Raw genomic sequence first — 57,671 nt, forward strand, 5'->3', positions numbered from 1 at the left:
CGTTCCCATACCGAACACGGAAGTTAAGCTCTCTAGCGCCGATGGTAGTTGGGGCCTTGCCCCTGTGAGAGTAGGACGTTGCCAGGCAAAATGGAGGATTAGCTCAGCTGGGAGAGCACCTGCCTTACAAGCAGGGGGTCGGCGGTTCGATCCCGTCATCCTCCACCATATAATGTCGGAGGGGTAGCGAAGTGGCTAAACGCGGCGGACTGTAAATCCGCTCCTTCGGGTTCGGCAGTTCGAATCTGCCCCCCTCCACCATTTACATAGGGGCATAGTTTAAAGGTAGAACTGAGGTCTCCAAAACCTCCAGTGTGGGTTCGATTCCTACTGCCCCTGCCAAAAACACAATATGGCGATTGTGGCGAAGTGGTTAACGCACCGGATTGTGGCTCCGGCATTCGTGGGTTCGATTCCCATCAGTCGCCCCATTTATTTTAAATATTTACAAATTAATTTAACTATGATAAGATATGTAATGTCTTATTTAAATATTAATGGTAATAAAATAAGTATTGCAAACATATAATGTATTAGTAATTCGATGGGCTATAGCCAAGCGGTAAGGCAACGGACTTTGACTCCGTCATGCGCTGGTTCGAATCCAGCTAGCCCAGCCATTTTTGCGGAAGTAGTTCAGTGGTAGAATACAACCTTGCCAAGGTTGGGGTCGCGGGTTCGAATCCCGTCTTCCGCTCCAAATTTAATATGGCGGCATAGCCAAGTGGTAAGGCAGAGGTCTGCAAAACCTTTACCACCGGTTCGAATCCGGTTGCCGCCTTTCTTATTATGCCGATGTGGCGGAATTGGCAGACGCGCACGACTCAAAATCGTGTTCCTTCGGGAGTGTCGGTTCGACCCCGACCATCGGTATCAAATAGCGCTTTAAAAAGACTCTAACAGAAATGTTAGAGTCTTTTTTGTTGTATAATAGGATAAAAGAATATTTTATATAAGTGTTTAATTTTGATGTGATGGGGGAAGGAAATGAAACGAAAAGGATGGTTAGGTGTTATTATTTGTGGAGTATTTCTTTCAGGTGGACTATTATATGGATTGTTGAAATTGGCTGAGATACCAGTAGGAGGAGAGAGAGAAGTTTTTACAGAATCAAGTGATGATTTGGAAACAAATATTGCAGAAATTGAAGGCTCAAATGCTCAGCTACATATCACAAAACATTCAACTGAGGAAGAAGTGGTTTCCGCAATGCATAGTATGGCACATCAAAAAGTTATACCTAATAAAAATTGGGGAGCGACCCCGATGTCTACACAGAATGCAGAAAGAGTAAAAGATATTTTAAGTCAAAGCGATTTCGCTCATAAGCAACAATTATTGGAAATTACTGAGAAATGGATAAAGAAAGATTTCAGTGAAATTGTAGAAGAGCATAACTCTTTTCAAGGATTGATGAATCGTAATATTGATACTGCTACAGGAACGATGGACCCTTTAGAAGAAACCACTTTTGTGTTAAATACTTTTGGAGATAAAGTTGCTGCTGCATTAGCAGAGTCTGGAGATCTCCCAGAGCCAAAATAGATTATCAAATAATTGTTTGTTTACTTCAATTAAATAATAACTTGATGAAGTGTTAAATTCGTAATGAAGAATAAAATTGAGGTATAATATACGATGTGAAGTAAAAAATGCATGAGTTTTCATTATGTTCATAATGAAATTGATTATGAACTTTTTGTATTTATTTTGAAAAAGTGTTGAATAAACATTATATTTCATATTAATATTTTTTATGTAGATTTAAACGTGAAAGAGAGTGGAACTTAATGGGTCGTAAATGGAATAATATTAAAGACAAAAAAGCATCAAAAGATGCAAATACAAGCCGCGTATACGCTAAATTTGGACGTGAGATTTATGTAGCTGCAAAACAAGGTGAGCCAGATCCAGAATCAAACCAAGCTTTAAAAGTTGTACTTGAGCGTGCGAAAACGTACAGTGTACCAAAAACAATTATTGACCGTGCAATTGAAAAAGCAAAAGGTGGTTCAGAAGAAAATTATGACGAGCTTCGTTATGAAGGGTTTGGACCAAACGGATCTATGGTAATTGTAGATACACTTACAAATAACGTAAACCGTACTGCAGCAGATGTACGTGCAGCATTTAGTAAAAACAGTGGTAACATGGGTGTAAATGGATCTGTAGCATATATGTTTGATGCGACAGCTGTTATTGGGCTTGAAGGAAAAACAGCAGATGAAGTACTTGAAATTTTGATGGAAGCAGATGTAGATGCACGTGATATCTTGGAAGAAGAAGAGGCTGTTATCGTTTATGCTGAGCCTGATCAGTTCCATGCGGTACAAGCAGCACTTAAGGATGCTGGTATTACTGAATTCACAGTTGCTGAACTAACAATGCTTGCGCAAAGTGATGTAACACTTTCAGAAGATGCACAAGTACAATTTGAAAAAATGATTGATGCATTAGAAGATTTAGAAGATGTTCAGCAAGTTTACCACAATGTGGACTTAGGCGAATAATTATTATAAATCTAATGATATCAATGGTTTTAGTCTAATCATTTGGGTGGGCTAGCATAAAAACTGTAATAATTACGATGATAAATGTCTTCTCATAGATGAATTGAAAAATTCATAATGAGGAGGCATTTTTTATTCCATATTCAAATCAAAAAACAACATACACCTGTATTATTTCTTCCTAAACTTTAATAAAGGACTTGTATCGCTTAATTCAACAAAGAACGGAAAAAGAAATAAAAAAGGTAAAGCATGAGCACCAAATTCAAACGTATCATCTGAAAGATACTGTCTTCCGTAACAGTATGGACAATCCTTCCCATCGTTTTGCATGAGAAGCGACCATACATCTTTTGCTTTCCATTTTGTTTTACAATTCGTACAACGAGTCATAAAACGCCTCCTATCTTTTTGTTCACTCTTGAAATTATATTTTATTTATTTTCCAGAATATTCTATTTAATTATACATACAATAAATATTTGAGTAAATGAAATCGTGTAGGAGTGTACATGTACTATATGTGAACTTAGGTTATAAAAAAGGATTCTTGTAATGAGTAATGAATATTAATATATATTGTATTTAAAATTAAATGAATGTTCTTCGGAGGTTATAAAATGGAGTATACAACACCTAAGCACATTGTTGCTGTTTCTGCTTACATAACAAATGCAAATAACGAAATTCTTTTAGTAAAGGTACAGTGGAGAGTTGATACATGGGAAATGCCTGGAGGACAAGTAGAGGAGGGAGAGGCTCTTGATCAAGCCGTTTGTAGAGAAGTACTTGAAGAAACGGGTCTCTTAGTAGAACCAGTTGGAATTACAGGTCTTTACTATAATGCGTCAAAGCATATTTTATCGGTGGTCTTTAAGGTAGAGCATGTTAGCGGAGACATAAGAATCCAGCCAGAAGAAATAAAAGAAGCAAAATTTATTGCTTTGAATGAAAATAATATTGATGAATATATAACACGCCCACATATGAAGTCGAGAACACTTGATGCCATAAATGCAAATAATTTTATTCCATATGAAACTTGGAAAGTAGATCCGTATGATTTGATAGGAAGACTATAGGCTATTTCATTTATTTTAAATTTAAAAGGACAAGTTATTTGAGATATCACCAAATAACTTGTCCTTTTTTTCTTATATTGTGTAAGTAAAAATGTCTAGTATGATCTTTAATCGGTGAAACTAAATAAGATAGTAGGATAAAAAGTATACACGGTAAATATATATTGATTGCAAGAACGCTTGTTTGGTAATATATCTATATTGTTCTAATTAAAATTGGATTGTTACATTAATTTTTTAGAAAATGCTGTAGAAGAAATGTTAGGTAATAACTTACTAAAACTGGAAATGCATCAAGTGATATAATAGAAGAAGGCTGAATAGAATCTTATCATTTTTTCTGCTAGAATATGTATTTTATAGCTTACAACATTGTAAGGTAAGTGTAAGAGAAATCAATTGGAGATTGCATTAAGAAACAGTATTCTTAATGTAAGGATTATATATGCTGTAAGGAAAAGAGGTGTGCACGATGAAAGAACGAGTACTGTCTAGGGTTAACTATCATCAAAAGGTTTCATTCAATCCAATTACGAAGTTTCTTTATAAAGCCATTATTTTATTATTACTACTTAGTTGTACATTATTATTGATTGGAAATGTAATGATTGAGCGAAGTGATATTAGCAAGCTGCATGTACCCGCTAAATTAGAGGTACCAGAACCTTTGGCTCACGCGTTTATTGCGACAGAAGATAAAAGGTTTTATCATCATAACGGTCTAGACTATATAGCAATTGTTCGAGCTTCTATTGAAAATATAAAAGCTGGTGGTGTTGTACAGGGTGGAAGTACAATTACACAGCAGCTTTCCAAAAATGCTTTTTTATCTAATGAACGTACATTTTCTCGTAAATGGAAAGAGATTTTTTATACAAAAAAAATTGAGCGTACATTTACTAAAGATGAGATTTTAAAATTATATGTGAGCAATATTTATTATGGAGAAGGTGCATGGGGGATTGAAAAAGCATCCCAGCTATACTTTGGTAAAAAGGTAAATCAATTAACATTAAGTGAAAGTGCAATGATGGCTGCTATTGTGAAAGCCCCTGCTTATTATTCTCCTGCCCAGAACTATGATAAAGCAGTAGAGAGACGAAATGTTGTTTTGAAATTAATGGAAAAAGAAGGGTATATTAGCCATGATGAATATGTGCAAGCGATTAGTGAAAAATTAGTAATTCGTCATGATATTCCAACTCAGCATTCGTTGCAAAAAATAGCGCGTGAAAAAGCGGTAAGCTAAAAGCGAAGTTCTATAGAGGGAACTTCGCTTTTTTGAATAGAATAGCCAAAGAAGAGACACAATATTGACACATTTGTCGTTTTTTTTGGAAATTATGTGAGCGTGTTCATTGCATGATGTATAAAAGTATTGATATCATGTGTAATGTGTACAACAATGTATACAGAATATGAATTTAAAGAGGAATGTATATGAAATCATCAAATAAAATCATGGCTCTTGGTATTGTTTTTTCTATCGCAGTATTAATTGTAATCGGGACAATTGCATACAGTATCATAAATGACAAAAAAGATAAAGGGAATGAGATGTTTGCTTATTCCACGCAGCAATCTTTAGGTAAAGAAGATGCTCCTGTTAAGGTTGTAGAATTTGGAGATTTTAAATGCCCAGCTTGTCGAACTTGGGATGCGACAGTATTACCTCGTCTAAAAGAAGAGTATATTAATAAAGGGAAAGTACAGCTTTATTTCATTAACTTCCCATTTATCGGAAAAGATTCTGATTTAGGGGCTGCTGCCGGTGAGGCGATTTATAAACAGAACCCAGAATCTTTCTGGACATTCTATGATGAAATTTATCAAGGTCAGAAGAAAGATACTGAAGAATGGATTACAGAAGAGCTGCTTCTTAATATAGTGAAGGAAAAGCTTCCGAAAGTTAATGTAGAGCAGTTTAAAAAGGATCTACATAGTAAGGAAATCCAAGATAAAGTACGTAAAGATTCAGATCGTGCACAGAAGCTGAAAGTACAAGGTGCTCCTTCAGTATATGTAAACGGAAATCTTGCGAATCCAGATTATGATAGTATAAAAAAGGCGATTGATAAAGAATTGAAAAAGTGATGAGTATACTCATCACTTTTTCGACTTTTTTCGATAAATTTCTTGCTTGGACTTTTGTGACGTGCTATACTATTTTACATAAGTTATTTCAATAAATTATATTTTTTCATATTTGCGGGTGTAGTTTAGTGGTAAAACAAGAGCCTTCCAAGCTCTGGTCGAGAGTTCGATTCTCTTCACCCGCTCCAGATATTATTTCATATTCTCATAATAAATTGTGATCAACGCAGTGTCTCGTTTCTAAGATAAACGAGGCATTGCGTTTTTTAATGTTTGGAAATGAAAAATTTATGCGAAAATAGAATTAAGAACTATGATGACGAAGTGAAAGGCTAACCATCAGTAGGTGATTACTTGTTTGATGAGGATATGTATTCATCGTAGAAGGAGGGATAGCATGGATTTTGAGAAATTAAAACAAGATGTTATAGCGTATAGTAAAACAATTGGAATAGATAAAATAGGCTTTGCGAGTGCATCACCATTTGAAGAATTAAAACAGCGTTTAATTCAGCAGCAACAATTAAATTACCAGTCTGGCTTTGAAGAGCCTGATATTGAAAAAAGAACAAATCCACAGTTACTATTGCCGGGAGCAAAATCAATTATTGCAATTGCCTTAGCGTACCCATCAAAGTTGAAAAATGCACCGTTAAGTAAACGAGGAGAAAGACGTGGCATTTTCTGTCGTGCTTCTTGGGGGCAAGATTATCATCTTGTTTTACGGGATCGCCTGCAAAAATTAGAGGCGTATTTAATTGAGAAGCTTCCTGATATAGAAGTGAAATCGATGGTGGATACGGGAGAGCTGAGTGATCGTGCTGTTTCAGAGCGTGCTGGTATTGGATGGAGCGGTAAAAACTGTTCCATTATTACGCCAGAATTTGGCTCTTATGTGTATTTAGGTGAAATGATTACGAATGTACCATTTCCGCCGGATCAACCAATAGAAGATCAGTGCGGAAGCTGTACAAAGTGTATTGATATTTGCCCAACTGGTGCACTAGTACAAGGTGGACAATTAGATTCAAAAAAATGTATTGCTTTTTTAACGCAAACAAAAGGTTTTCTCCCAGAAGAATATCGAGATAAAATTGGAAATCGTATTTACGGCTGTGATACGTGCCAAACAGTTTGTCCAAAGAACAGAGGGAAGGATTTTCATAATCATCCAGAAATGGAGCCGGATCCAGAGCTTGTTAAACCATTATTAACTCCATTATTAACGATAAGTAATCGAGATTTCAAAGAAAAATATGGAATTATGTCTGGATCATGGCGCGGGAAAAAACCATTGCAACGAAATGCAATTTTGGCCCTTGCTCATTTTAAAGAAGCCACAGCAATTCCTGATTTAATTGGTGTTATGAAAGATGATCCAAGACCTGTAATTCGTGGTACAGCAGCATGGGCTCTAGGAAAAATCGGTGGTGAAGGTGTAGGGGAAGCAATTGAAAAGGCGATGGAACGTGAGAAGGATGAGGAAGTTCTCCATGAAATGAATCGAGGTCTTGAAATGTTAGCTGAGAAAAAACAGTAGATAATGTCTCCTTTTTTCATATCGTAATATGGGAGGGAGAGGAAATGTTGGTAAAACAAAAGATTGAAAAGCAGATACAACAATTGTTAGCTTATATTACAAATAAACGTGTAAGTGTCGATGAGATTCCTACGGATTTATTACAAGTACTACAGCGAAAAAGAAACTTGTTTCAAAATCGTAATGCTGAAATTGTGAAGGCAACAGCAGACGTATCTTTTATAAGACAATGGAATAGTAGGCAATATCAAGAAGTAGATTATCAAGTTCATTTGAAACATTTAGTTCATCACCATGAATTATTTTACATGGAAGAAGAACAATTAGAACGACGTGTTTATTTAAAAGATGGGCGTATTGTAGAAGATAAAGATATTGAAACACAAGTAGAAAGAGCCCAAGGTGAAACGTTAGAGCGTGAGATAACGAAAGGAAAGTATGGTTCGTATCAATATAATCGCTTAGAAGCTGTCAAATACGCGGAGCTTTGGTGGGATGATCGGAATCCAGCGTATCGTAATTTTCCTGATAATTGTACGAATTTTATTTCGCAGTGTCTGCATGCTGGTGAAACGCCAATGACTGGGTATCCTAACATTCGTAAAGGATGGTGGCAAAGGGAGAATCAGTGGAGCTGGAGCTGGGCAGTTGCTCATTCATTTTATTGGTATTTATCAGGGGCTACAACAGGACTACGTGCTAAAGCGGTAGAAAGTCCGGAAGACCTTCTACTCGGTGATGTAATTGTTTATGATTTTGAAGATGATGGTAGATGGAATCATACAACAATAGTTGTAGCTAAAGATGCAGACGGTATGCCGCTTGTAAATGCACATTCTGCTAATAGCCGCAGGCGGTATTGGAATTATGAAGATTCCAGTAAATATACGCCACAAATGAAATATAAATTTTTTCATATTATTAATGGGTAGAGATTTTTCACTCAAGTGGTATAATACGTAGTAGACAAAAGATTGAGGTGAATATCGCGTGGGAGTACATGTTGTTTTATATCAACCAGAAATTCCAGCAAATACAGGAAATATTGCACGTACTTGTGCAGCTACTGGGACAGAATTACATTTAATTCGACCGCTTGGATTTTCAACGGATGATAAAATGTTAAAACGTGCCGGCCTAGATTATTGGCAGCACGTAAAAATTACGTATTATGATTCGATTGAAGAGTTTTATGAAAAAAATAGTGACGGTGAATTTTTCTATTTAACAAAGTATGGTGAAAAAGCACATACAGCGTTTGATTATAGTAAGCCAGAGAAAAATTATTACTTTGTATTTGGTAGAGAAACAAACGGATTGCCAGCAAACGTAATCGAAGAAAACTTCGATCATTGTTTACGTATTCCAATGACTGACAAAGTGCGTTCGTTAAATTTATCTAATACAGCAGCGATTTTAATTTATGAAGCATTCCGTCAACAAAATTATCCAGGTTTAGATTTAGAAATTGTATATTAAAAGTTGTATGTAATAGAGAACAAAAAGTGATGGGCCTAGGCCCATCACTTTTTGTTTGTACCTGGTTTATCGTTATAACCTGAAGTGAAAATTGCAGTAAGAAACGTAAGTGAGACACCTAAAATTAATAATAATTTCATGTGAATCCTCCTTTTTCATATTTTATTTAAGAGAATTTGGATCTTAAGTTTATGTAGATTCTGTGGAAGTAAAGAAGATATATCTGTAAGAATGAGAAGGAATTTCCCGATAAATTCATTATACCGAATTTTCTTTTAACTTTGGGATGAAATTTATAATGTTTGTAGGAGATTTCATTTTGATTTAAAGAATGTTTAAGGACATCCTCGCATACCTTTTATAATAATCCGATTGAACAAGGAGATGGGGGAGGAGCTATAATGGATATTCTAAAGAAAATTGAACAGCATCGAGAAGCAGAAGAACGTTTACAATGGGAAGGTACGTTTGCGGAATATTTGGAGCTTGTTAAAGAAAGACCATGGGTGGCTCAAACTGCACACTCTCGCATTTACAATATGATTAAAGACGCTGGTATTGAAGAAGTGGAAGGCAGAAAAAAATATAACTTTTTTAGCAATCAGCTATTTGGATTAGAAGATGCGTTAGAGCGTCTTGTGGAAGAATATTTTCATCCGTCTGCGAAACGTTTAGATGTTAGAAAACGGATTTTACTATTAATGGGACCAGTTAGTGGTGGGAAATCAACATTAGTCACTATGTTAAAACGAGGATTAGAAACATACTCGCGTACAGATCGCGGAGCTATTTTTGCGATAAAAGGTTGCCCGATGCATGAAGACCCTCTTCATCTCATACCACATCATTTACGTGATGACTTTTACGATGAATATGGTGTAAGAATTGAAGGGAACTTGTCACCATTAAATGTGATGCGTTTAGAAAAAGAATATGGTGGAAGAATTGAAGATGTAATTGTAGAACGGATTTTCTTCTCGGAAGATCGCCGGACAGGAATTGGTACATTTAGTCCTTCTGATCCAAAATCACAGGATATTGCGGATTTAACAGGAAGTATTGATTTTTCTACAATTGCAGAATATGGTTCAGAGTCCGATCCACGTGCATACCGTTTTGATGGAGAGTTAAATAAAGCAAACCGTGGTATGATGGAATTTCAAGAGATGTTAAAATGTGATGAGAAATTTTTATGGCATCTATTATCTCTTACACAAGAGGGAAATTTCAAAGCTGGGAGATTTGCACTTATCTCAGCAGATGAATTAATTGTAGCCCATACGAATGAAACAGAGTATCGCTCCTTTATCTCTAACAAGAAAAATGAAGCGTTACATTCAAGGATTATTGTGATGCCGGTTCCATATAATTTACGAGTTAGTGAAGAAGAACATATTTATGAAAAGATGATTCGTGAAAGCGATGTTTCAAATGTACACATTGCGCCGCACACACTTCGCGTCGCAGCAATGTTTACGATTTTAACACGCTTGAAAGATCCAAAGCGCCCAGATATTGATTTAATTAAAAAGATGCGTTTATATGATGGAGAAATGGTCGAAGGTTATAATTCAATTGATGTAGAAGAATTACAGCGTGAATATCAAGATGAAGGTATGAGTGGAATTGATCCACGTTATGTTATTAACCGCATTTCTTCTACTATTATTAGAAAAGAAGTACCATCGATTAATGCGCTTGATGTGTTACGTTCGTTAAAAGATGGGTTAGATCAGCATCCATCCATTAGTAATGAGGACCGGGAGCGCTATATGAATTTCATTTCATTAGCAAGGAAAGAGTACGATGAAATTGCTAAGAAAGAAGTACAAAAAGCGTTTGTGTATTCGTATGAAGAATCGGCTAAGACTCTTATGGATAATTACTTAGACAACGTTGAGGCATATTGCAATAAATCAAAATTACGTGATCCATTAACAGGTGAAGAAATGAGTCCAGATGAAAAGCTAATGCGTTCCATTGAAGAACAAATTGGCATTTCAGAAAATGCGAAGAAAGCATTCCGAGAAGAAATTTTAATACGTATTTCTGCTTATGCTCGTAAAGGAAAACGTTTTGATTACAATTCACATGAGCGCCTTCGCGAAGCAATCCAGAAAAAATTATTTGCTGATTTGAAAGATGTTGTAAAAATTACAACATCTACGAAAACACCAGATGAAAATCAGTTGAAGAAAATTAATGATGTTGTTGCACGCTTAATCGATGAACATGGCTACAATTCTTCATCGGCAAATGAATTGTTGCGCTATGTAGGTAGCTTGCTGAATCGATAGTTTGATAATAAAACGCTGTCTCTTATGAAACCAGAGGCAGCGTTTTTATATCTATCCAATTGAAGTAATGAAACTTTACTATATATATCTATTTTGATTTTTCAGCATATAAGTCGCGGCTATGAAAACGAAAGGAGATATCCACTTGTTTTCTCTCTTTGTTTCCACATGACAGGGGCAAAAAAGGCACTGATCGCTACTACACTCGGTCGGGTGCTCTCTCTCAGCTGAAAGTTAGGGTTTATGTCGTTTTTCAATCTGTATTTATATAGTGAATGTTTCATTTCATATATGGACTTGTCCAAACATAATAAATTAAGATGCAATTTCATGAATTTATTGTCAATTATTTTTACAATACGCATATGATAGAGTAACCAACCATTCATACAGAAAAAAGCCAACACAATACAATATGTTGCAGAGTGAAAAAGTGTGCAACAATGAATTGTGTTTCTTTCTTATCAGCTAAAGAAATTTCAATTTAAAATGGATATCAAAGTTTTTGTTAAGGATGTTCGGAGCAATACGTAAAAAGCTATGGATGCCTTATGGTTATGGAAAAAGTAAGTTCTAATGAACAGATACTTTTTAACTACTTTTATGGCTACATCATAACCTTAAATTCTTATATTACTGTTTATTAGAGAAAATAAGGGAAATTACAGTAAGGAGGGAAAAGGATGGGCGAAGAAAATCAACCTAATTATACAATTTCACAGGAAAACTGGTCCCTCCATCGCAAAGGACATGACGATCAACAACGCCATCAGGAAAAGGTGCAAGAGGCAATTAAGAATAATTTACCAGACCTTGTGACAGAGGAAAGTATCGTTATGTCTAATGGTAGGGACGTTGTAAAAATACCAATTCGTTCTTTAGATGAATATAAAATTAGATATAACTATGATAAGAATAAACATGTTGGGCAAGGAACTGGTGGTAGTAAAGTTGGCGATGTGGTTGCAAGAGATGGATCAAGTGGTCAAAAACAAAAAGGACCAGGAAAAGGGAAAGGTGCAGGAGATGTAGCTGGGGAAGATTATTATGAAGCAGAAGTATCTATTTTAGAATTAGAGCAAGCGTTTTTTAAAGAGCTAGAGCTACCTAACTTAAAGCGGAAAGAAATGGACGAAAATCGTATTGAACATATTGAATTTAACGACATTAGAAAAACAGGATTATGGGGAAATATTGATAAAAAACGGACGATGATATCAGCTTATAAACGAAATGCCATGAGTGGAAAACCAGCTTTTCATCCGATTCGTCAAGAAGATTTGAAATTCCGAACATGGAATGAAGTGTTGAAGCCAGATTCAAAAGCGGTTGTATTAGCAATGATGGATACGAGCGGATCTATGGGGCTTTGGGAGAAGTATATGGCGCGTAGCTTCTTCTTTTGGATGACAAGATTTTTACGTACAAAGTATGAAACGGTAGATATAGAATTTATTGCTCATCATACAGAAGCGAAGGTCGTGACAGAAGAAGAATTTTTCTCAAAAGGAGAAAGTGGCGGAACAATATGTTCTTCTGTTTATAGAAAAGCACTTGAGCTTATAGATGGAAAGTATTCACCGGAACGCTATAATATTTATCCATTTCATTTTTCAGATGGGGATAACTTAACATCAGATAACGCTCGGTGTGTGAAGCTTGTTCAAGAATTGATGAAGCTATGTAATATGTTTGGGTATGGGGAAGTAAATCAGTATAATCGCCATAGTACGCTTATGTCAGCCTATAAAAATATTAAAGATGAGAATTTCAGGTACTATATTTTAAAACAGAAAGTTGATGTATTCCACGCAATGAAGAGCTTTTTTAGAGAAGAATCAAGTGAGAAAATGGCGTAATCCCTTTTTTATATTGATAGTAATAAAAGCAAGCTCATGAAATTCATATTTCATGAGCTTGCTTTTGTTAGTTTACTTTTCCACCTTATGTAATAACGAATTCAGGTTTTACTTGTGAACCAAATTCTTCTTTTTAATGTGTATCGTATAGCTTATGAAGATAGTTTTCTTTTCCTAAATTTTTAAGCTCCTTATTGATCCAATCATGCATTTCTTTATTTCCTTTTTTCACTGCGATTGCAATTTGTTCTTCGCCACCTAGCTTATCTGCGCCTACTAGTTCACCACGATTTTTTATCCCGCTAACGGGCAGTAAGACCCCCACCTCAAAATTCAGCAAGAGTAAAGAAGTTAGGTGGGGGATCAACTGACCGTAAAAGCCCGATTGGTGCGGGCTGATAATCAGTGTGGGATGAAGCCCCCCACACTGACTAAAGTTTCACTTTATTTGTTCGATTTTTTCGCTCGCCTTTGATGATGCTTTTTCATTTTTTTATCGCTAGAACCACATGCCGCTAATAGAACTGAAAGTAATCCTATAATAACGACTTTTTTATATAATATTTCTTCCTTTTACAGTTTCAATATAAAAGAATTGATTTAAAAAGCACCTCTAAATAGATAAGAGGTGCTACAAATTACATAACCTTTTTTATTTTTTGTGTTACGTTTTGCGTTTGCGTAACAATTTCTTCTTGTCTTAGCTCTTTGAATAATGAGGTTATCATTAAAACGACAACAATAGAGAATGGCAAGGCTGCAATAATCGCTGCAATCTGTAAGGCATTTAATCCGCCAGCCTGCAAGAGAATGGCTGCGATCGCTGCAATAGTTAATCCCCAAATAAGTTTCAAATGGTTTTTTGGCGATAAATTACCATTACTTGTTTGCATAGAAACAACGAATGTTGCAGAGTCAGCAGAGGTAACAAAGAACGTTGCTACTAAAATGAGACTAACAATGGTTAAAAATGTTGAGAATGGTAAATGGGAAATGACGGCGAATAATCCAATCTCTGTTCCATTTTTGGCGATTTCATCAGCAATTCCAAGTGATTGGAACATTTCCATATGAATCGCAGTTCCGCCAAAAACAGCAAACCAAAATGTACAGATGAGTGTTGGAATTAAGACTACGCCAAAAATGAATTCACGGATTGTACGTCCGCGGGATACGCGGGCGATAAATGTACCGACGAATGGCGACCACGAAATCCACCAACCCCAGTAGAAAATCGTCCAATTTTCAATCCAAGAAGAGGACTCTTTACTAAAGGCTCCTAAGTTTAATCCCATACTTGGTAGTGCCCCAATGTAAGAACCTAGTGTAGAAGTAAAGTATTTCATAATAAAAACAGTTGGCCCAAGAATTAAAAAGGAAACAAGTAATATCCCAGCAAGGGAGAAGTTTAAGTTACTCAAATATTTAATCCCACGATCTAAACCAGTTTGCGCACTAGTTAAATAGAGTATAGTGAAAATAGCAATGAGTACCAGCTGTGTACTCATTGTATTGTTGATAGAAGGAAATAAGTAACTTAACCCTCCGGCAATTTGTTGTGCACCGATTCCTACGGATGGCACAATTCCGAAGACGGTTGCCAACACAGCTAAAATATCTACTGTTTTTCCAATAGGAGAATTTTTCGATCGATTAAATAACGGAGTAACTGTAGCACCGATTGTACTACCTTGTTGTTTTCTGAACGTAAAGTATGCAATTGTTAAAGCAACCATCGCATAAAGTGACCAAGGGAAGAGACCCCAGTGAAAAAATGAATATTGCATAGCAAGTTTTGCGCTTTGTTCAGTTCCAGGTTCACCGGTAAGCGGTGCCCCGAAATGTGAAATTGGTTCAGCAATCCCATAAAAGAGAAGACCAATTCCCATCCCTGCTCCAAACAACATGGCGAGCCAAGAAAGGTAGCTATATTTTGGTTTCTCATCATCTTTACCAAGACGAATTGATCCATACTTTGAAAATGCTAAATAAACAGCTAAAACAATCATTGTGGTCATAAGTAGAGAGTAAAACCACCCAAACTTATTGAGAATAAAAGAATTTAAAGAAGAGGTAACACTTTGTAAATCATAGCCTTGTATCCAACTTGCTGGAAGCACACCCCGTATAATAAATAAGGTTGTAAGCAAGATGGAGATATAAAATACACTGTTTTCTTTTTTTATCATAGAATCCCACCTTTAATTAATTAGGTTAACAGTTATATTAACCATAACAATTATCGGTTTAAATGTCAAAAAATTCACTTTTTATAGAAGAGATACGTTAGTATGATTATTCATAAAACGTTCGAAATGTATACAGAAATAATATGAAATATTGCATTTTATATTATTTTATCAAGATGATATGTTATTTTCATGTTGCGGATATACAACTAGGGAGGACTTATTATGAAAAAGAACATAAAGTTTAATCAAATAATGCTAGGGATTAGTACAATGGCATTATCATTAAGTGGATGGCAAGCTGAAGTATCAGCAGAAGAAAAAGCACCTTACAATGTATTACAAATGAAACCTGTCGGTATAGAAACTTTAAAAGATGAAATTGTACATTCTACAAAGGTGGATGAAACATTATCATTTGAAAAGCGTTTAAAAGTAGGAGATTTTTCACAGCGACCAGCGCCGATTGCGGAGCGGGCTGAAGTTAGACAATTCCAGCAAAGTTATTCTATGGCAGAGCTTAATAGAATGAGCGATAGTGAACTAATTGATACGCTAGCAAATATTCGTTGGAATCAAATTACAGATTTATTCCAATTCAATCAAGATACGAAAGCTTTTTATCAAAATAAAGAGCGCATGAAAGTTATCATTGATGAGTTAGGACGACGAGGAAGTACTTTTACGAAAGAAGATGCAAAGGGAATTGACACATTTGTTGAGGTATTACGTTCTGCTTTTTATTTGGGATTTTATAATAATGAATTAAGTTACTTAGATGAGAGAAGTTTCCATGATAAATGCTTACCAGCATTAAAAGCAATTGCGAAAAACCCAAACTTTAAATTAGGTACAGCTGAGCAAGATAAAGTGGTAGCTGCGTATGGGAAATTAATTAGCAATGCTTCTAGTGATGCTGAAACAGTGCAGTATGCGACAAATATTTTAAAACAGTATAATGATCACCTATCTACGTATGTAGGTGATCGTACGAAAGGACAAGCTATATATGATATCATACAAGGAATTGATTATGACATACAGTCTTACTTGTATGATACGCGTAAAGAGCCTAATGCAACAATGTGGTATGGAAAGATTGATAACTTTATAAATGAGGTTAGTAGAATCGCTCTCATACGGAATGTGACAACTGAAAATAGTTGGCTAATTAATAATGGTATTTATTATGTAGGACGTTTAGGGAAATTTCATAGCAATCCAAATAAAGGATTAGAAGTTATTACACAAGCAATGGGGATGTATCCTCGCCTAAGAGAAGCTTATTTTACAGCGGTAGAGCAAATTACAACAAATTATGGTGGAAAAGACTCTAGTGGGAATACAGTAGATTTAGAGAAAATACGTGAAGAAGGCAAACAGCAGTATTTACCGAAAACATACAAATTTGATGATGGGTCTATCGTATTTAAAACAGGAGACAAAGTAACAGAGGAGAAGATTAAGAGATTATATTGGGCTGCCAAGGAAGTAAAAGCGCAATATCATCGTGTAATTGGAAATGATAAAGCGTTAGAATCAGGGAACGCTGATGATGTATTGACAGTAGTAATTTATAATAATCCGGATGAATATCAGTTAAATAGACAGTTATATGGATATGAAACAAACAATGGTGGAATCTATATCGAAGAGAAGGGAACTTTCTTTACATATGAGCGCACCCCGGAACAAAGCATTTATAGTTTAGAAGAGTTGTTCCGTCATGAATTTACACATTATTTACAAGGAAGATACGAGGTTCCTGGTTTATTTGGAAGAGGGGATATGTATCAAAATGAAAGATTAACTTGGTTCCAAGAAGGTAATGCGGAATTTTTTGCGGGATCTACACGTACAAATAATGTTGTTCCACGTAAGAGTATAATTAGTGGTTTATCATCTGATCCAGCGAATCGTTATACTGCAGAGCAAACATTGTTTGCAAAGTATGGATCATGGGATTTTTATAACTATTCCTTTGCACTGCAGTCTTATTTGTATAATCATCGATTTGAAACATTTGATAAGGTTCAAGATTTAATACGTGCGAATGATGTGAAAAATTACGATACATATCGTGAAGCTTTGAGTAAGGACACACAATTAAATAAAGAATATCAAACATATATGCAGCAATTGATTGATAATCAAGACAAATATGATGTACCACAAGTATCGGATGATTATTTAGTAAAACATGCACCAAAGCCATTAGCTGAAGTGAAGACAGAAATTGCAGATGTTGCGAATTTGAAAAATGCAAATATTACAAAACATAAGTCTCAATTCTTTAACACATTTACAGTAGAAGGCACGTACATAGGTGGTGCATCAAAAGGTGAATCCGAAGATTGGAAAACGATGAGCAAGCAAATGAATCAAGTATTGGAACAGCTATCGCAAAAAGGATGGAGTGGTTATAAAACAGTTACAGCGTATTTTGTTAACTATCGTGTGAATGCAGCCAATCAGTTTGAATATGATATTGTTTTCCACGGTGTTGCAACGGATGAAGAGGAAAACAAAACTACTAAAGTAAATATGAATGGACCTTACAATGGGAAAGTAAATGAAAAAATTCAGTTTCATAGCGATGGTACAGAAAGCGCAGGGGGAAAAATTATTTCTTATCTTTGGAATTTTGGGGATGGTACAACAAGTACAAAAGCAAATCCTATTCATGTATATGGGAAAGAGGGAACGTATACAGCGGAGCTAACAGTGAAAGATAATAGAGGAAAAGAAAGTAAAGGACAAACAATGGTCACCGTAAAACAGGATACGCAAACAGGTGCAGGCTCTGAAGAAGCAAAGATAATTCCTTTTAATACGCTTGTAAATGGAAATCTGAATACTTCTAATCAAACGGATGTTTACATGTTCGAGGTTAAATCTCCAAAAGAGGTAGATATTTCTGTTATAAACGAACAGCAAATTGGGATGACATGGGTGCTGCATCATGAATCAGACATGCAAAATTATGTTGCTTACGGTCAAGCTGACGGAAGCGTCATTAAAGGAAAATACCAAGCAAAAACAGGAAAGTATTATTTATATGTATATAAATTTAATAATGAAAATGGGGCATATTCATTATTAGTAAAATAAACTTGTTTCCAATGTATATGAAACTTTACTTTTTATGTAAAATAATCTATTATATAGATATACAATATATCGGTTATTTTCTAGGAGGAGCCTGTCACTATAGGCTCCTCCTGTTCTTTTTTAAGTAGCCTGTCGTACAGGTCTTTCTTTAAAGATTAAATAACTGAAAATTATGAAATATAATTCTTGAAAGAGGTGATGCATACATATAACAAAGAGAGAGGCAATGATGAAAGGGGGATAAGGCATGACATTGTTGGGTTATCCACTTGAGACAATTTATTTATATGGATTTATTATTGCTACCGTACTTACTGTTATTTATATCTTTTTTGGAGATATATTTGAATCCATATTTAGCTTCGGAGGTGGATCTACATCCATTGTAACGTTACTGCTTAGTTTCTTTGCAATGCTTTGTGGTTTTGGTTATATAGGAGAGTATTTATTTTCTTTAAATAGTATTGTTATTTTTAGTCTTTCTTTCGGCATATCTTTTATTGGAGTTTTTCTAATGAAGATATTAATTTTAAAACCAATTGCAGAGTCTGAACAAAATACAGTGCAACGTATGGATGAATTTGTTGGCTGTAGGGGAGAAGTGATTATTACCATCCCGAAAGAGGGCTTTGGAGAAGTATTAGTTTCTTCGAAATTTGGAAGCAATGCGATACCAGCTAAGGCAATTGGAAAAAAAGATATTTTACAGGGAACACAAGTCATTATTGAGGGAGTTCAAGATGGTGTTTTGCTTGTACAAAACATCGCTTATTCTTTAAAAAAACCAAAATTATAAGGAGGAATTTAAATGATTCCGTTAATTATCGGTGGTGTATTACTCGCAATTTTACTTTTACTTATTTTGGTGTTTATTACAAAATACCGTACAGTTGGCCCGGATGAAGCATTGATTGTTACCGGGAACTGGCTTGGCGGCGGAAAGAATGTTGTTACAACAGATGATGGAAAGAAAATTAAAATTATTCGTGGCGGCGGTACTTTTGTAGTACCGATTATGCAACGAGCAGAACCTCTTAGTTTATTAAACTATAAATTAGAAGTTGGAACACGTGATACGTATACGAAACAAGGGGTGCCAGTTACGGTAAATGGTGTTTCTATTATTAAAGTAGGTTCAACAATTGAAGAAGTATCTACAGCAGCCGAACAATATTTAGGAAAAGAAACCGAAGAGTTAAAAGTAGAAGCGAAGGAAGTATTAGAAGGTCATTTACGCGCTATTTTATCTTCAATGACTGTAGAAGATGCTTACAGTAATAGAGAACAATTTGCACAAAAGGTACATGAAGTTGCTTCGACAGATTTAAAGAAAATGGGCCTTCGTATTGTATCCTTTACGATTAAAGAAATTATGGACAAAAATGGTTATTTAGATGCTTTAGGTCAACCACAAATCGCAACGGTTAAACGTGATGCAACAATTGCGAATGCAGAACGTGAAAAAGAAGCACGTATTGAAAAAGCACGTGCGGAAAAAGAGGCAAAAGAAGCTGAATATCAACGTGATGCACAAATTGCAGAGGCTGAAAAGCATAAAGAATTAAAAGTGCAAGCATATAAGAGAGAGCAAGAGCAAGCTCGTGCAGACGCTGACCTTTCTTATGAATTACAACAAGCAAAAGCGCAGCAAGGTGTTACAGAAGAACAAATGCGAGTTAAAATTATTGAGCGTGAAAAGCAAATTGAATTAGAAGAAAAAGAAATTGCACGCCGTGAAAAACAATACGATGCAGAAGTAAAGAAAAAAGCAGATGCAGATCGTTATGCAGTTGAACAATCAGCGGAAGCGGAAAAAGTAAAACAAATTAAAAAAGCAGATGCAGAACAATATAAAATTGAAGCGGAGGCAAGAGCACGTGCGGAAGAAGTACGTGTTGAAGGTTTAGCGAAAGCTGAAATTGAAAAAGCACAAGGTCAGGCAAAAGCAGAAGTTGAAAAGGCTCAAGGTACAGCGGAAGCGGATGTTATTCGATTAAAAGGTTTGGCGGAAGCAGAAGCGAAGCAAAAAATTGCTGAAGCATTCGAATTATATGGTCAGGCGGCAATTATGGATATGGTTCTTAAAATGCTTCCAAGTTACGCAAAAGAACTTGCAAGCCCACTTAGCAACATCGATAAAATTACTGTTGTGGATACAGGCGGCGGTGGAAAAAACAGTGGCGCTGGAAAAGTTGCAGGTTATGCGACTGATCTAATGGCAACGATGCAAGAAACATTGAAAGCCTCTTCTGGCATTGATTTAAAAGAGTTATTGGAAGGATTTGCTGGGAAAGGTGCTGTGCAGCAAGCGGTGAGTGAGAAGCCTGTTGTGCAGGTGGTGGAAGAGAAAGGGAAAAGTGAAAATTAATGAAAGAAGGCCCCTCACAGTAGGGGCCTTTTACATACTATTTAGAAGTGGATTCCATTTCCTCTAATCTATCTAACACTCTTCTTTTCTTATAAAGCATCTTACCTACTTCAGCAATTTCTTCAATTGTTTTTCGATTTAAATAAGCTCCAAAAATCATTCCAGCAACAGGGATCAGTTGAAAAAGTTTTTTCCAACCATAATTGTCACGATACACAGTAAACACTTCTCGCCATGATTTAATTTGAGACATACTGTCATCATGATTGGCACGAGAATCAAAATGTTTTAACTCCTGAAGAATTGTTTGTTTTCCTACAATATCAGATGAAGAAAATTGTAAACATTTTACGATAAATAACCTCTCTTGCATATCTTCAGGATTATAACCGTAGCAAATGGCAATCTCTTGTAAAACATTTAGTGACATACTTAAAACAGCTGGAATATCAATTGCTAGGGTGAAAATACCACCAAATCCAGTTGTCGCTCCTTGGGCAGTTGCGACGGATTTTCTATTTTCAATGATTTTATCAACGATTGAATCCATCTCACTTAAAGGGAATTTTTGAACATCTGTTAAGGAAGCTGCGTTTTCAAATTTTTCTATTGTTGTTTGTGGATGAATTAAATATTTACTTCCAGAATTGAGATATTGAATAAGCTCATCTAGTAAAAGATTAATTTTTTTATGAATAAACTTGGGCGTGAGCTTATCAAGAATAGCAAACGGAATTTTCCCCCATTTTTCAAAGAACCAAAGATCCTCCTGTTCCTTCTCCCATTTTTCAATCATTGCAATTTCTTTTAATAAAAGCTCCTTTGACTCCATTTTTTACCCTACTTTCGTATAGACATATATGTTTATTTTACTTAACGGTTTTTAAATAATAAACAAAATTTAGTATATTTAGTTATAATGGATACATCATTTAAAAAAGACAATAGGTGAATTCCTTTTGAGAATGTATTGAAATCAATAATGTAATGCTTTATTTAAGGTAGCCTGTCTTATAGGGAAGTAGTACTTTAATTGTTGGTGTTTTCTGTAAAAATATCATAGTGCGAAAGTGGTGAATGTATTGAACATATTGTTTGAAGCAATTAAAAACAAAAATCTCGATCAATTCATAGAGGGCATTCCGGGAGCTAATATAAATGAACAAGATCAGTTTGGGAGAACTCCGTTGCATTATGTAATTGTCAAAAAAGCTCCTATTGAAATGTTTGAAAGATTACTAGCTGGTGGGGCGAAGACAACGATAAAAGACCGTTTACATGAGTCAGTATTTTCGAAAGTAATTAAATTTAGGAATAAACAAGCCGTGGAGTGCCTAATAAAAAATGGAGTAGAACTGAATCATCCAGCAGGGATAAAGAAAACACCTTGGTTTGCAGCGAGGCACACTCCTGAAATAGCAGATCTATTACTAGAAACAAAAGGAGCGGTTCGACTGAGATTAACAGAAAGTGAACAGGAGATCATTGATGGTTGTTTGTATGGAGAGGATGTTGAAGCAGAAGCTTATTTTACTCAATTAAATACTCCTGAATTGTTACATGCGTTTGTATTACATTTTAATTGGGATGATGATTTACAGCCGATGAAAATGGTATTACAGCATGCTAATTGTCAGGAAATAACTGCTATTGAAATGTTTGATTTAGTAGATGGGTATTATTGGCTGAGTCAGGAAAATAGCAGTGATGAGGAAAGTGAGTATGTAGATTTTGTACAACTTCTTTTAAGTAAGTTTCCTAATATATTATAAACCATTTGTTTTGAGTATGTATTTCATATAAATGAGCTGTGCTTTTTGTATGAAACAGATTTTACAAAACAATATGTCAAGAAGGTTAGGGGAATGATTTTGAAGTTTAAAAAATTAAAATTACAGCCAAGAATTACATTGACGATTAGTGCACTCATTTTTTTAGTTATTATTTTAACGAGTTTTCTTTTTTATTATATCGTATCTAAAACAATAGAAGAGCAGATTGGTAAAAGGGCATTACACGTTGCAAAAACAGTCGCTGCTATACCTGAAATTCAAGAAGCATTTCAGAAGGAAAACCCATCTGCTATTATTCAACCAATTGTTGAGAAAATACGGGTAGAAACAGATGCTGATTTTATCGTAGTGGGAAATAAAGATGGAATTCGTTATGCACATCCTTTGCGTGAGAAAATTGGAAAAGAAATGGTTGGTGGGGATAACGAAGGGGTTTTAACGGATGGAAAATCATATATTTCTAAAGCGACTGGGACATTAGGTCCTTCCTTACGCGGGAAAGTACCAATTCGTAATCAGACTGATCGGATTATTGGTGTTGTATCTGTTGGTTTTTCTATGGATGATATTCATGAAGTGGCAGAAGCATACGGTAAGAGAGTGTTTTGGATTGCTATCGCTGGATTAGTAATTGGGATATTTGGTTCTATATATTTAGCACGTAGTATAAAAAAATTAATGTTTGGCTTTGAACCAGAAGAAATCTCCTCTCTATATGAGGAACATAGTGCTGTCATTCAATCTGTACGAGAAGGAATTATGGTGATAGATAAAGAAGGTTGCATTCGTTTAGTCAATCAGGCGGCGTATGAAATTCTTTCTCTTAAAAAACATCAGACTATCCTTGGGGATTCTATTTTGAAAATTATTCCGAACTCCTCAATACTAGAAGTGCTTCGAACTGGAGAAGAACAATTTGATCGCTATTTAGATATAAAGGGACGAGCTGTTATCGTAAATCGATTACCTATTAAGGTGAACAATGTAGTAATAGGAGTCGTTTCTAGTTTTCGCTTAAAATCAGAGATGGATCAGTTAACAGAAGAACTATCTCAAGCTAAACGTTATACAGAGGCACTTCGGGCACAGACACATGAGTATAACAATTTATTGTATACGCTTTCAGGTCTTATTCAATTAGAGTCATATGATGAAGCATTAGAGCTTATTCATAAAGAGACTGCTGTATATCAAGACTTTGTTCAGTTTATTTTAAAACGTATACAAAATCCGTGGCTAGGTGGAATTTTAATTGGATTCTATAATCGAGCTAGAGAATTGAAAATTGATTTTATTTTAGATCGCGAGAGTAGTTTGAAAAAATTAGGTTCTCATATTGATAGTAATCACGTTGTTTCAATTTTAGGGAATTTAATTACCAATGCATTTGAAGCAGTTGAATATAATCAGGAGTATGAAAAACAAGTGAGAATGTTTGTAACAGATATTGGAGAGGAGATTGTTATTGAAGTTGAAGATTCGGGACGTGGGATTGATGATGAGGTAATTACATATATATTTGACAAAGGATTTTCGACAAAAAAAGGAGAAAAACGCGGTTATGGGTTAGCGAAGGTAAAAGAGCTAGTTGAAGATTTAAATGGGAGTATCGCGCTAGAAAAAGGGGATCTAGGTGGTGTATTTTTTATAGTTGCATTGCCAAAGGAAAGAGGCGAATTGTAATGAACGAGGGGATTGAAGTACTAATTGTAGAAGACGATATTCGCATTGCAGAGATTCATCGTCGTTTTACTGAAAAAGTAGGGGGATTTAAGGTAATTGGAACTGCAACAACAGGGGAACAAGCGAAAGAGTGGTTAGATCTTGTCTCGCCGCAGCTTGTTTTATTAGATGTTTATTTACCTGATATGCAGGGGACGGAACTTGTGACATATATTCGGCGTAACTTACATGATACGGATATCATTATGATTACAGCGGCATCAGAAGTCGAAATTGTTCGTCATGCATTGCGAGGTGGGGTAACGGATTATATTGTAAAGCCGCTTATGTTTGATCGATTTAAAAAGAGTTTAGAAAACTACCGAGAGAAAATACAGCAATTACAGCAAAGGAAACAGTTATCATCAGAGGAAATTGAAAGTTTATGGTTTAAGGAACGATTGGAAAATAATCAAAGCAGACATGCTCCAAAAGGTATTGACCCTTTAACATTATCAAAAATAAAAAAATATGTTTCTAAAGTAGGTCATGAAGGAATTACAGCAGAAATGTTGAGTTTAGAAGCAGGAATAAGTCGATCAACAGCAAGGCGTTATTTAGAATATTTGATTTCTGAAAAGAGGATTTATGCGGAACTTATATATGGGAATGTGGGACGACCAGAGCGAAGATATTTTCTAGTTTCTTCATAATTATGAGATAGAAAAAAGTAGAGGTTTGTATAGTCTCTACTTTTTTTATTAGATAGGGCTGTTATCCTGTTTTATGAACATTAGATTTTTTGTGGTGCAAATATCTATAAAGGAATTTAAAGAAAACGGGTAGAAATCCAAGAATTGTAAGTATGCGTATTACTTGAACTGTGACTACAAATGTAGCATCTGTTTGTAAAATGATGGCGGTTGTTGCCATTTCTGCAATTCCGCCAGGTGCAAGAGCTAATATAGAAGCAACTAGTGGAATATTTGTGATGGACGAAACAAAGAATGCACACAATATAGAGACTCCGATTAGACCAATAGAACTAAATAATCCTATTGTAATCGTTTGTTTTACACCAATAAACATTTCCCTTTTAAAACGACATCCAATACTAGTTGCAATGAAAATTTGAGCTGAAATCATAATCCAGTGTGGCCACCAGGCTGTTGGACTATTGCTAAAATAATGTGTAGATAGAGTCTGTAGGAGTGCAACACTTATCATGCTTCCAACAAGCCAAGGAGAAGGGAATTTTAAAAGTTTTCCGATTCGATAACCAATCCAAGCGATAAAGATTAAAAAGATTGTCCAAAACGGAGAGCCAGTAGAATAATTTTTTAGGTGAGGTACAATTGGATTATGAGGGATCCAATTGACGGAAAGAAGCGGAATTGTACCAAGCACCAAAAAGACACGAATTGTTTGAACAATACTAACTGCTGCGGTATTAGCACCTATTTCTGAGGCGAGTGTGGGCATAACAGATAATCCACCAGGAGTGGCGCTAAATAGACTCGTAAATAAATCTACTTTAGTAAAACGCCATAAAATCAGGCCAGAACATAAAGCAAGAGCAATGGAGCCAACAATCATAGTAATAATGATTAGCCAGTGCTGTTGAAACGTAACAAGAATATCAGTTGTTAATTTTTGTCCTAACTCAATACCGATAATACATTGCCCAATATGTTGAAATGAAAGAAGAACTTTTTTCTGTTGAGGTTGTTTCTCTAATCTTTGCATCCAGACTGGTTCAGAGTAAGCGAGGAAACCTGTAATACTTAGGGAACCAAGTAACCAACCAATTGATAAACCAGTTAAAGAAAGTATATAACCACCCAGGCTTGCGAATATCAGTAATAGAAGATTGGATAATATCATATTGTGGCCTTCTTTCTTATTTGTAATGACTGAAAAAACGAAACTCCTTTCAAAGAAGTTTCGTTACGAATTATATGGGAATGACTCCAGTAATAATACCAACGATTAACATTACCATTGTTGTTCCAACTGCCCAAAGTAAAGTAAAGCGTTGATGTTCACCGAAATCAACCTTTGCCATACCAACTAATAGATAAGTGGATGGAACGAGTGGACTTAATAAGTGAACAGGTTGTCCAAGTAGGGAGGCACGCCCCATTTCAGCGGCACTAATTCCATAAGCTGCAGCTGCTTTTGTGAGAATTGGCAATACACCAAAATAAAAAGCATCATTGGACATAAAGAATGTAAAAGGCATACTTATAATAGCTGTAATAATAGGAAGTTGTGGTCCGAGCGCATCAGGAATAAGGGCAACTAGGCTTTGAGCCATCGCATCTACCATTTTTGTCCCTGATAAAATTCCCGTGAAAATTCCAGCGGCAAATACTAAAGAAACAACGGCTAATACGTTTCCCGCATGAGAAGCAATACGTTCTTTTTGTTCTTCTAGACTTGGGTAATTAATCATAACTGCAATAGCAAAAGCAACTGTAAATAAGACAGGAAGTGGCATAATCTCCATGATAAGACAGACGAGAAGAGCTGCTGTTAATAAAAAGTTAATCCATAATAGTTTGGGACGTTTATAGCTAGAAGCTTCTGTAGTTGCTGCTTGTTCATCCATCGGTGCCTTTTCTTTTTGTGTATATTGTATATCAACAATTCCTAAACGCTTTCTCTCTTTTTTTCCAAGGAAGTAAGCAACAAAAATAACCCATATTGCTCCGCCAATCATTGCTGGAATAAGCGGTGTAAATAGCTGTGAAGCATCGAGACCAAGTGCACTCATAACCCTAGCTGTTGGGCCACCCCAAGGCGTAAGATTTGTAATCCCAGCTCCTAGCATAACAACTCCAGCTAATATAAGCGGATTCATTCCAAGACGTTTATATAGTGGATACATTGCAGAAACTGTAATCATATATGTTGTTGTGCCATCGCCATCCAATGAAACGATAATAGTAAGAATCGCTGTACCAACAACAATTTTTAATGGATCACCGTTTACAATTTTCAAGATTTTACTAATGATTGGATCAAATAATCCACTGTCAATCATAATTCCGAAATATAAAATGGCAAACATAAGCATAATACCAGTCGGTGCTAATTTCTTAATCCCGTCTAGCATCATTGGTCCTACATTTGCATAAAATCCCCCAATTAATGCAAATATAATAGGAATTAATATTAATGCAACTAATGCTGACATACGTTTGGTCATAATTAAAAACATAAAGACAAAAACCATCGCAAACCCGAGTACGGCTAACATGTAATCTCCCCCTATAAAAATGATTGCGCTTTCAATTGATGCTGAAAATTCAGAAAAAACTTTTTTATTTATCATAAAGGATAGAATATGGATGGTAAATAAATAGCGAAATAACGTTATTAAACGCATAATCGTCATTTTGTTCATTTTGTTCACGGGTTTTATTTTGAATTTTTAAAAATATAATGTGTTTATTACAGGAGTGATAGAATAGATGAGAAAATAGAGAAGCGTGAAGTAGGGAGTAGATTTTGAATGAAATCGATGATTGAAGAGATTTATAGTTCATATAACGGAAGAGTAGAAGAGATTTTTGTTGATGAATCATCTTATGTATATGAATGGGAAAAATTAATGACGATTCGAAAAAATGACGGAACACTGGAGAAAGTAGCAGTAGGAATTAGTGGTCATATACGATCTGTAAATATAGAAGTTGGTCAGGAAATCAATGTGGATACATTGTTACTTAAATTAGAAGATGATTTGGTGATCACTGGTTGTGAATGATAGAAGATGTGTAGAAATTGCTACACATCTTTTTTTATAATATAGGCATAGGATATATTAGGAAAGAAGAACGATTTTAACGATATATTATTCCTGAAAAACAGTGAGGAGAGAATAACCATGGGGAAAGAACTGTTTGTGACGATTGAATGCGCGTATACACTTCAAGGAACATTAACACTCCCTACATATTATTCTGAATCGTATCCAGCTATTTTATTAATTGGTGGTACTGGAAAAGGAAATCGTGATGGAAATACAATTTGTTTACAGTTAGACTTATATAAAGAATTAGCTGATTATTTTACCTCTTTAGGATTTGCAGTGCTTCGTTATGATAAACGTGGTACTCATAAAAGTAAGGGGGATTATTATAAAACAGGGGTGACAGACTTTATTGATGATGCTGTTTTATGGATTAGATTTTTAAAGGATCATCCGCAAATAGATCCAAAGCGTGTTATTATTGCTGGGCATAGTGAGGGAGCTTTACTTGCACCAGCTGTCTCCGTAAGAGAATCAGTTGCGGGATTAGTATTACTTGCTGGTGCAGCAGAACCATCTAAATCGCTCTTAGAAAGACAAATAGACAAAGTTGTTAACGAGTTAGAAACAGCATCAGGGTCCATTGGTTGGTTATCTAAAATGCTGAAGCTTCCACAGCGTATAAGAAAGCAAAATGAAGTATTTATGAATAGAGTAAACAATTCAGAGGATCCTACTATTCGAATAAAAGGTACGAAAGTGAATGCAAAATGGGTGCGAGAACAGTTACAATATAATGTAGTTACATATTTAGAACAAGTAGCATGTCCTGTTTTAGCAATTACGGGAGACAGTGATATACAAGTACCACCTGAGCATGCTAAACTGATTGCTTCATATGTTAATGGTGAAGCAGAGTGGCATATCATTCCGAACATGAACCATATTTTAAGAAATTATGAACATAAGCATACAATGATTCGATTAATGAAGGAATATAAGGGGCTTATGGATAAATCTATTGAAGAAGAGTTGTTGCATGTGATGAAGGGATGGTTAGAAAAACATTATCTTTCATAGGAGCTGTAGTTGTGAGGAAACAAAAGTTTTTATTATTTATGTTATTAGGGCTTTTCATTATGATAGTAGCTTGTGAAAAGCAAGAAGAGGCTGAATCTAAACCGGTTCAAGTGAAAAATGAAAAAAAACAAGAGAAGACGCATAAAGAGAAAGAAGAGAACAAAGAGAAAGAGAGTATGAATTTAATGGATAAGCAATTATTACTTTCTGCAACACTTGGTGATACAGAAACAGCTATGAAATTAATAAAAGATGGAGCTAACATAAATGTATCAGGGGATAAGGGTGAAACACCTGTAATGGCAGCGACGTATCATAATCATGTTGAGACAGTAAAAGCATTGATTGATGCAGGTGCAGATATTGAATTGCTAGATGAAAATAAAGAAAATCCATTCCTTTATGCGAGCAAAGAGGGGTATGTTGATATTGTAAAATTAACAATTGATGCAGGCACGAATATTAGAGAAACGAATCGTCATGGTGGAACAGCGCTCATTCCGGCGGCTGAAAGAGGACATGTGGAAGTTGTAAAAGAGCTAGTAGGTCGCACAGATATCGATGTGAATTATAGAAATGACCTTGGTTGGACGGCATTATTAGAAGCAATTGTTCTTGGAAATGGTAGTGAGAATCATAAACAAATTGTTCAGTTACTCATTGATCATGGGGCAGATGTAAATATGTCGGATCGAGAAGGAATTACTCCGCTAGAGCATGCGGAGAATCGAGGATTTAAAGAAATTGCAAATATATTAAGATTAGCAGGAGCAAATGAAACAATAGAACAACCTACAGAATAATGTAGGTTATGGAAGAAGAGATAAGAGGAAATCTTATCTCTTTTTTTTGTGGGATTTTGTATTCTTATAAATTATTTTTATTTAATTTGTGTCGTTGTAAGAAAAGATATCACTAAATTTATCCCGCTATTTGCGCGCAGTAAGACCCCCCACCTCAAGATTCAGAGAGAAACGAGGAAGATAGGTGGGGGACAACTGCCCGTAAAAGCCCGATTCGTGAGGGCTAACCATCAGTGGGGGATGAAGAGAACCCCACTGATGGAAGTTTCGCTTTATCTATGTTGAAGAATAAAGGAGATAATGGATGTGGTGGATATTGTAAAAAAAAAATTAAAAATATTAACATGTGATTAACATCTTGTTAACAAATCATCAAAACTAACTTAATAAATAAGTAATATAGTAAAGGTAACAACGTAACTAGGGTAGAGAACATTTGAGAACACCCGCTTACATATAACAATCTATGTATATTCTTACATTTACTCTAGTTTATAGGGGATAAATGAGAAGAAGGTTGTTCTATGTAGGTTGGTGTTTTTAATTTGCCTATATGCGTATTGACAACCCGTAAAAAGCTGAGGGAAATCAATATTTAAGAAACCTTTCCTTTATTAAGCAACTAGTAGAGAAGTTGTTTTTTCCTACTATTGTAGGAGGAATTATTCAAACGAAAGAAGAGGCGGAGATTGCAGTTAAAGCAGATTTTAATAAACTATTGTGAAGTATGGTTACAAGAGCAAAAAAGGAGTGCAAACTGATGATTGAATTAAGAGATGTGTCAAAAATCTATAAAAATTCAAAGGAAATAGCAGTGGAAAATGTTTCAGTGCAGATTCAAAAAGGTGAATTTTTTGTTCTAGTTGGTCCTTCTGGGTGTGGGAAAAGTACATTATTACGAATGATTGCAGGTTTAGAAGAAATTACTTCTGGGGCGTTACTTATTAACGAAAATGTTGCGAATGATTTAGAACCGAAAAATCGAAATCTATCAATGGTATTTCAAAATTATGCTTTATATCCACACTTGACGGTAGAAGAAAATATTTTATTTGGATTGAAAATACGAAAAGTTCCAAAAGAAGAACGACAAAAACGATTGATAGAGGCAGTAGAAATGGTAGGGCTTACGGAGTATACAAAGTCGAAACCAGGTCAATTATCGGGTGGGCAAAGGCAACGTGTTGCGCTGGCGCGAGCAATTGTAAGTCAAGCGCCAATTTGTTTAATGGATGAACCGCTTTCTAACTTGGATGCAAAGTTGCGTGCGCAAATGCGCATTGAAATTCGAGAAATCCAGCAGCGATTAGGTATTACGATGATTTATGTGACCCATAATCAAATTGAGGCAATGACAATGGGGGATCGCATTATGGTGTTAAACAAAGGGAGTATACAACAGGTAGGCACACCGCTTGATATATATAACTATCCTGCAAATGAATTTGTTGCTGGCTTTATTGGTTCACCATCCATGAATATTGGTGATGGAATCGTAGATAAAGGCATAGGAGGATTACATGTTGATGGATTACAAATTCCACTGTCTTCGGGACAATTACAGCAGTTTTCAGAACAAAAGGTGCGCTTAGGAATTCGTCCGGAACACATCGTATTAGCTGAAGATGGCCAAGAAGTTACACTGCAATCTGTAGAAGTATTAGGAAATGAAACAATTTTAAATTTTGTAGTAAATGAAAAAACATGGAGTGCAAAAGTAATTGGACAACTTATTTTGAAAAAAGGTGATAAAGTCAAATTGCAATTCCCAGTACAGAAACTATGTTTCTTTCATAACGATACAAACGAAAGGATTCGATTCATTGCCGAAGAAGAGTTGAAGGCGGTGGCGAAATAATGATTGAGGTAGAAAATTTACCTGCTCAAACAGAAGTTTCAAGAAAAAAAGCGTTATGGAGCCGTACGAAAGATTTGCGAACAGGCTTGTTATTTTTAGCACCTTCCATCATATTATTTGCAATTTTTTTGTTCTATCCATTATTTCGTACCATCTATTATAGTTTTTATTTAACAGATGTTCATGGTGAGGCAAACCTTTTCGTAGGATTTGAAAACTATCAATATTTATTGTCTGATCCAACTTTTTATAAAAGCATAAAATCTACTTTACTCTTTGTATTATATACAGTTCCAACTAGTATTTTGTTTGCTTTGTTTCTTGCATTAATTGCAAACGAAAAAATAAAAGGAATAGGGTTGTTTCGAGTTTTATTCTCTTCAACAATGGGAATTTCAGTAGCAGCTAGCGCAGTAATTTGGTTATTTTTATTCCATCCGAGTGTCGGTTTATTCAATAATATACTTGGTTCGATGAATCTTCCTGCAATTGCATGGTTAACAAGTCCGGACTGGGCATTAGTTTCTGTATCGGTTACAACGGTGTGGGTAAATACAGGTTTTGCGTTTTTAGTTATATTAGGTGGTTTGCAAAATATTGATACGACTCTATACGAGAGTGCATCTATTGATGGTGCTAGCTATTTACATAAACTTCGACGTGTTACATTACCAATGCTATCTCCTACATTGTTTTTTATTATAACAGTTACTTTAATTAGTGCATTTCAAAGCTTTGGACAAATCGATATTTTAACGCACGGTGGACCGAACGATGCAACAAACTTAATTGTGTACTCTATTTATAAAGAAGCTTTTGCGAATCATCAATTTGGTACAGCGAGTGCGCAGGCAATGGTATTGTTTATTTTCATTTTCATTGCCACATTACTTCAATTTAAGTTTGCAGAGAGAAAGGTGCATTACAAATGATTGCTAAAAGATGGAAACAACATATTCTTTTATATACGCTGCTTATTATTAGTGCAGCCATGGTCTTTTTTCCAGTTCTATACGCATTTTTGTTAGGGTTTATGACGCCAGAAGACATTCAAATGAGAAGGGTGTTCCCGACACAATTTACATTTGATAATTTTGTACATATCTTTCAGAAAGTACCGCTGTTTTCTTATTTATACAATAGCTTTATAGTTTCAACAGTGGTAATGATTGGGCAGCTTGTTGTATCAGGTTTAGCCGCTTACGCATTTGTATTTTTAAACTTTAAAGGACGAAATTTCATTTTCTTTCTGTTTATTTCAACGATGCTTATCCCATGGGAAGCAACGATGGTACCGAATTTTTTAACAGTGCAACAATTTGGATGGATTAATACGTTTACTGGAATGACGGTTCCGTTCTTTGCAACTGCCTTTGGTATCTTCTTATTACGTCAGCATTTTATGACGCTTCCAAATGAGTTAAAAGAAGCTGCCTTTATCGAGGGGATTGGCCATGTGAAGTTTTTATTCCGCGTCGTCATTCCGTATTGTAAAACAAGTTTTATTACGCTCGGTGTATATAGCTTTTTAACAACATGGAATATGTATTTATGGCCGCTCTTGGTTACGAATGATGAGAAAATTAGAACCGTACAAATTGGGGGGAAACAACTTCAATCTCAGGAAGTTGCGACAGATTGGGGCAGTGTGATGGCAGGAGTTACAGTTATTGTTATTCCAACTTTAATTTTATTATTTTTAGGTCAGAAGCAGTTGCAACAAGGTTTAACAAAAGGGGCAATTAAATAAACATATATATGAAAAGGTGGGATTGAGATGAGATTTTGGAAAAAAGGTGCTGCTATTATAATGGCAGCAACGATGGCCTTATCAGCTGCAGCTTGTTCAAGTAGTAAAACAGAGGGGAAATCTGAAGCAAAGGAAAAAGTAGCTCCCGTAGAAAAGAATGGGGAAAAAACAGTCATTCGCTTTTGGCATGCAATGGGTGGAAAAACGCAAGGTGTGTTAGATGGAATTGTTGCAGACTATAATAAGTCACAAAATAAATATGAGGTAAAAGCTGAATTTCAAGGTTCCTATGAAGAATCTTTAACGAAGTTTAAAAATATAAAAGCTTCAAAAGAATCACCAGCTCTCGTTCAATCTAGCGAAATTACAACGAAATATATGATTGATAGTAAAAAGATTACACCGATTGATAGCTGGATTAAAAAAGATAAATATGATACATCGAAATTAGAAAAAGCGATTACGAACTATTATTCAATTGATGGGAAAATGTATCCAATGCCATTTAATTCATCTACACCAGTATTAATTTATAATAAAGATGCCTTTACAAAAGCGGGACTCGATCCAGAAAAAGCACCGAAAACTTACGCTGAATTAAAAGAAGCAGCAAAAAAATTAACTGTTAAAGAAGGCGAAAGCGTAAAACAGTACGGTTTTTCAATGTTAAATTACGGATGGTTCTTTGAAGAGCTATTGGCAACACAAGGTGGTTTATATGTTGATAAAGAAAATGGACGTAAAGGTGCGGCGACAAAAGCCGTATTTAATGGAAAAGAAGGACAAAAAGTATTTGGTTTATTAGATGAACTGAATAAAGCTGGTACATTAGGAAAGTATGGAGCAAGTTGGGATGATGTTCGTGCTGCTTTCCAATCTGGACAAGTTGCAATGTACTTAGATTCTTCAGCTGGTGTTAGGGATGTAATTGATTCCTCTAAATTCAATGTAGGTGTAGCGTATATTCCATATCCAGAGGATGTAAAACAAAACGGTGTTGTTATTGGCGGGGCATCATTATGGATGACGAATATGGTTGCAGAAGAAACACAACAGGGTGCTTGGGACTTTATGAAATATTTAACAAAACCAGATGTGCAAGCAAAATGGCATACAGAAACGGGTTATTTCTCTATTAACCCAGACGCATATAATGAACCTTTAGTAAAACAACAATATGAAAAATATCCACAGTTAAAAGTAACAGTAGAACAGTTACAAGCAACAAAACCATCCGTTGCAACACAAGGGGCACTTATTAGTGTATTCCCTGAATCTCGCGATGCGGTTGTAAAAGCACTAGAAGCAATGTATGACGGGAAAAGTAGTAAAGAAGCATTAGATGAAGCAGCAAAAACAACAGATCGGGCAATTAGTATTTCGAATCGTACAAGTCAAAAATAAAAGAATGGCGTATCTGTAAAAAGATACGCCATTCTTTTATTTGTTGCCTCATTTCTTACTTTAAGTATAGTGGGCAGCAAGTCTCGTAACTATCGAATTAGGTGATGTGAGGATTACAGTGGTGTAAGATATAAATTCTCCGTTTTGAAACTTCTTTTTTTAAGGGAAAGTTAAGAAATAGATTTCATAATAAATTCTATATGCAGAATATTAGATAATAAAATGAGTGAGAAAATTATTTATCCCACTATTGGTGGGCAGTAATACCCCCACCTCAAAATTCGGCGAAAGCAAAGAAGTTAGGTGAGGGATAATAATCAGTGGGAGATGAAGAACTCCTCCACTGATTAAAGTTTCATTTTATGTTATGACAAGCCTACATAGGCAATGATATATAATTATTTTAATTACGTAGGATTTAGAGATAGCGAAGCAAATTGAATTGTTCGGATACAAGACTAGAAAATGTTTGGAAGTGGAGATAAGTATGTTGAACTGCTCTCTTTTGTTATTATGATAATGGTAACAGTAATTATTTATTCTGCCTATAAAAGCCTGATTGGTAAAGGCAGTTTCACTTGATTAGTGGATATAAAGGGTTTTTATGTTTAGATGAAAGGTGAGAAAGTGATATGCGCTTATTAGTTGTAGAAGATAATGCACCCTTATTAGAATCAATTACACAAATTTTATGTGATGAGTTCGAAGTTGATACAGCAATGAATGGAGAAGATGGCTTGTTTTTGGCATTACAAAATATTTATGATGTAATACTTCTGGATGTGATGTTACCGGCGCTAGATGGTTTTGAGGTAATTCAAAAAATACGGAATGAAAAAATTGAAACACCTGTCCTATTTTTGACTGCTAAAGATTCTTTAGAGGACCGTGTGAAAGGGTTAGATTTCGGAGGGGATGATTACTTAATAAAGCCATTTCAAGCTCCGGAGCTGCAAGCAAGAATTCGAGCTTTATTACGAAGAAGTGGTAATTTAACAACAAAGCAAACCGTTAGCTATCGTGGAATCGAGTTGTTCGGAAAGGAAAAGGATATTCAAGTTGATGGAGAAGCAATTAAATTAACATTAAAGCAATATGAACTTTTAGAATATCTCATTCAAAATAGTGGAAAGATTTTAATGCGTGAACAAATCTTTGATCGTGTTTGGGGATTTGATTCAGATACAACGGTAGCGATTGTTGAAGTGTATGTTCATCATTTGCGAAAAAAATTAGAGCCATTTGGTTATCAAAAAGATATTCAAACCGTTCGCGGGATTGGCTATATGTTAAAAGAACAATGAAGAGGGGAAGTATGTTTCAAAAAACACGCATTCGCCTTACAATTTTAAATTCATTAGTGTTTATTATATTAATTGGAGTTCTAGGGAGTATTATCTATGGCTATACATATAATCGCATTTATAGTGGAGTAGATAATTCGCTAGAAATGTTTAAAGCAAAAGAGAAGAAAAATTCTCAGTCTAATCCAAAAGGGTCCGTTAGGGATATTCGGATTGGAGATCCAAGGATTACTGTACTGTTATGGCGTGGAAAAAAAGTAGCCCTAATAGATAAGAATCCTAAATTTGTTGATCCTGCTTTAGAAGAAAATCCTTTAGCGTTTTTCCCAGAAAAATTGGAGGATTTTCAGGATATTAAAATAAAAGGGAAGAGTTTTAGAGCATTGGCTTTTCAGCGTAATACTGAACTTGGACAAATGACGGTTCAATTTGTACGCGATACAACTGCAGAAAGAGATATGTTGCATACGTTATTGTTAATTCTTATAGTGGGGTGTAGTATAGGGAGTTTATGCGCAATAGGGATGGGGTTTTTCTTAGCTGGAAGAGCTCTTGTACCAATTCATAATTCATGGGAAAAGCAGCAACAGTTTGTTTCTGATGCATCCCATGAATTAAGAACACCACTAGCAGTCATTCAATCTAAAACAGATGTACTATTTCAATCTCCTTCCGCTACGATAGAAGAAAAAGCAATTGATATTTCTACAATTTCAAAGGAGTGCAGAAGGTTATCGAAGCTCGTTGCTAATTTATTATTATTAGCTCGTTCCGATTCGAATCAAATTGAAATGGATAAAAAGAAGTTTGCATTAGATGAATTATTAACGGAAGTAGTAAATCCTTATACAGAAATTGCTGCATATCAAGAGAAAAAGATGACACTAGAAATTGAATCTAAAGTATCTTTTATTGGTGATAGAGAACGAATTCATCAAATGGTTGTGATTTTATTAGACAATGCTATGAAATATACTGATGTTGGTGGAACGATTCAAGTAGCATGTATGCAAACAAGTAGTTCAATTATGATTCAGGTAAAAGACAATGGAATTGGAATAAAAGAAGAGGAGATTCCAAAGTTATTTGATCGTTTTTATCAAGGAGATAAAGCAAGAACGAAATCAGAAGGTGCTGGATTAGGTCTTTCAATTGCTAGTTGGATTGTAGAAAAACATTATGGGAAAATAAAAGTCGAGAGTAAAATTAGTGAAGGCACTTGTTTCGAAGTGATTTTACCTAAAAATCAAAGAGTATAAAGAAATTAGAGGCGATCTTGTTTTTACAAGGTCGCCTTTTTTTAAGGGAAAGTTAAGAAATGTTTTTCATAATAGAGTGTACACAGAATCAGAAGGACAAAAGAGAGAAAAAAGTAATCATATTCATTCTTTTTAAGGATATCCAGATCGTTATATTCATGGTTGATTTTAATAGGAACCGAATTGAGCATATCTTTTACGATAATGTGGGAAAAATTGAAGAGGAAGCGTCAGAAGGAAATTACAGTGTAAGAAATGTAAAGGGGAGATGAAATTTGGAAAAGAAAAAGATAGTGTCATTATTTGTTATTGGAATGATGAGTTTAAGCGTAATGGGAGGGGCGTCTGCTTCTACAACGTCACAAGGAAAAACAAACTTCGCTCAGCGCAGTAAAGAACAACTGAATAACGGAGAAATGCATGCGGCCTATACAGAGGAGAAAGCACAAAAACTAGGGATTGAGACGGATGGAAAAGAGCAGCTTACGTTAGAAAAGGAGATTCATGAAACAGAGGTTGGTCAAGAAGCGATACAGTTAGGAATCTCTACTGAGGGGAAAGATGTAGGAGCTCTTTCAGAAGAAATCTATGAAACCAAAGTAAAACAAGAAGCAAAAAAATTAGGAATATCGATAGAAAATACATCCATTGTCGATTTAATCAATCAAATTAATACAATCAAAATAAATGATGAAGCAGATAAACTTGGGGTTTCAACGGAAGGAAAAGAAATAGAAGAAATTGCAAATGAGATTTATGGAACGAAAGTAAAGGAAGAAGCGGAAAAGCTAGGTATTTCTCAAAAAGGGAAAGAGATAGAAGATTTGGCGCAAGAAGTATATGAGGGGAAAATTCAGGCCGAAGCAAAAAAACTTCATATTGATTTATATGGTAAAGATATTTACCAAGTACTAAGAGAAATAAATGAGCAAAAAGTAATACAAATTGCAGATGAGATCGGTATAGATAGAACAAATACAACGATTCAAGAGTTGACAGAAAAAATAAAGAAAGGACATCCTGAAATAGGAAAAGAACTTGTCTTTTTACCTATGGTTCAAACAGATGCAGATGCATTTTATTCGTATTTAACGAATTAAAAAGGGCGTGAAGGTAGAAGAATGATGCGAAATTGGAAGATGTATATATGTGTAATTGTATTAGGAATATTTATCTGTAGTGTATATATGAAAAGGAGCGATATAATTCCTGTTACTAAACATGTACAGAAAGTAAAGAGTATCGTCTCAAACCAATTTGTTCAAGAGAAAAGTGATAAGGATCAACTTATCACTCCGGTTACGCAAGCCCAAAAGAAAAGGACACTGGTGAATACGGATGAAGAAAAAGTATTACTACAAAATGCACCTTTTATCCAGCAATTACCAGAGTTAGACAGAGGCTGTGAAGTGACAAGCCTAGCTATGTTGTTACAGTATGCAGGTGTTTCTGTAGATAAGATGACGCTGGCAGATGAAATACCGAAAGTTGCTTTCTCGAATGATGGTGTACGTGGTAATCCAAATGAAGGGTTTGTAGGCAATATTTATACCTTTTCTGAGTCAGGATATGGGGTGTATCATAAGCCACTTTTTCAGTTAGCAAACAAATACTTACCGAATCGAGCTGTTGATTTGACAGGTGAAAATATAAATGAAATTTATAAAACTGTAAAAGAAGGTGCGCCAGTTGTTATGATTACAAATGCAACATATGCTCCTTTAGATGAAGAAGAATTTGATATATGGGAAACAGATTCAGGAAACGTTTCGATTACGTACAATGAACATTGTATTCTTCTTGTTGGTTATGATCAGGAATCAGTTTATATTCATGATCCACTTAGTGATACTTCAAGTGTAAGTGTTCCACGCGAAAGTTTTGAACAGGCATGGGTGCAGATGGGGAGTCAAGCTATTAGTTATGTCCAAAATTCAAAATGAACTAGGAATGGAATTAAGAAAAAAATTGATAATGAAATTACATTTATATGTTAAGTAATAAAATAAGAAGAGATAAGGGATCAAAACAACGATGAAACCTTATCTCTTTTTATTGTCTTATACGATTCGTAATGAATTTACCTCGTTTCATCATTTGTTTAAATCCATTGCTACTTGTTTTCCATTTACAAAAACTTCTACTACTGCTATAACTACTTCCATCACTTTTTTCATCTCTCATCTCTCCTCGTTTGTTGTTTCATTTCTTATGTTTAGTATAAGGGAGAGAAGAAAATACAACTATCGAAGGAGATGACATAGAAATTACATTGTTGTAAGAATAAAAAGTGAATAGAAAATTTTGTGAGAGAATGAATTAAGGTAGATGTCCTTATTTTGTGAAATTGTTGTATTCATAAAAAAGAATAAGTAAGATAGATTTCGCGTGTAGTAAAGTAGAAATAAGGGAGACAATAAAGGGATGAGAAAAAGAAAAAAATTGTTAAGTTTATGGAAAACGATTACATTACTGGTGTGTACGGTTATTGTGCTTTCTTTACTTGTAACAGATATATTAATTAGTCATAATGTCGAACGTACGACGGAAGAAAGCCAAGCTGAAAAAGCAAAAACAATCGCGCGTATTGTAGCAAATTCACCACTTGTAATTGATGCTTTGGCGGGAAGAAAAGATATATCTGAAATTCAAACGTATACAAATCGATTGTTAAAAAATACAGATGTTCAATTTATCGTGGTCATGGATATGAATGGTATTCGAAAATCTCACCCAAATCCTCAGAAAATCGGTCATCATTTTGTAGGAGGAGATGAAGGGGTAGCCTTGAAAGGGAAAGAACATGTATCGATGGCAGAAGGAACATTGGGAATCTCTATGCGCGTGTTTGTACCGATCTTTTCTGAAACGAGAGAACAAATGGGAGTTGTTGCTGTCGGAATTTCAGCTGATAATGTGCATGAGAGGATAAAAGAGAGTAGATACATAATTTATATTGGTGTCGGTGTTGGAATCTTAGTTGGAATTATAGGTGCTGTTTTATTAGCTAGACATATTAAGAAAATATTATTTGGTCTCGAACCTAGCGAAATCGCAAAAATTTTAGAAGAACGGAATACGATGTTACAATCTGTCAAAGAAGGAATTATTGCTGTTGATAAAGATGCGAGAGTCACTTTAATTAATAACGAAGCGAAACGGTTATTTAAGAAAAGTGGCCTCAAAGAAGATTTTATTGGTAAAGATGTTGAGAAGTATATGCCTAACTCATGTATAAAAGAAGTGTTACAAACGGGGGAAGCACAATTACATGAGGAACAAAACCTTTATGGAATTACCATTGTTACAAATCGAGTTCCTTTATACGTTAAAGGAGAAATTGTTGGTGTAATTGCAACATTTCGTGATAAAACAGAGATTAGGCAATTAGTAGAACAATTAACGGATATTCGACTTTATGCAGAAGCGCTCAGGGCACAGTCTCATGAGTTTATGAATAAGATGCATGTTGTATTAGGGCTTACACATATGAAGCATTATGAACAATTAGAGACTTACATTAGTAACATGGTCTCGGAGCATCAATATGAAATTGGTGGTGTGATGCGGAAAATAAAAAACCCTGTATTTGCAGGGTTTATGCTTGGTAAACTTAGTTACGCAAGGGAAAAGAATATACAACTTATTGTAAGCGAAAATTCTTACTTACCAGAGCCATATGACGAAAGTATTATTCATGAACTTATTACAATTGTAGGAAATTTAATCGACAATGCATTAGATGCTGTGATGAATTGTGAATATAAGCGAGTAAATATTTCTATTGAATATCAGGATAAATTGATTATCACAGTTAAAGATACAGGAGTTGGAATCCAGCGAGAAGAAATCGACAAAGTATTTGTTAAAGGGTATTCCACAAAAGGAGAGAATCGAGGATATGGCTTGCATCTTGTAAAGGATAGTTTAAAGCGAATAAATGGGAATATGCAAGTTGAGTCATTGTTAGGGAAGGGAACGACCATAACCATTGAAATACCATACAAAAGTAGGGATGAGATAGGAACATGATCAAAGTTTTGATTGTAGAAGATGATCCAATGGTAGCGATGTTAAATAAGCATTATTTAGAGCAAGTAGGAGGGTTTGAACTTGTTCATATAGCTAATTCTGTGGGCGAAGCAGTAGAGATATTAAAGGAGTCTTCTATAGATTTCATATTGCTTGATATTTTTATGCCTGGTGATACAGGTTTTGAATTGTTACTGCATATTCGAAATCAAGAAAAAGAAATTGATATTATCATGATTTCAGCTGTGCATGATATGGGAAGTATAAAAAAGGCGCTTCAATATGGCGTTGTTGATTATTTAATTAAACCATTTACATTTGAACGGTTTAAGGAAGCACTAACGGCATATCGCGAGAAATTTATGTTTATGAAAGAACAACAAAATATTAGCCAATCTGAATTAGATACGTTGATTTTACAAAAAGAAAAAGTAGAAATTCATGCAAATAAAGAACTGCCAAAAGGGCTAACAAAGCAAACATTACAGTTGATTTGGAAGCAAATAGAATCACTTCATGGACAAGCATTTACAACAGATGAAATGGCTCAATTAGTTGGGATTTCAAGGGTTTCTATTCGAAAGTATGTAATGTTTTTAACTGAAATTGGAGTTTTAGAAAATGAAATGGTGTATCAACATGTGGGGAGACCAGTAAGTAAATTACGATGCATCGATGAGAACAAAATACATTTGTATGTATAAGCGGCTTATGTAAGCCGCTTATACTTTTTTTAATTACAAAACTAGTTACAAAACTTACAAAAACTATTTTTACTATTGAAAGCGTTTTAATATTATAAACAAGAATATAAGGGGGTGCCTATATGGGGATTCAAAAAAACGTGGAAGCGATATCATTCGTGGAAGCAGCAGAAACAGAACAAAAATCTTTTGTTTCAAAAATCATGAATATTAAAATTGGTGTTATACCTTTACCGTTATATATCGTATTAGCAGCTATTATTTATGGAGCATCTGTATATAACAAATTACCTGCTGATATGATTGGTGGATTTGCAGTCATTATGATCATGGGAATTTTCTTAGGTGATATTGGGATGCGAATCCCGATTTTAAAAAATATTGGTGGACCAGCAATTCTCTCACTATTTATTCCATCATTACTTGTGTTTTTTAATTGGATGAATCCAGCTTCAATGGAAGCTGCTACTATGTTAATGAAAAAATCGAATTTTTTATACCTGTATATTTCTTGTTTAGTAGTAGGAAGTATTTTAGGAATGAATCGTAAAGTGTTAGTACAAGGATTTATTCGAATGTTTATTCCTTTAGTTATAGGTACACTTGCTTCAGTGGTAGTTGGATTGTTAGTTGGATCATTATTTGGATTTGAAATGAAACAGACATTCTTCTTTATTATTGTACCAATCGTGAGTGGTGGTATAGGAGAAGGGATTTTACCTCTTTCCTTAGCCTACAGTGATATTTTAAATGGATCTTCTGCGACATTTGTATCACAGCTCATTCCTGCAGCTATTATTGGAAATATGTTTGCGATTGTAAGTGCAGGATATATGAAACGTCTAGGTGAGAAAAGACCAGAGCTTAGCGGTAATGGCGTATTAGTAAAAACTGATAATCAAGCAGAATTATTAAAAGAACAAAATACAGAAAAACCAATTGATTTCTCATTAATGGGAGCAGGTTTATTAATTGCATGTACATTCTTTATCTTTGGAGGATTTGCTTCTAAATTTATTGGTATTCCAGGGGCAATCATTATGATTTTTTCTGCAGCAATTGTGAAGTACTTTAAATTAATGCCAGCAAAAATGGAACAAGGAGCATATCATTTATACAAATTTATTTCAAAAAACTTAACGTGGCCATTAATGGTTGGATTAGGCCTGTTATACATTCCGTTAAAAGATGTGGCAGCTGTTCTTTCAGTTGGATACGTTGTTGTGTGTGCGTCAGTGGTACTCACAATGATAGCATCGGGTTACCTTGTAGGAAAAGTAATGAAAATGTATCCGGTTGAGTCGGCGATTGTAACAGGATGTCATAGCGGATTAGGTGGAACTGGTGATGTTGCGATTTTATCAGCTTCAAATCGAATGGAATTAATGCCATTCGCACAAATTTCAACACGTTTGGGCGGCGCTGCTATGGTTGTAACAGCAACAATTTTATTAAAAATGTTTTCATAATTTATCATTATACAAGCTAGCTATGTAAAGACGTAGCTAGCTTGTCAAATTAGGAGGAGTTTATTTATATGTTAGAAAGTCAAATTAAGGAGCGTTCATTACTGCTTCATAAAGAATTGGTTGGAAAAATTGAAATTACTAGTAAGGTGGAAGTTAATTCAGCAGATGATTTAAGTTTAACATATACACCGGGAGTAGCTGAGTCTTGTAAAGCGATTGCAGCGGATGAAGAAACAGCATATGACTACACAGCACGTGGTAATATGGTTGCCGTTGTTTCGGATGGAACAGCAGTACTTGGATTAGGTGATATTGGACCGAAAGCGGCTATGCCTGTTATGGAAGGAAAATCTATTTTATTTAAAAAATTTGCGAATGTGGATGCATTCCCATTGTGTCTAGGAACGAAAGATGTAGATGAAATCGTTACCCTTGTGAAAAATTTAGAGCCTACATTTGCTGGGATTAATTTAGAAGATATTGCGGCACCACGTTGTTTTGAAATTGAAAAGAGATTAAAGGAAGAAACGAATATTCCGGTATTTCATGATGACCAACATGGAACAGCGATTGTTGTTTTAGCGGCAGTTATTAATGCTTTAAAAGTTGTAAACAAACAGATGGATAAAGTGAAAATTGTCATTAATGGTGCCGGATCTGCAGGGATAGCGATTGGGAAATTATTATTAAAAGCAGGGGCACAGCATATCACTTTAGTAAGTTTAGAAGGAATTGTTTGTGAGGGCGAATCATGGATGAATTCGGCACAATTAGAGATTTCAAAAGAAACAAATCGTGAACATGTACGTGGAACATTACAAGAAGCAATCCGTGAATCAGATATCTTTATTGGTGTATCTGCTCCTAATGTATTAACAAAAGAGCTTGTGCAGACAATGAATAAAAAACCAATTGTGTTTGCAATGGCGAATCCAATTCCAGAAATATTCCCAGAAGATGCACTGCAGGCTGGAGCGGCGGTTGTTGGAACAGGACGTTCTGATTTTCCAAACCAGGTAAATAATGTGTTAGCATTTCCTGGGATATTCCGTGGTGCATTAGATGTACGTGCAACAGATGTTACCGAAGAAATGAAACTAGCTGCAGCATATGGAATCGCGAACATCATTACGGATGAAGAACGAACTGAAAATTATGTCATTCCCAATCCATTGGACAAAAGAGTTGTCCCAAGTGTGGCAGCTGCAGTAGCGAAGGCAGCAATTGAATCAGGCGTGGCACAAGTCAAAAAGGTGCCAAGTTATTCTATAGAGCAATAAAAAAACAGTGTCATCTTTTTGAGAAGACACTGCATTTAAAAGGGAGATAAGGGATCAAAACAATGAGGAAACCTTATCTCTTTTTATGTGATTATACAATTCATAATGAATGTTCCTCGTTTCATTATTTGTTTAACTCCATTGCCACTTGCTTTCCATTTACAAAAACCTCTACTACTGCTGCAACTACTTCCATCACTTTTTTCATCTCTCATCTCTCCTTGTTTGTTGTTTCATTTCTTACTTTTAGTATAAGGGAGAGATGTAGATACAACTATCGAAGTAGGTGACATGAGAATTACATTGCTGTAAGGAAGAAATTAAGCTTTGTCACTTTTTTCTACAAGAATAACAATTTGCTCATAATATTTCTCACCAATATATACATTTAATACCCATAATCCAGGGGAAGGCAGCGACATAAGAAGAGGTAATTCTTTTGTACTTGAATGAATGGAAGTTGGAGCAGTCCAAGTTTGTTCGGAAGTTTCATCTTGAAAGAGTACGGGAGTGGGTGTTGTAGATCCTTGTTTTAGAGCAATAATAGATAGTTTTCCAGATGGCATTTGTGGATCTAGGAAGAACCACATCTGTTTATTTTTCTCATTGGCAATGAAAGCACTATCTGCAATTGCAATCTTTCCTTCAATGCCTTTTAACGGTATCTTCCCATCTACAAAGGAAGGACTTTCTTGCCAGTTAACATCCTTTAAGACGCTAAGGTGAAAAAAGGCGGGCGCGTTATTTTGAGGTTTAGAAGTTTCGGTTATTTCGTTTATCGGTGCTTTGGAATCTTGCTCTAGTGAGGTACAGCCAGTGATAATACAGGAGAAAAGTAGCACAGTTCCAATTTTTTTCATTTTGCCACACTCCTATTTTACATTGTTAGTGTAATTGTATTTGCTAGAAGAGGGGACAATTCCTTTTAATTCATAAAAAGAGGCCATAAGTTTAGTATGACCTCTTTTGACATTTTGTACTATATTTGTTCAGTTGTAAATGTAGGCTCTGCTTCTTTTTCTGGCATTGTTAAGAAAATAACAGAGATGACTATACATACACCGCCTAGTAGTTGGTATGCTCCGAAAGATTCTTTTAGCCAAGTGATGGAAACAATAGCTGCTACAAGCGGCTCAATACTAGATAAAATACTGGTTTCTGTTGCTGATAAATATTTTAGACTACCAATGTAAAGGAGAAAAGAAAGTGTTCCGCTTATAATAATTAAAATCAGCATAGAAAATGTTTGCAACGTAAAGGTCTGTGAAAGTTGTTTCCATTCAAAAGAGCGATTGGAAATAAATAGTGCAATACCTCCGATTAACATACCCCAGCCAATAATAAGAGTCGTTCCCCATTGTTTAATAAGGAAAGTTGGATGAAGCGTGTAAAAGGCAAAGCCAATCGCTGTTAATAGTCCAAATAAGATCGCTTCTTTCGATAAAACAATATTTTGGGCGGATCCATTTGTAATGATAAAGTATGTTCCTGTCAGGGCAGCAACAATTGCTAACACCTGCATAGTGGAAGGAAGTTTTTTATATTGTATCGCAACATAAATAGTAATGAGAATTGGCCCTAAAAATTGAAATAACGTAGCGGTAACAGCGTTGCTAATATGCACCGTTTCGATAAAAGCATACTGTGCGCCAAGCATCCCGAGAATAGAAAAAATAATCAATTGTATAAAATGGTGTGGCTGTTGCCAAATACGAAATATATTTTGTTTTTTTGTAAGTAAGAAACATAAAATAAAGACCCCAGCAAGCAATAGACGAATTACTAAAAAGTCGATAGATGATACTTTAGTATGTTGAAAAAGCCACTGAATCATCGGACCTGATAATCCCCATAAAGTAGCTCCTGTAATAATCATAATGAGGCCGAGTCGTCTGTTATTGTTCATCATAATGCTCCTTTCTAGGATTGATTTTTTAAAATTTACATGATAAAAGGAATTATATATAACTCCTGGTACTGTTAAAAGTACCAATAATATATTTTATAAGGGGGTCAGATTTTATGTTAGAATTAACACCAAATTTGAATATGGAGAAAAAAATTCCACTGTATGTACAGTTATACGAGTATATACAAGCAGAAATAAGAAGTGGAAAAATTCCTCCTTTGACGAAGCTCCCAGCAAAAAGAAAGTTAGCGACGCATTTAGAAGTGAGTAAAAATACAGTGGAATCGGCATATGAGCAGCTTCTTGCAGAAGGGTATATTGAATCGATTTCACGTAAGGGGTATTTTGTATGTGAAATTGAACAAATGATACATACAGTGAAAAAAAGAGAAGTCGTTAAGGAGGTACTGCACAAGGAGCAGAAATATAAATATGATTTTACACAAACCGGTGTAGATGCAAATGCATTTCCATTCTCTGTATATCGAAAGGTTTCAAACGAGGTATGGCAACTAGAAAATAAGGACCTACTATTTCTTGGTCATCCCCAAGGTGAATCGAGTTTACGTGAAGAGATTGCAAAATATTTATATGAATCAAGAGGTGTGAGATGTTCCGCAAGTCAGATTGTAATAGGAGCCGGAACACAATTTTTAATAAGAATGTTGTTTCAGTTGCTAAAGGGAAGTCATTTTGCAGTTGAAAATCCAGGATATCACCGGAAATTGGTTGCCTTTGAGAAAGGGGAAGAAAATGTTCAGATGCTCTTGCTTGATGAGGATGGGATTTGTCTTTCAGATTTAGAAGGTAGCAATGCGAATGTTGTGTTCGTTACCCCATCCCATCAATTTCCGTGTGGAATGATTATGCCAATTAAAAGAAGACTGCAACTATTACAATGGGCACAAGGGAAGCGTGGACGTTATATTATTGAAGATGATTATGATAGTGAGTTTCGTTACTCTGGAAAACCGATTCCAGCATTGCAAGGGCTTGATACAGAGGGAAATGTAATTTATATGGGAACACTTTCAAAAGCCTTGCTTCCATCATTACGGATGAGCTACATGGTGCTACCAAAACAGCTAATTGAGTTGTATCAAACACAATATTTATTTTACACACAAAGTGTTTCAAGGATTGATCAAGAAATCATTAGAAGGTTTTTAAATGAAGGACATTGGGAAAAACATATTTATAAGATGCGAGTTGTTTATCGAAAAAAGAGAGATGCTCTTGTCTCAGCGATAGAAAGGTACTTTTCTGATAAGGTGGAAGTGATAGGAGAAGATTCCGGCTTACATATTTTATTAAAGGTTCATAATGGAATGTTAGAAGAAGAATTAATAAAGAGGGCAGCTGAAAATAGTATAAAAGTATACCCAGTTTCAATGTACTATAAAGAAGGTACTGCTTCAAAAAACACAGTGTTACTCGGGTTTGCTATTTTATCAGAGGCTGAGATTGAAGAGGCAATTCAATTATTATATAATGCGTGGTTTGCAATGTAAAATGCTAATAAAAAAATCCTCATATACTTGAGGATTTTTTTATTACTTTTCTTCATCTAAGAATAAAACCATATGCTCTTCATCCCAATATTGGCCGTTATATTTTAAAGAACGTTCTTGTACACCAAATGTTTTAAAGCCTAATGATTCGTAAAGCTTTTTCGCACCGTCATTTCCGACAACAACATCAAGCATAATTTGTTCTACTTCTAATGTTTTGGCAAGTTCAATACATTCTTTAATAAGTGCTTTTCCAGCTCCAAGTCCGCGTGCTTTTGGAGATACATATACGGAACCAATTTTCGCTTTATGCTCTTGCTTTACGTATGGTTTCGTTTCCAGGGTTGCAACCCCGATTAATTTTCCATCTTTAAATGCACCTAGTGTATAGTTTTCATCTTGTGCTAACTTTTGTGCCTTATATTCAATCGGACATTCTTTATTAATAATATCTTCATAAGAAGAGCTGAAAGCCTCAGGGTTTTGTTTTAATCCTTCTACGCGAAGTTCTAAGTAAATTTCTGCCTCGTTTTTTGTTAATACATGGATATCCAATTATATCACCCTCCAAATCTTTGACAAATGTAGTTATATTTTATATTGAAATAAGAATAATTTCAAAAGGTCAGCTCGTACTATTAGTATTTTAATGGGTTTACTAATAATTTGCGAATAAATATTAGCTATTAACATAATATCACCAGCAGTTTTGAAGTAAAGATACTACTGGTGATAGACGAACAATTATATTATTCGATTGGTAATTTAATAATAAATTCGGTTCCCATTCCTAATTCACTTTTTACTTGAATGGAGCCGCTATGTAACTCAACGATTTCTTTTGCAACAGCTAGGCCAATTCCTTTACCGCCTGTCGCTCGAGTTCTTGATTTATCAACTCGATAAAAACGATCAAAAATATGCGGGATGTCTTCTTGCGGAATCCCTTCTCCTTCATCTTGCACACTTATAGAAAAAGTATTCTCATTTTGCGATGCGTGTACAGTAATAACTGATTGTTCATAAGAATGCTGATAGGCGTTATGTAATAAATTTAGCATCACTTGTTCCATTCGACGTTCATCCATACAGACAACGGGGGTAACTGCACAGTAGAATTTAATTTTTATTTGTTTTTTAGCAAACGTAGTTTTTGCTTTTTCAATCATTCGTTCCAGAAAAGGAAAGAGTCGAACTTTCTGTTTTTTTATAATGAATTGGTGTTGTTCTAGCTGAACAAGATCGAATAAATCTTGAACGAGTTCTGTTACACTATCGGTTTCATCTTCGATAATTTGTAGATATTCTTCACGTTCCTCTTTAGATAAAGAATCTCTTTTAGCAACTTTCGCATAACCTTTCATATATGTGAGTGGTGTGAGAAGTTCGTGAGCAACACTTGCAAGAAATTCATTTCGTTCTTTTTTCATGTAGGTTAATTCGCTTGATAATTCTTCAATGGTTTTGGCTAAACTACCAAGTTCATCATTACGTGTAATCCCTAATTTAATTGGCTTATTTAGCTTTAACATTTTTTCTGTTGCTCGTTTCATTTTAATAAGCGGATCAGTAATAACACGAGAAAAGATAAATACAGAAATTGTTGTTAAAAGAAGGGTCAATATACCGATAATAATAAATTGATGTGTTAAACGAAGAATCATTTTTTCTAAGAATGCTGTATCTAAAAACATATGAACATAACCAGCCACTTGCCCTTGAATGATAATTGGACTTGCTGTTGAAATGACTTTTGATGTTTTCCAATTTTTTTCAATCATCGTTCCGTTTCTTGAAATAGATTTTATTTTGCAATTAAGTTGTTTCTTCATATCTTCCGTTACAGGATCTGAAGCAGACAAGATTTGTCCGTTGCTGTCTGTTATAACTAACTTTGTATCTGAATTAGAGTGAGATTCTGCTGCAGTAGCGCGTTCAAAGGCGCGTGGACCATAGTGATTTTCAATACGGTCACGATAGCGATTTCCTTTATTTAAAAGGGCGGTTGTTTCTTCGTCGATGCGCATTTTGGCAAGACTTGTATGAAAAGATACAAAGGCTATTGTTTCGATACATAAAGCTAATATTAAGAAGTATGTACCAACCTTCAGGGAAAGTTTGCTCATGTTTTCACCATACCTTTATCATGCATTTACGGTCAGTGGGATGAATCTGACCACTGACCGAGGTTATTATTACTATTATTCGCTTTTCCACTTATATCCCACTTTATAGATGGTTTCTAAGTATTTTTCAACAGGGAAGTCTTTTTTTCGTAATTTATCACGGATATTGCGGATATGTGAGTCGACAGTACGGTATTCAATATCCGTTTGATATCCCCATATTTTTTCAATTAAATCATCACGGCTATATGCTCGGTTCGTATTTTGTAAAAACAGTCCTAGCAATGAAAATTCGATAGGTGTAAGTGAAATTTTCTCGTTATAAACAGTAACAGTATGTTTTGTTTTATCCCATTCAATGCCATTGAAGCTGATAAAACCGTCCTTTTTGGTTCGGCGCAGTACAGCTTCAATTCGTGCAACTAATACCTGTTCATTAAACGGCTTTGTAATATAGTCATCAGCTCCCATTGTGAGTCCCTTTACCATATCGTAGCTTTGATTACGAGCTGTTAACATTATAATTGGAACATTGCAGATTTGGCGGATTTGATAACATGTATCCCATCCATCCATATTTGGCATCATGACATCTAATAAAATGATATCGAAGTTCTTTTGCTGAATTAGTTCAAGAGCTTCTATACCAGAATTGGCTTTCATACAAAAATAACCGCGTGGGCTTAAAAATAAATCTAATAATCGTAACATGCGTTCTTCATCGTCTACTAATAAAATTTTAATCATAGTTCTTGTGCACCTCAAAACATTCTCATTCTACTTTGTATAGTTTACATGAAAATAATAAAAAACTCTGTTTATGTGATTGAAAAGTAGTGCATTTTTTCTATGAAGGCAATTGACATAAAAAATGCACTACTTTTGCACAACTCTTTTTTATAATAGAAGGCGTAGCGACACAAAATACCCTATGTTGCGACATAACGTCATGTCATTTTATTTATAAAATGACAATTCCATTCTATTGTGTATGTGAGATGGTGAGAAATTTCGTATTCACCTCGCATCGGATAAGGAAAATCTCCTATCTCACACTTTTTTTGATGTTATAAAGGGGATTTTACAAATGAGAAAAGAAGAACGTTTACAAAAGGATAAGCAAGATCGTAATGCGGTTATTATGTGCGTTACGGTATCCATGTTGATTATTGTGACATGTGCAAAAAAAATTTTTGGAATTCTATAGATTGTAAAGAGCTCGTTGTTTCAGTTTTGAGAAACAACGAGCTTTTTCTGTTTTATAATCAATATTATCTCATAACTTGGAGGATAGAAAGTGAAAACTGTGGGATGAAAAAACGTATTGTATGTACGAGTTTTTTTGGGAAGGGATAAGGGATCGAAAAATGATAGAAGCGCTATACAATAAACCAAGGAAGAATTGCTAATCCTGATGTTACAATTACTGTACCGCAAATTAAAAAGATAAGATGTTTGTGCTGTTTCATATCCATTGCCCCTCTAATTATTGATTTAATTCCATTGCTACGGATTTTCCATTTACCATTACTTCGATAATTGCTCCAATTACTTCTATCATTTTTTTCATCTCTTATCTCTCCTTGTTGTGATTTCGTACTTTTAGTATAGCGAAGAGGAAGGAATAGAACCATTCAATAAGATGACATGGACATTACATTGTTGTAAGAAAAAAGCACCTTTATATGAAAAGGCACTTTTGTGAAAAGTTATATAAATATATTTTGATTTTCCAACATATAAGTCGCTGCTATAAAGTGAAGGCTAATAATCAGTGTGGGGTTTCTTCATCCCCCACTGATTATTAGCCTTCACCAATCGGGCTTTTACGGGCAGTTGATTCCCCACCTAACTTTTTGCTCTTTCTGAATTTTGAGGTGGGGGTCTTACTGCCCGCAAATAGCGGGATAAAGAACAAAAGGTGATTTGCTCTCGTTTCCTCTCTTTGTTGTTACTCGGCATGGGGCAGGAAGAGGATCTGACCGTTTCCATGCATGGGCGGATGCTCTCTTCCATCTAAAAAGACAGGTTTTATGTCGGTTTTTCAATTTGTATTTCTATATGCTGTATGATTAGTCATTTAAAAATAAAACCATATGTTCCTCATCCCAATACTGTCCATTGTGTTTTAAGGAACGTTCTTGTACGCCATATGTTTGAAAGCCAAGTGACTCGTACAGTTTTTTTGCAGTTGCATTTCCAACGACAACATCAAGCATGAGTTGTTCTACATGTAATTTATGAGCATTTTCAATAATGGCTTTTATTAATGCACGTCCAGCCCCAAGACCACGAGCTTTTGGAGAGACGTAAACAGAGCCGATTTTTGCTTTATGTTCTTGTTTAATAAATGGTTTTGTTTCTAAAGTCGCGAGTCCGATCAAATCGTTATCTTTAAAGACACCAAGGGTATACTTATCAGGGTTAGATAAACGTTTTGCCATTGCAGCAACAGGATCCTCATGTTTTAGTACATCTTCATAAGAAGAACTAAAGGCTTCTGGATTTTGTGTTAATCCTTCCATACAAACTTTTAAATAAATTTTGGCATCCTCTTTTGTTAATAAACGAATTTCCATAGCTGTAACCTCCTCAGTTTATCTCACTCTATAGGGAAATAGATCCTCGGCTTTATTATGTAAAGCAGGGGATTGTAATCCGTAAGAGTCTGCTGATTATATTGATAGAACATCTACTGTGTATTCATAAAGTGAAACTTTAATCAGTGGGGTCTTACTGCCCGTTAATGCAGGATAAACATATTCTGTACGTATTCTTTCTTAATTTGTAAAAGAATAAGTAGATATATGCGAGGAAGACATATGTCTTCAGTTATTTTTTATGATTCACTTTATGTAATGAAATTATATATTAACTTTATTAACTATTCAACAATTAAATATATTACATTTTTATAACTAAAAAATGATTCCTTTGGTAGGAATCATTTTATTTCTGTGATATAGCCTTCAACTCGTCCTGGATGAGTATAAATATTACAGGAGTCATTACGAATAAACCCAACTACCGTAATTCCTAAATCATGAGCAAGCTGTAGTGCTAATTTTGTTGGAGCTGATTTAGAAAGAACAATTTCGCAACCAATTTTAGAAACCTTTAGCAAAATTTCAGATGAGATTCGGCCACTAAATGCAATGATTTTCCCTTTAATGGGGATATGATTTCGTAAACAATGACCATATATTTTATCTAATGCGTTATGTCTTCCAATATCCATTCTTGATATGAGAATGGTATTTCGATCGCAAAGGGCGGTATTATGAACTCCGCCTGTTTGACGAAACGTATTAGAAGATTGCTGTAAGGTGTTCATTAAATGAAAGCATTCTTCTGGAGTAATTGTTACATGTATATCATTTAAAGTTTTTGCTTTTGCTGCATCATTTACAAAAACAAATCCTTGTCTACTTTTGCCGCAACAAGAAGTGACATATCGTTTGTTATATAGCGTTTGATAAATTGAATTGATTTGTGATGTTTTGACATGGACAACCCCTTTGTCTTTCTGTATCCATAACTCATCAATGTTCTCATAAGAAGCAATAATTCCTTCAGAAATTAAAAAACCTATTACCATATCTTCAATATAATTTGGAGTACATACAACTGTTACATATTCATCCCCGTTTAATTTAATTGTTACAGGATATTCTGTGACAATTTCATCTTCTTGCTCGAGGAATGTTCCAGTTTGATAACGTACCATTTTACATGTTTCTTGGACAGGCCCCATAGTATTTTCCCCTTCATATGTATTTTTCTTACTATTTATCATAAACCAATAAAAAAATAAAAGCATCTGTTAGGGACAAGACAAGAAGATTATTTGGTTATTATTGTATGTTTAAGATATAATAGAATGGTAGAATAGTGTCATTTGTAGGCTTTCATAGGACACACCTTATAGCATCTAGAATCGGCTTTTAAGATAGAATTTCAGCAGGGAGTTTCAAAAAAAATGTATAACAACATAATTTTGAAAACGGATTCAAAATTGTGTTATACAGTTGGTTGTGAGGAGAGGGGAAACTATGGCAGAAAAGACAGTTCGTGTAACCGTTGATGGGACAGAATTTCTTTCATCTGGTGAAAAAACGATACTGCAATTATTTAACGAAAGTAATTTAGAGCATCCACAAATTTGTCATGTACCAGAGGTGGATCCAATTCAAACTTGTGATACGTGTATTGTTGAAGTAGATGGAAAGCTACTGCGTGCTTGTTCGACGAAATTGGAAGATGGTATGCATATCGAAAGAAAATCAGTGCGTGCTAAAGAAGCACAAACGGAAGCAATGGATAGAATATTAGAGAACCATTTATTGTATTGTACAGTATGTGATAATAATAACGGTAACTGTAAAGTTCATAATACGGTACATATGATGGGAATTGAAGAACAGAAATACCCATATGAACCGAAAGTTAGTGCAAAAGAAGTGGATATGACTCATCCATTTTACCGCTATGACCCAAACCAATGTATTGCTTGTGGACAATGTGTAGAAGTATGTCAGAACTTACAAGTAAACGAGACATTATCGATTGATTGGAGCTTAGATCGTCCACGTGTAATTTGGGATAGCGGCGTAAGTATTAACGATTCATCTTGTGTGAGTTGCGGGCAATGTGTAACGGTGTGTCCTTGTAACGCATTAATGGAAAAATCAATGCTTGGAGAAGCAGGGTTCATGACCGGACTAAAACCGGATGTGTTAGACCCAATGATTGATTTTGTAAAGGATGTAGAGCCTGGATATAGTAGTATTTTAGCAGTTTCAGAAGTTGAATCTGCAATGCGTGAAACGAAAATCAATAAAACGAAAACAGTTTGTACATTTTGCGGCGTAGGTTGTTCGTTTGAAGTATGGACGAAAGATCGTCAAATTTTAAAAGTACAACCTGTATCAAATGCACCTGTAAATGGAATTTCTACATGTGTAAAAGGGAAATTCGGTTGGGACTTTGTAAATAGTGAGGACCGCATTACGAAACCATTGATTCGTCAAGGAGATATGTTCGTTGAGGCATCATGGGAAGAAGCTTTAGAAGTTGTTGCATCCAATATGCAGCATATTAAATCTGAATATGGTAGCGATGCATTTGGATTTATTTCTTCTTCAAAAGTAACAAATGAAGAAAACTATTTAATGCAAAAGTTAGCTCGTCAAATATATGGAACAAATAATGTGGATAACTGTTCCCGTTACTGTCAATCACCAGCAAGCGATGGTTTAACAAAAACTGTTGGTATAGGCGGAGACGCAGGAACAGTGAAAGATATTGCGGCAGCTGGCCTTGTCATTATTGTGGGAGCGAATCCAACGGAAGGACACCCTGTACTTGCTACTCGTGTGAAACGTGCTCACAAATTACAGGAACAAAAGTTAATTGTGGCAGATCTTCGTAAACATGAAATGGCAGAGCGTGCTGACATGTTTATTCATCCACGTCAAGGAACAGATTATGTCTGGCTTGCAGGTATAACAAAATATATTATTGATCAAGGCTGGCATGATCAAAAGTTCTTAGACGAAAATGTAAAGAACTTTGATGAATACAGCAAAATGTTAGGGAAGTATACACTTGATTATACGGAAAGAATTACAGGTATTTCGAAAGATACATTAAAAGAAATGGCTCGTATGATATATGAAGCAGATGGTACTTGTATACTTTGGGGTATGGGTGTTACGCAAAATACAGGAGGAAGTACAACATCCGCAGCGATTTCAAACTTACTTCTTGTAACAGGTAACTATCGTCGCTCTGGTGCAGGTGCATATCCACTCCGTGGGCATAATAATGTACAAGGTGCTTGCGATATGGCAACATTACCAAACTGGCTTCCAGGTTATCAAGCAGTGTCGGATGATACACTTCGTGCGAAATTTGAAAAAGCATATGGTACTACAATTCCGAAAGAGCCAGGGCTGAATAACATTGCGATGCTTGCTGCAGCAGAAGAAGGAAAACTACGCGGTATGTATGTAATGGGAGAAGAAATGGCGTTAGTCGATTCCAATGCGAATCATGTGCAACACATTTTAAGTAATCTTGATTTCCTTGTAGTTCAAGACATGTTCTTATCAAAAACAGCTCGTTTTGCTGATGTTATTTTACCAGCGGCACCAAGTCTAGAAAAAGAAGGAACATTTACGAATACAGAGCGTCGTATTCAGCGTTTATATGAAGCTATGAAACCACTTGGTGATTCTAAACCGGACTGGTGGATTTTACAAAAAGTAGCTCGTGCCCTAGGTGGTGATTGGAATTATGAAAGCCCAAGTGAAATTATGGATGAAATTGCGTCACTCGCGCCGTATTATTCCCAAGCCACATACGACCGCTTAGAAGGATGGAATAGTTTATGTTGGGGTAGTCATGATGGTAGCGACACACCACTATTATATGTAGATGGCTTTAATTTCCCAGATAAAAAAGCACGTTTATCATTGGATGAATGGATTCCGCCAGTTGAAGCGCCAGAAGACTACGATTTATTATTAAATAATGGTCGTTTGCTCGAACATTTCCATGAAGGGAATATGACAAATAAATCAGTAGGAATTTTATCTAAAATGTCTGACGTGTTTGTTGAGATTTCACCAGAGCTTGCTGCCCAGCGGAATGTGAAAGATGGTGGCCTTGTAGAGCTAGCGTCACCGTTTGGGAAAATCAAAGTGCAGGCACTTATTACAGACCGTGTGACTGGAAATGAACTATATTTACCGATGCATGCGACAGTAAATGAAGAAGCGATTAATATTTTAACAGGAACAGCGACAGACCTGTATACTTGTACACCTGCGTATAAACAAACGATGGTGAAAATGCGGGTATTACGTGAAAAAGGAAATCGTCCGCTTCCTGCTTCGAACCCAAGAGATAAAAAACGTCATCCGCAAAATGGTGTTGAAATTCAGCAGAAATGGCAGCGAAAACAATACGTATCACTTGTGGATCAGAACTAGGGGGCGAAAAATGTGGCAAAAGAAATTACATTGATTCAAAAGAAAGTTATAACAGAAGAAGAAAAGAAACAACAGTTATCAGATGAGCTGTTCATGCAATTAACTGAAAACCGTGAAGCGGTAGAAGAGACGATGCAATTGTTAGCACAGTTGCAACAAGCGGGCATATTAGATGCAGCAATCAGTTTGCTTGCTGCAAAAGAAGATGTTTCTAAAATCGCTGTCGAGCAATTAAATCGTGAGCCGGTAAAAAATGCATTAAATAATATGATGGGGGCAGGAGAAGCCCTATCTTCTGTCGACCCAGAAGTAACAAAACAGGTGACATCAAGTTTAGTTACAGGATTACAATTTGCGACAGACGAATTAAAAAAAGGCAAGAAAACAAAGGTTATGGACTTCTTTAAAGTATTAAAAGACCCAGATATCAATAGGGCAATTACCTT

General features: G+C 35.3%; 47 protein-coding genes, 9 tRNA genes, 1 rRNA gene and 1 pseudogene (1 of these 58 running past the window's edge). 45 read left to right on the forward strand and 13 right to left on the reverse strand.

The genetic code is table 11. The features are described from left to right. From rrf to Y7E_RS0103070, 11 genes are all read left to right on the forward strand, one after another. Window positions 1-87: ribosomal RNA gene (rrf, locus tag Y7E_RS30720) — 5S ribosomal RNA — on the forward strand; the annotation flags it as partial. Window positions 88-92: 5 nt separating this feature from the next. Further along, window positions 93-168, forward strand: a tRNA-Val gene (locus Y7E_RS0103025). A gap of 9 nt (window positions 169-177) precedes the next feature. Continuing rightward, window positions 178-261: transfer RNA gene (locus Y7E_RS0103030), tRNA-Tyr, on the forward strand. Window positions 262-268: 7 nt separating this feature from the next. Further along, a tRNA-Trp gene (locus tag Y7E_RS0103035) sits at window positions 269-342 on the forward strand. Window positions 343-355: 13 nt separating this feature from the next. Beyond that, window positions 356-431 (forward strand) — tRNA-His (locus Y7E_RS0103040). Between the two features lie 114 nt (window positions 432-545). Continuing rightward, a tRNA-Gln gene (locus tag Y7E_RS0103045) sits at window positions 546-620 on the forward strand. Window positions 621-625: 5 nt separating this feature from the next. Then, a tRNA-Gly gene (locus Y7E_RS0103050) sits at window positions 626-700 on the forward strand. 10 nt (window positions 701-710) lie between these two features. Continuing rightward, window positions 711-781, forward strand: a tRNA-Cys gene (locus Y7E_RS0103055). Window positions 782-791: 10 nt separating this feature from the next. Next, window positions 792-873: transfer RNA gene (locus Y7E_RS0103060), tRNA-Leu, on the forward strand. A 114-nt stretch (window positions 874-987) separates the two neighbouring features. Further along, window positions 988-1,545 (forward strand): DUF6241 domain-containing protein, encoded by a 558-nt coding sequence (locus Y7E_RS0103065; protein WP_017149847.1) that lies wholly within the window; start codon window positions 988-990, stop codon window positions 1,543-1,545. A 245-nt stretch (window positions 1,546-1,790) separates the two neighbouring features. Then, entirely contained in the window at window positions 1,791-2,510 is a 720-nt protein-coding gene (locus Y7E_RS0103070) for a YebC/PmpR family DNA-binding transcriptional regulator (protein WP_017149848.1), read from the forward strand. Between the two features lie 171 nt (window positions 2,511-2,681). Here the strand turns inward: Y7E_RS0103070 and Y7E_RS0103075 are convergent, their stop codons facing one another. Continuing rightward, window positions 2,682-2,903 (reverse strand): hypothetical protein, encoded by a 222-nt coding sequence (locus Y7E_RS0103075; protein ID WP_017149849.1) that lies wholly within the window; start codon window positions 2,901-2,903, stop codon window positions 2,682-2,684. 227 nt (window positions 2,904-3,130) lie between these two features. Between Y7E_RS0103075 and Y7E_RS0103080 the strand changes: the two genes are divergently transcribed. From Y7E_RS0103080 to yhbH, 9 genes are all read left to right on the forward strand, one after another. Beyond that, complete coding sequence (locus tag Y7E_RS0103080; protein WP_017149850.1) at window positions 3,131-3,592, forward strand: NUDIX hydrolase; 462 nt, start codon at window positions 3,131-3,133, stop codon at window positions 3,590-3,592. 472 nt (window positions 3,593-4,064) lie between these two features. After that, the gene (locus Y7E_RS0103085) at window positions 4,065-4,841 is read left to right on the forward strand and encodes a transglycosylase domain-containing protein (protein WP_017149851.1); all 777 of its coding nucleotides are present in this window, start codon (window positions 4,065-4,067) and stop codon (window positions 4,839-4,841) included. A 191-nt stretch (window positions 4,842-5,032) separates the two neighbouring features. Beyond that, entirely contained in the window at window positions 5,033-5,686 is a 654-nt protein-coding gene (locus tag Y7E_RS0103090; RefSeq protein WP_017149852.1) for a DsbA family protein, read from the forward strand. A 114-nt stretch (window positions 5,687-5,800) separates the two neighbouring features. Then, a tRNA-Gly gene (locus Y7E_RS0103095) sits at window positions 5,801-5,874 on the forward strand. 209 nt (window positions 5,875-6,083) lie between these two features. Further along, a complete protein-coding gene (gene queG, locus Y7E_RS0103100; RefSeq protein WP_017149853.1) occupies window positions 6,084-7,226 on the forward strand; it encodes a tRNA epoxyqueuosine(34) reductase QueG in 1,143 nt (380 codons plus the stop codon). Window positions 7,227-7,270: 44 nt separating this feature from the next. Then, the gene (locus Y7E_RS0103105) at window positions 7,271-8,158 is read left to right on the forward strand and encodes an amidase domain-containing protein (protein ID WP_017149854.1); all 888 of its coding nucleotides are present in this window, start codon (window positions 7,271-7,273) and stop codon (window positions 8,156-8,158) included. 58 nt (window positions 8,159-8,216) lie between these two features. After that, window positions 8,217-8,705, forward strand: a complete 489-nt coding sequence (gene trmL, locus Y7E_RS0103110) for a tRNA (uridine(34)/cytosine(34)/5-carboxymethylaminomethyluridine(34)-2'-O)-methyltransferase TrmL (RefSeq protein WP_017149855.1) — start codon at window positions 8,217-8,219, stop codon at window positions 8,703-8,705. Window positions 8,706-9,106: 401 nt separating this feature from the next. Then, window positions 9,107-11,002 carry a PrkA family serine protein kinase gene (locus tag Y7E_RS0103120; RefSeq protein ID WP_017149856.1) on the forward strand — a complete coding sequence of 632 codons (1,896 nt, stop codon included), beginning with the start codon at window positions 9,107-9,109 and terminating at the stop codon, window positions 11,000-11,002. A 683-nt stretch (window positions 11,003-11,685) separates the two neighbouring features. Beyond that, the gene (yhbH, locus tag Y7E_RS0103125) at window positions 11,686-12,861 is read left to right on the forward strand and encodes a sporulation protein YhbH (RefSeq protein WP_017149857.1); all 1,176 of its coding nucleotides are present in this window, start codon (window positions 11,686-11,688) and stop codon (window positions 12,859-12,861) included. Between the two features lie 133 nt (window positions 12,862-12,994). Here the strand turns inward: yhbH and Y7E_RS32540 are convergent, their stop codons facing one another. Both Y7E_RS32540 and opuD read right to left on the reverse strand, forming a co-directional pair. Next, on the reverse strand, window positions 12,995-13,201 hold the full coding sequence (locus Y7E_RS32540) for a type 2 periplasmic-binding domain-containing protein (protein WP_237741339.1): 207 nt from the start codon (window positions 13,199-13,201) through the stop codon (window positions 12,995-12,997). A gap of 298 nt (window positions 13,202-13,499) precedes the next feature. After that, entirely contained in the window at window positions 13,500-15,050 is a 1,551-nt protein-coding gene (gene opuD / locus Y7E_RS0103135) for a glycine betaine transporter OpuD (protein ID WP_017149859.1), read from the reverse strand. A 225-nt stretch (window positions 15,051-15,275) separates the two neighbouring features. Here opuD and colA point away from each other — a divergent pair, with 225 nt between their 5' ends. The 3 genes from colA to Y7E_RS0103150 all read left to right on the forward strand — a co-directional run bounded on the left by colA (window position 15,276) and on the right by Y7E_RS0103150 (window position 20,529). Continuing rightward, entirely contained in the window at window positions 15,276-18,161 is a 2,886-nt protein-coding gene (gene colA / locus Y7E_RS0103140; protein ID WP_017149860.1) for a collagenase ColA, read from the forward strand. 247 nt (window positions 18,162-18,408) lie between these two features. Then, a complete protein-coding gene (locus Y7E_RS0103145) occupies window positions 18,409-18,957 on the forward strand; it encodes an NfeD family protein (RefSeq protein ID WP_017149861.1) in 549 nt (182 codons plus the stop codon). A 12-nt stretch (window positions 18,958-18,969) separates the two neighbouring features. Then, window positions 18,970-20,529: a flotillin family protein gene (locus Y7E_RS0103150; protein WP_017149862.1), complete on the forward strand. Its 1,560-nt coding sequence runs from the start codon at window positions 18,970-18,972 to the stop codon at window positions 20,527-20,529. Between the two features lie 37 nt (window positions 20,530-20,566). Here the strand turns inward: Y7E_RS0103150 and Y7E_RS0103155 are convergent, their stop codons facing one another. Next, entirely contained in the window at window positions 20,567-21,361 is a 795-nt protein-coding gene (locus Y7E_RS0103155) for an EcsC family protein (protein WP_017149863.1), read from the reverse strand. Window positions 21,362-21,611: 250 nt separating this feature from the next. On the opposite strand from Y7E_RS0103155, the gene Y7E_RS0103160 reads away from it, so the two are divergent. The 3 genes from Y7E_RS0103160 to Y7E_RS0103170 all read left to right on the forward strand — a co-directional run bounded on the left by Y7E_RS0103160 (window position 21,612) and on the right by Y7E_RS0103170 (window position 24,697). Next, entirely contained in the window at window positions 21,612-22,301 is a 690-nt protein-coding gene (locus Y7E_RS0103160) for a DUF4274 domain-containing protein (protein WP_017149864.1), read from the forward strand. A gap of 93 nt (window positions 22,302-22,394) precedes the next feature. Further along, complete coding sequence (locus Y7E_RS0103165) at window positions 22,395-24,005, forward strand: ATP-binding protein (protein WP_017149865.1); 1,611 nt, start codon at window positions 22,395-22,397, stop codon at window positions 24,003-24,005. Further along, window positions 24,005-24,697 carry a response regulator gene (locus Y7E_RS0103170; RefSeq protein WP_017149866.1) on the forward strand — a complete coding sequence of 231 codons (693 nt, stop codon included), beginning with the start codon at window positions 24,005-24,007 and terminating at the stop codon, window positions 24,695-24,697. The genes Y7E_RS0103165 and Y7E_RS0103170 overlap by 1 nt, the downstream gene beginning before the upstream one ends. Before the next feature lie 61 nt (window positions 24,698-24,758). Here Y7E_RS0103170 and Y7E_RS0103175 read toward each other — a convergent pair whose 3' ends face one another. Beyond that, a complete protein-coding gene (locus Y7E_RS0103175) occupies window positions 24,759-25,868 on the reverse strand; it encodes an AbrB family transcriptional regulator (RefSeq protein ID WP_017149867.1) in 1,110 nt (369 codons plus the stop codon). Window positions 25,869-25,938: 70 nt separating this feature from the next. Beyond that, entirely contained in the window at window positions 25,939-27,393 is a 1,455-nt protein-coding gene (locus Y7E_RS0103180) for a CitMHS family transporter (protein ID WP_313771970.1), read from the reverse strand. A 108-nt stretch (window positions 27,394-27,501) separates the two neighbouring features. Between Y7E_RS0103180 and Y7E_RS0103185 the strand changes: the two genes are divergently transcribed. The 16 genes and pseudogenes from Y7E_RS0103185 to Y7E_RS0103270 all read left to right on the forward strand — a co-directional run bounded on the left by Y7E_RS0103185 (window position 27,502) and on the right by Y7E_RS0103270 (window position 44,684). Continuing rightward, window positions 27,502-27,756: a hypothetical protein gene (locus tag Y7E_RS0103185; protein ID WP_017149869.1), complete on the forward strand. Its 255-nt coding sequence runs from the start codon at window positions 27,502-27,504 to the stop codon at window positions 27,754-27,756. Window positions 27,757-27,876: 120 nt separating this feature from the next. Further along, a complete protein-coding gene (locus tag Y7E_RS0103190; protein ID WP_017149870.1) occupies window positions 27,877-28,821 on the forward strand; it encodes an alpha/beta hydrolase family protein in 945 nt (314 codons plus the stop codon). Then, window positions 28,794-29,624: an ankyrin repeat domain-containing protein gene (locus Y7E_RS0103195; RefSeq protein WP_017149871.1), complete on the forward strand. Its 831-nt coding sequence runs from the start codon at window positions 28,794-28,796 to the stop codon at window positions 29,622-29,624. The genes Y7E_RS0103190 and Y7E_RS0103195 overlap by 28 nt, the downstream gene beginning before the upstream one ends. A gap of 607 nt (window positions 29,625-30,231) precedes the next feature. Next, a pseudogene (locus tag Y7E_RS34185) lies at window positions 30,232-30,385 on the forward strand (glycerol-3-phosphate responsive antiterminator); the annotation flags it as partial. After that, entirely contained in the window at window positions 30,385-31,482 is a 1,098-nt protein-coding gene (locus tag Y7E_RS0103205; RefSeq protein ID WP_017149873.1) for an ABC transporter ATP-binding protein, read from the forward strand. The pseudogene Y7E_RS34185 and the gene Y7E_RS0103205, both read left to right, overlap by 1 nt. Further along, on the forward strand, window positions 31,482-32,414 hold the full coding sequence (locus Y7E_RS0103210; RefSeq protein WP_017149874.1) for a carbohydrate ABC transporter permease: 933 nt from the start codon (window positions 31,482-31,484) through the stop codon (window positions 32,412-32,414). The genes Y7E_RS0103205 and Y7E_RS0103210 overlap by 1 nt, the downstream gene beginning before the upstream one ends. Further along, window positions 32,411-33,232: a carbohydrate ABC transporter permease gene (locus tag Y7E_RS0103215; RefSeq protein ID WP_017149875.1), complete on the forward strand. Its 822-nt coding sequence runs from the start codon at window positions 32,411-32,413 to the stop codon at window positions 33,230-33,232. Before Y7E_RS0103210 ends, Y7E_RS0103215 begins: the two co-directional genes overlap by 4 nt. 27 nt (window positions 33,233-33,259) lie before the next feature. After that, window positions 33,260-34,636 (forward strand): ABC transporter substrate-binding protein, encoded by a 1,377-nt coding sequence (locus tag Y7E_RS0103220; protein ID WP_017149876.1) that lies wholly within the window; start codon window positions 33,260-33,262, stop codon window positions 34,634-34,636. A 632-nt stretch (window positions 34,637-35,268) separates the two neighbouring features. Further along, entirely contained in the window at window positions 35,269-35,940 is a 672-nt protein-coding gene (locus Y7E_RS0103225) for a response regulator transcription factor (protein WP_017149877.1), read from the forward strand. Beyond that, the gene (locus Y7E_RS0103230; protein ID WP_081584534.1) at window positions 35,937-37,199 is read left to right on the forward strand and encodes a sensor histidine kinase; all 1,263 of its coding nucleotides are present in this window, start codon (window positions 35,937-35,939) and stop codon (window positions 37,197-37,199) included. Before Y7E_RS0103225 ends, Y7E_RS0103230 begins: the two co-directional genes overlap by 4 nt. 314 nt (window positions 37,200-37,513) lie before the next feature. Continuing rightward, entirely contained in the window at window positions 37,514-38,299 is a 786-nt protein-coding gene (locus Y7E_RS0103240; protein WP_051128642.1) for a transporter, read from the forward strand. 21 nt (window positions 38,300-38,320) lie between these two features. Continuing rightward, window positions 38,321-39,142 (forward strand): C39 family peptidase, encoded by an 822-nt coding sequence (locus Y7E_RS0103245; protein WP_017149881.1) that lies wholly within the window; start codon window positions 38,321-38,323, stop codon window positions 39,140-39,142. Between the two features lie 481 nt (window positions 39,143-39,623). Further along, entirely contained in the window at window positions 39,624-41,231 is a 1,608-nt protein-coding gene (locus tag Y7E_RS0103255) for a sensor histidine kinase (protein ID WP_017149882.1), read from the forward strand. Beyond that, a complete protein-coding gene (locus tag Y7E_RS0103260) occupies window positions 41,228-41,935 on the forward strand; it encodes a response regulator (RefSeq protein WP_017149883.1) in 708 nt (235 codons plus the stop codon). Before Y7E_RS0103255 ends, Y7E_RS0103260 begins: the two co-directional genes overlap by 4 nt. 122 nt (window positions 41,936-42,057) lie before the next feature. After that, window positions 42,058-43,404: a 2-hydroxycarboxylate transporter family protein gene (locus Y7E_RS0103265; protein ID WP_017149884.1), complete on the forward strand. Its 1,347-nt coding sequence runs from the start codon at window positions 42,058-42,060 to the stop codon at window positions 43,402-43,404. A gap of 68 nt (window positions 43,405-43,472) precedes the next feature. Next, a complete protein-coding gene (locus Y7E_RS0103270; RefSeq protein WP_017149885.1) occupies window positions 43,473-44,684 on the forward strand; it encodes an NAD(P)-dependent malic enzyme in 1,212 nt (403 codons plus the stop codon). 320 nt (window positions 44,685-45,004) lie between these two features. Here Y7E_RS0103270 and Y7E_RS0103280 read toward each other — a convergent pair whose 3' ends face one another. Together Y7E_RS0103280 and Y7E_RS0103285 are read right to left on the reverse strand one after the other, a co-directional pair. Then, window positions 45,005-45,544 carry a DUF4871 domain-containing protein gene (locus tag Y7E_RS0103280; protein WP_017149886.1) on the reverse strand — a complete coding sequence of 180 codons (540 nt, stop codon included), beginning with the start codon at window positions 45,542-45,544 and terminating at the stop codon, window positions 45,005-45,007. A 119-nt stretch (window positions 45,545-45,663) separates the two neighbouring features. Further along, a complete protein-coding gene (locus tag Y7E_RS0103285; RefSeq protein WP_017149887.1) occupies window positions 45,664-46,590 on the reverse strand; it encodes a DMT family transporter in 927 nt (308 codons plus the stop codon). A gap of 116 nt (window positions 46,591-46,706) precedes the next feature. Between Y7E_RS0103285 and pdxR the strand changes: the two genes are divergently transcribed. Next, window positions 46,707-48,104, forward strand: coding sequence for a MocR-like pyridoxine biosynthesis transcription factor PdxR (gene pdxR, locus Y7E_RS0103290; protein WP_017149888.1), 1,398 nt, complete (start codon window positions 46,707-46,709; stop codon window positions 48,102-48,104). A gap of 42 nt (window positions 48,105-48,146) precedes the next feature. Here the strand turns inward: pdxR and Y7E_RS0103295 are convergent, their stop codons facing one another. From Y7E_RS0103295 to fdhD, 5 genes are all read right to left on the reverse strand, one after another. Beyond that, window positions 48,147-48,659 (reverse strand): GNAT family N-acetyltransferase, encoded by a 513-nt coding sequence (locus tag Y7E_RS0103295; protein WP_017149889.1) that lies wholly within the window; start codon window positions 48,657-48,659, stop codon window positions 48,147-48,149. Between the two features lie 194 nt (window positions 48,660-48,853). Beyond that, window positions 48,854-50,230, reverse strand: coding sequence for a HAMP domain-containing sensor histidine kinase (locus Y7E_RS0103300; RefSeq protein WP_017149890.1), 1,377 nt, complete (start codon window positions 50,228-50,230; stop codon window positions 48,854-48,856). Window positions 50,231-50,305: 75 nt separating this feature from the next. Next, window positions 50,306-50,977 carry a response regulator transcription factor gene (locus Y7E_RS0103305; RefSeq protein WP_017149891.1) on the reverse strand — a complete coding sequence of 224 codons (672 nt, stop codon included), beginning with the start codon at window positions 50,975-50,977 and terminating at the stop codon, window positions 50,306-50,308. Window positions 50,978-52,302: 1,325 nt separating this feature from the next. After that, on the reverse strand, window positions 52,303-52,809 hold the full coding sequence (locus Y7E_RS0103325; RefSeq protein ID WP_017149894.1) for a GNAT family N-acetyltransferase: 507 nt from the start codon (window positions 52,807-52,809) through the stop codon (window positions 52,303-52,305). 365 nt (window positions 52,810-53,174) lie between these two features. Next, window positions 53,175-53,984, reverse strand: a complete 810-nt coding sequence (gene fdhD / locus Y7E_RS0103330) for a formate dehydrogenase accessory sulfurtransferase FdhD (RefSeq protein WP_017149895.1) — start codon at window positions 53,982-53,984, stop codon at window positions 53,175-53,177. Between the two features lie 298 nt (window positions 53,985-54,282). Here fdhD and fdhF point away from each other — a divergent pair, with 298 nt between their 5' ends. Then, window positions 54,283-57,225 (forward strand): formate dehydrogenase subunit alpha, encoded by a 2,943-nt coding sequence (gene fdhF, locus Y7E_RS0103335; protein WP_017149896.1) that lies wholly within the window; start codon window positions 54,283-54,285, stop codon window positions 57,223-57,225. Window positions 57,226-57,237: 12 nt separating this feature from the next. Continuing rightward, window positions 57,238-57,671: the 5' portion of a helical membrane plugin domain-containing protein gene (locus Y7E_RS0103340; RefSeq protein ID WP_017149897.1), read on the forward strand. Its footprint extends 49 nt past the window's final position; only the first 434 of its 483 coding nucleotides appear in the window; the start codon lies at window positions 57,238-57,240; its stop codon lies beyond the right edge, outside the window.

Source organism: Bacillus bingmayongensis (genome assembly GCF_000299035.1).
Taxonomy (GTDB): Bacteria; Bacillota; Bacilli; order Bacillales; family Bacillaceae_G; genus Bacillus_A; species Bacillus_A bingmayongensis.

Bases quoted from the DNA above. Each gene is read 5' to 3' on its own strand.
- Y7E_RS0103105 (WP_017149854.1), top strand. From the start codon at position 7,271: ATGTTGGTAAAACAAAAGATTGAAAAGCAGATACAACAATTGTTAGCT.
- fdhF (WP_017149896.1), top strand. From the start codon at position 54,283: ATGGCAGAAAAGACAGTTCGTGTAACCGTTGATGGGACAGAATTTCTT.
- Y7E_RS0103080 (WP_017149850.1), top strand. From the start codon at position 3,131: ATGGAGTATACAACACCTAAGCACATTGTTGCTGTTTCTGCTTACATA.
- Y7E_RS0103305 (WP_017149891.1), bottom strand. From the start codon at position 50,977: ATGATTAAAATTTTATTAGTAGACGATGAAGAACGCATGTTACGATTA.
- Y7E_RS0103175 (WP_017149867.1), bottom strand. From the start codon at position 25,868: ATGATATTATCCAATCTTCTATTACTGATATTCGCAAGCCTGGGTGGT.
- Y7E_RS0103285 (WP_017149887.1), bottom strand. From the start codon at position 46,590: ATGAACAATAACAGACGACTCGGCCTCATTATGATTATTACAGGAGCT.
- Y7E_RS0103070 (WP_017149848.1), top strand. From the start codon at position 1,791: ATGGGTCGTAAATGGAATAATATTAAAGACAAAAAAGCATCAAAAGAT.
- Y7E_RS0103300 (WP_017149890.1), bottom strand. From the start codon at position 50,230: ATGAGCAAACTTTCCCTGAAGGTTGGTACATACTTCTTAATATTAGCT.
- Y7E_RS0103165 (WP_017149865.1), top strand. From the start codon at position 22,395: ATGATTTTGAAGTTTAAAAAATTAAAATTACAGCCAAGAATTACATTG.
- Y7E_RS0103185 (WP_017149869.1), top strand. From the start codon at position 27,502: ATGAAATCGATGATTGAAGAGATTTATAGTTCATATAACGGAAGAGTA.
- Y7E_RS0103085 (WP_017149851.1), top strand. From the start codon at position 4,065: ATGAAAGAACGAGTACTGTCTAGGGTTAACTATCATCAAAAGGTTTCA.
- pdxR (WP_017149888.1), top strand. From the start codon at position 46,707: ATGTTAGAATTAACACCAAATTTGAATATGGAGAAAAAAATTCCACTG.
- Y7E_RS0103170 (WP_017149866.1), top strand. From the start codon at position 24,005: ATGAACGAGGGGATTGAAGTACTAATTGTAGAAGACGATATTCGCATT.
- Y7E_RS0103325 (WP_017149894.1), bottom strand. From the start codon at position 52,809: ATGGAAATTCGTTTATTAACAAAAGAGGATGCCAAAATTTATTTAAAA.
- Y7E_RS0103210 (WP_017149874.1), top strand. From the start codon at position 31,482: ATGATTGAGGTAGAAAATTTACCTGCTCAAACAGAAGTTTCAAGAAAA.
- Y7E_RS0103260 (WP_017149883.1), top strand. From the start codon at position 41,228: ATGATCAAAGTTTTGATTGTAGAAGATGATCCAATGGTAGCGATGTTA.
- Y7E_RS0103065 (WP_017149847.1), top strand. From the start codon at position 988: ATGAAACGAAAAGGATGGTTAGGTGTTATTATTTGTGGAGTATTTCTT.
- Y7E_RS0103075 (WP_017149849.1), bottom strand. From the start codon at position 2,903: ATGACTCGTTGTACGAATTGTAAAACAAAATGGAAAGCAAAAGATGTA.
- Y7E_RS0103155 (WP_017149863.1), bottom strand. From the start codon at position 21,361: ATGGAGTCAAAGGAGCTTTTATTAAAAGAAATTGCAATGATTGAAAAA.
- Y7E_RS0103240 (WP_051128642.1), top strand. From the start codon at position 37,514: ATGATGAGTTTAAGCGTAATGGGAGGGGCGTCTGCTTCTACAACGTCA.
- Y7E_RS0103265 (WP_017149884.1), top strand. From the start codon at position 42,058: ATGGGGATTCAAAAAAACGTGGAAGCGATATCATTCGTGGAAGCAGCA.
- Y7E_RS0103190 (WP_017149870.1), top strand. From the start codon at position 27,877: ATGGGGAAAGAACTGTTTGTGACGATTGAATGCGCGTATACACTTCAA.
- queG (WP_017149853.1), top strand. From the start codon at position 6,084: ATGGATTTTGAGAAATTAAAACAAGATGTTATAGCGTATAGTAAAACA.
- Y7E_RS0103225 (WP_017149877.1), top strand. From the start codon at position 35,269: ATGCGCTTATTAGTTGTAGAAGATAATGCACCCTTATTAGAATCAATT.
- Y7E_RS0103270 (WP_017149885.1), top strand. From the start codon at position 43,473: ATGTTAGAAAGTCAAATTAAGGAGCGTTCATTACTGCTTCATAAAGAA.
- Y7E_RS0103150 (WP_017149862.1), top strand. From the start codon at position 18,970: ATGATTCCGTTAATTATCGGTGGTGTATTACTCGCAATTTTACTTTTA.
- Y7E_RS0103195 (WP_017149871.1), top strand. From the start codon at position 28,794: ATGGTTAGAAAAACATTATCTTTCATAGGAGCTGTAGTTGTGAGGAAA.
- Y7E_RS0103090 (WP_017149852.1), top strand. From the start codon at position 5,033: ATGAAATCATCAAATAAAATCATGGCTCTTGGTATTGTTTTTTCTATC.
- Y7E_RS0103205 (WP_017149873.1), top strand. From the start codon at position 30,385: ATGATTGAATTAAGAGATGTGTCAAAAATCTATAAAAATTCAAAGGAA.
- opuD (WP_017149859.1), bottom strand. From the start codon at position 15,050: ATGATAAAAAAAGAAAACAGTGTATTTTATATCTCCATCTTGCTTACA.
- fdhD (WP_017149895.1), bottom strand. From the start codon at position 53,984: ATGGGGCCTGTCCAAGAAACATGTAAAATGGTACGTTATCAAACTGGA.
- yhbH (WP_017149857.1), top strand. From the start codon at position 11,686: ATGGGCGAAGAAAATCAACCTAATTATACAATTTCACAGGAAAACTGG.
- Y7E_RS0103145 (WP_017149861.1), top strand. From the start codon at position 18,409: ATGACATTGTTGGGTTATCCACTTGAGACAATTTATTTATATGGATTT.
- Y7E_RS0103180 (WP_313771970.1), bottom strand. From the start codon at position 27,393: ATGAACAAAATGACGATTATGCGTTTAATAACGTTATTTCGCTATTTA.
- Y7E_RS0103280 (WP_017149886.1), bottom strand. From the start codon at position 45,544: ATGAAAAAAATTGGAACTGTGCTACTTTTCTCCTGTATTATCACTGGC.
- Y7E_RS0103245 (WP_017149881.1), top strand. From the start codon at position 38,321: ATGATGCGAAATTGGAAGATGTATATATGTGTAATTGTATTAGGAATA.
- Y7E_RS0103220 (WP_017149876.1), top strand. From the start codon at position 33,260: ATGAGATTTTGGAAAAAAGGTGCTGCTATTATAATGGCAGCAACGATG.
- Y7E_RS0103255 (WP_017149882.1), top strand. From the start codon at position 39,624: ATGAGAAAAAGAAAAAAATTGTTAAGTTTATGGAAAACGATTACATTA.
- colA (WP_017149860.1), top strand. From the start codon at position 15,276: ATGAAAAAGAACATAAAGTTTAATCAAATAATGCTAGGGATTAGTACA.
- Y7E_RS0103120 (WP_017149856.1), top strand. From the start codon at position 9,107: ATGGATATTCTAAAGAAAATTGAACAGCATCGAGAAGCAGAAGAACGT.
- Y7E_RS0103230 (WP_081584534.1), top strand. From the start codon at position 35,937: ATGAAGAGGGGAAGTATGTTTCAAAAAACACGCATTCGCCTTACAATT.
- Y7E_RS0103215 (WP_017149875.1), top strand. From the start codon at position 32,411: ATGATTGCTAAAAGATGGAAACAACATATTCTTTTATATACGCTGCTT.